Source organism: Profundibacter sp., from assembly GCF_056498605.1.
The window spans coordinates 1-42,802 of record NZ_JBSMEZ010000062.1 but is presented as its reverse complement, the minus strand read 5'-3'; the positions used below and the strand labels follow the sequence as shown (position 1 = coordinate 42,802).

Sequence of the window (42,802 nt, the reverse complement as noted above, 5' to 3'; positions counted from 1 at the left end):
GTCCATTGATTATCTGTTAAAACCGTTCGTATCAAAGCTGCTCTCCTTTTGTTTGCAACATTGAATCAGAACTTAAACAGAATGGGAATCCCTAAACGTCAACAGGCCCTATGCCTCGCGCCTATTCTTTCACTATTCGAACAATCAGCCGTTTCCGCCCAGCAATTGATCCATCGTCACCGATGGCTGGTCACAACCGGAATCCCCAATAATTTTAGCAGGCACACCCGCCACAGTTTTACGCGCCGGAACATCGTGCAATACGACCGATCCCGCCGCAATCCGCGAACAGTCTCCAATGTCGATATTGCCCAACACTTTGGCCCCCGCGCCAATCAAAACACCATTGCCAATCTTGGGGTGTCGGTCATCATCTTCCTTGCCCGTGCCACCCAGCGTCACCGAGTGCAGCATTGATACATTGTTACCGACTACAGCCGTTTCGCCAATGACAATTGAATGGGCATGGTCGATCATGATCCCCTGCCCGATCTTAGCTGCGGGGTGAATATCTATCCCGAATACTTCAGATATCCGCATCTGGAAAAAATACGCCATGTCGCGCCGTCCATTTCCCCACAACCAGTGACCAATGCGATAGGCCTGTATTGCTTGAAAGCCTTTGAAATACAGCAGTGGTTGCAACAGGCGGTGGCACGCCGGATCGCGTTCAAAAACCGCCACCAAATCGGCCCGTGCCATCTGCCCCAATTCAGGCGATGTCTCATACGCCTCATCCGTAATTTCACGCAAAATCTGCTCTGACATCTCGCCTGATGCCAATTTCAACGACACACGATACGCCAAGGCCCGTTCCAGCGTCGGGTGGTGCAGAACCGATGAATGTATCAGCCCCCCCAATAGCGGCTCGTTCTGAACTGCCTCGGTTGCCTCACTGCAAATCCGCTCCCAGACCGGATCGACTTCTACCAATTTCGTGCGCGCATTTTTCATCATTGTATCCTTGGTGCCTGTCTTGCTTTATAACAGATAGGCACCGCACGCCAAGATGAAAGCCCTGATTGATGGTATTCACAAAATGAATAATAAGCAGCTTGGCCATTTTCACAGTCTACTGAAAGACTTGCGCAAAACACTCCTCTTGCAAGATCACATCGCACAGGACAGCCAGAAAACCGTGATGCTCGATCAGCAATCCGTTGGTCGCCTTAGCCGCATGGACGCTTTACAACAGCAGGCGATGGCCAAGGCCACACAAACGCGGCGCAGTCAGCAATCCTTGCGTATTGACGCCGCTTTTGCCCGTATAAATGATGGTGAATACGGCTATTGCACCAATTGCGGCGAGGATATTCCCCTTAAACGGCTGGAACTTGATCCAACTGTGCCGACCTGTATAACCTGCGCGGCCGGTTGAATGCCGCCCGCTCGCTTCGCCATAGGATCAGCGTCTCGAACACCACAACCAGACAGCGGCAATAGTCGGGATCATCCAGAAACGGCTCGCGCATCAATGGACGCCCCATTGCCACCGCCATCAGGCTGCCATTCCCCCAGACAGGATGCCCCCGCCCCAATCGTTTGCGAAACTGGTCCGCAACACTTGCCTGCTCCAACAATTGGCGCATCATGGCACGGCGATCCATTTTTGGCACCTGCAACAGCACACGCGCGGCAGCTATAACATCCCCATGCAAAACGGGACGCACAACCTAGCTCGCAACCTCGATCTGCTCAAATACGCCAGGCCCAAACCGGTTCGATATCTGTGCAACGGCAATCTGGAACGGGGCCACCACCCCATCTGCCACCTGATCTGCCGCCAAATAGGTCCACTCTTCAGCCACCACCGTATCCTCTCGCAGTACAGTCACCCCGTCCATCACCCGCACCAGATAACTTTCGCCAGTCTCGCCCAATGGCACCTCGACCGACTCCCAGCTATCCCCGTCAATCCGTGTGCGTCGTACCCACGACACCGCAATATCCGCACCAACATCGCCCAGCGCGTTCAGGTGACTTGGCGAATAGGGCCGTAACCCGATCCCCTGAAACGCCGCCTGAATATGCATATATGAAGGATCATCATAACTGCGCGCCGCAGGGCCAATCCGGTAATGACGTGACAATCCGCGCTCACTGGTGGCCAGTTCAATCTGCTCGGGAACCCCGTTCAGCAACACAAACTGGCTGCCCACCGGCCATTCCACCGGCATTATCCCGTCCGATCCGACCTGACCGCGCAACCGCAAAGTCAGATCGTAGGTGTCAGGTGCGACCAATGTTGCATCAGCAAACTGGAACAACTCCCAATTGTCCGACGTTCCATCACCAATCGCTGCCAAATTGGCCCCGTTTAATACTTCGGCCCAACTGGCCGATGATAAATCCCCGCCAAATACCATCACCCGTAGAGCCGCCCCTCGGTCCTTCAAGGCGGGCAATGCAGCAGCCATAGATGTCTCGGTCACACCAATAACCGATGATGCCTCGACCAAACGGTTCAACCCATATCCGTCATCTGTCGCCGAACTGTATACCGCAACAGGACCAGGCCACGGCGTAGCCGTGATCGCCACATGCGGTGCATGCTCCACCTCGTCACCACGCATCAACGGCAGATCCAGAAATAATGGATAGGCCGGAACCGCAGGCGTAAACGCCCGCACAGTGCCCTCCTCCTCGACCCTGTCACTTGGCAGGTAAACCCCCGCCTCGACCCGAACCGCCTCGATCATCTGCGCGCCGGCCTGCTCCACATGGTCCAGCCGGTATAACGCCTTGCCATCCTCATTAGGCAGCCGCACCACATCCCCCGCGCCCAGCGCCAGTTCCGACAGTGGCAAAGCAAACCGCGCCCCGTCCCGCGCAATTCGCGATTCAGCCAACCAGCGCTCCACTACGGCCCGCCCTTCGGTGGCCGTCAGCGCCAATGGCAATTCCGATTGCGAAACCGCGAATGTCGCCTCGTCCGGAAAAACAGCTTCGGTTGCCCGAACCTCATAATCACCGTTTGCATCCACATAATTCAGACGGATACGCCCGGCCACTTCGGCCGCAGGTGCCCGCAATGTCTCGATCAACCCGCTGGCTTCTGCCACCACAGCCAGTTTTTCGGCTGGAACCACCGCCGTTTCCCGCCCGTCACGGTTTTTGAATATCAAAACCCCGTCGCGCTCCACCGCATCAAACCCATATGCCAGCATCAATGGCTGCAAAGCAGTACGCGCCCCGTCAACCCCGGATACTGTGTAGCCGCGAACATAGCCGAACAAACGGCTCACATCATACTGCTCCACACCGGATCGCTCGCATATTTCAGCGACCACCGACGCCAAAGAGCGCGCCGCCGTGCGCCCGTTCAACCAATGGCCTCGTGCATAGTTTTCGCCGTCGTTCCACAGTTCCTGGTTGTTAGGAAAATACGGAAATGGTCGCGCATCCCACGCCCAGACATGCGCATGCCCCATATCCAGCATCTGCACATCCGTTTCATCATGCACAGGATTGTTTTCGGGTGCTGCCCAGAATTGCGCCATCGCCCGCAAATACTGCATCTGGATCAATTCATCCCGCGTGCCATCCGAATACCGCGGCAGGCTGGACTCCGATGATTTCGGGTCAACAAATTTGTTCGGCTCATTGGTGCCCTTATCAACCGCAGCACAGCCCAATTCAGTAAACCAGATCGGCTTTGATCCCGCTTCCCACGCTGTCGGGCTACTCTGGCGAAGCCCGCCAATGCGTTCGTGGTGTGAACTCAACCACCAACTTTTGATGTCCTTAAACCGATAAATCCACGGCTCCCCGTGCTCAACATCCGTAATCGGGGTGCGAATTTGCGCCTCGCGGGATTCTGGCGAATGGTAATACCAATCATACCCTTCCCCCCCCATGATGTTCGACTTCAGATAATCCAGATTGTAAATCGCACCCGCATCTGCATCCAGATGCTCATACCCCTTGCGCCAATCCGACAGCGGCATATAGTTGTCGATCCCGATAAAGTCGATGTTCACATCGGCCCACAGCGCATCCAGATGGAACAACCGGTCATTGCTGCCATCCTGCGGCTGATAGCCGTAATACTCGGACCAGTCCGCCGCATATGAAATCTTGGTGCCCGCCCCCAGTATGCTGCGCACATCCGCCGCCAGCACACGCAACGCCTCGACTACAGGAAAACTACCGCCAGCCCCCCTGATTTGTGTTAACCCGCGCAATTCAGACCCGATCAGAAACGCCTCGACCCCACCCGCAGCGGCACACAGATGCGCATAGTGCAGCACAAAGCGCCGGTACGACCACTCCGCAGGCCCGCTATAGGAAACCCCGTTCGTAGAAGACGTGAAATCCCCTACCACCGCCGTCCCGAAAAACGCCGCGACCTCGAAATCCGCACCTGCGGTTCCGTCAGGTGATCCACCCTGCCCCGGCGCCGCCGACAATGTGATCCGCCCACGCCAAGGCAGCGCAGGTTGCCCCGCCTCCCCAGTATAAGGGTCCCACTTTGTGTTCCCCTCCAACTGATCCATCAGGATAAAGGGATAGAAAACCACCCCCTTGCCCGCATCATTCATATGCACAATCGCCTCAAACACCGATTTATCCGTCGGCGTGCCCCCATAAACGGATCGCCCGTCAACCTTGGCAATCTCCGCAGCCGCCCCGCGCGAAACCCCCGACACACTCCAAGGCATGCCAGTCCCATCATCCACCTTTTGCTCAACCTTCGGCTGGATGCTGCACGCCTCACAGCGCAAATCATCCCCGAACCACGACACCACCAATGAAACCGACCCGCAATTGGGCAACTCCTCGCCCAACGCCTCAAACGACGTCACAAAATCCGTTTTGCCCGATGGGGTGTTCATATTCGCTGTGCGGTTCACCCCGAACCCCGCCGAATAATGCACAGGCGTCGTTGCCAATGCATATTCACCCGTTCCAGGGATCAACGCCACCGCCTGAACCGCCTGCGCAATATCACCCTCATCTGCGTCCTGTGCAGGACGCAATACCTCAAAGGTAAACTGCGGTATCCGGTTGCCAAACTGCCCCATCGGCAAATCTTCCAACATCACATAGGCAATCCCGCGATAGGCAGGGGCCAATCCTGCCCCCTCGACCGCCTCAATCTTCGGATCCGGCATCTGGTCCTCAGACCCGGAATAAACCCGCATATTCAGATCATCCCGCGCAATCTCGATCCCGTCGGCCCAAACACGGCCCACCCGTGTGATCTCGCCCTCGCACAGCGCAATCGCCAGATTGACGGTGTAGCTAAAGGCGGTAGTCTTGGATTTGCTCGGCGCCCCCTTGCCCCCGCCCGTCGTGGTGCTGCTTTCTTCAAACTGTGACGCCCAGATCACCTGCCCGCCAATACGCATACGGCCGTATACCTGCCCGACAGACGCCCCCTCGGATGCCCCCGTCAGCCGGAACCGATCCACCTGCCCCGTTTCCACGGCTTGCGACCCTGCCCCCATGATCCGCTGGTCCAGCACCCGTCCCAGCGTCGCCCCCACAGCACGGCCAATCACCGCACTCGACAGCCCCAGAACAGCGCCGCCAACAGACGCACCCGCCGCAAAACCGATCGATGATAAAACAATAGTCGCCATCAGAGCCCCTCCTCGGGAAACGCAAATCGCGCCACAATGCGGCGCTGCCACGGGGTGCTCAGGGGGCTCTCAACCACCCCGTGCCCCGTATAGGCATGAATAAAAGTCGGGGTTGGGCCAACCCGGCCCGCTATCCCCAAATGCTTGGCAATGCCACCGGCCCGCATGCGAAACAGCAGCAAGTCACCAACAGCTGCCCCCTGCTGCACCAGCAAATGACGTAGTGCCGCCCGCCACAGACGCTCCTCACCCTGTGGCTCGGACCAATCCGACGTATAGGCTGGCACCGCTTCCGGCTCTTCGCCATACAGCTCGCGCCACACCCCACGCAGCAGCCCCAGACAATCTGCCCCCGCCCCCTTGGCCGAGGCCTGATGCCGATACGGCGTGCCAATCCAGCCCCGCGCCAGCGTGGCCACATGCTCCCCGACATCTGCCATCAGTTCAGGCTCCCGCCATTATTGACTCCACTGCGCGTCGGATAAGACATCAACCAGTCTTCACCCGGAATGTCCGGAAACCCGCGATAATTCAGGAAATTGTTAAATTTCAAACGGCAGGTCATAGCCCTCTTGTCACACCCCGCCTCAATACGCACCAAATCACCCGTTGTAATGTCGGCACGCAGGCCCTCCCACAGCTCGATCACCCGATGATCATCCGTCACGCGGTCATTCTTGATCAACCCGACCAACCCGACGGCAGCGCCGCTTAAGACCTCAAAGCGCCCGTATTCAAACCAGCGTGGGTCAAACCCAGCCATATCGGCAAACCGGAAAACACGCTCATCCTCGACCAATTCGACAGGCAGTTCCGTCACATAGCCCGGCACATCAAATGCAAACCGGCAATCCTTGTCTCCCAATACCGCTGTGCAAGGCTTCTGATACACCCGCCCCTGCGGCTGGTTCAGCGCCTCGGTCAACCCGCGCAGCTCTGCCTGAAACGCGCCACCACTGCGCTGCAACTCGCCAATCGTGCCGCGAAACTGCAAAGCGCGCTGGTCCAGATCAACCCAGTTCACCAACCACGCCCGCACCTCGGCCCCGTCAAACCGGCCCGCCGCAATATCCTCTTCGGTGATCGACGAATCCGACAGCGCCCCCAGCGCCTCGGTGTTGTCCACTGCCAAACCCGAAGTCTGCTGCAATGCCTTAGCCGTCAGACCAGTATCGGCCTTGAACTCGACACCCTCGAACGAAAGCGCCAGATCGTGATCAGTGAACCCGAACACCGACCCGTCACGGCGTACCACGGCCCAGCATCGGCACACAGTGGTAATCCCCGTGGCCAGATGCGCCTGAAACTCTGTTGAAAGCGCCATCAGACCCGCACCTCCACCACAGGCACATTGGGCACTTGCCCCGCCTGGAAACTGGCAACCGATGTCTGGATCCGGTCAGTGTCAAACCGCACTGGCACATCAAATTCAAAACCTGCCGTGACTTCAACACCCTCGTCCGGCGGATGATCAAAGGTGACCATGCCGGTGGTCGTATCCACATCAAAATGGATGGCCTCCTGCAATTGATCCCCCTGAATACCCACCTTCACTGAGCCCGCCACAGGCTTGGTGATCGGGCGCACATATACACCTTCGCCCGATGCATAAGTCTTGTTCAAAGCAAACGCCGCCGTCACCCCGTCACCGATTGCAAATACCTGATCCTCGAAATACGGATCAACCGAAGCCTTGCCCGACTTGAAATCCGCCCAGTCCTTCCAGCGAAATCCGAATAACTGACCCTGCCGCGCCTCGAAAAACGCGATCATCAGCTCCACATCATCCAGTGACCGCATACCCAATCCCGCGTCATAGCGGCGGCGGGAATGGGACCAGGGGGTGTTGCGCTCCTCAAACCCGTTGGCCAGCGTCACAACCTCGGTGCGCCGCTCTGGGCCACCAATTGACCCGAAACTTAAACTGGCCGGAAACCTTATTTCGTGAAAACCCATAGCACTGCCCTCCTAACGGTTACGTTGCCCGCGCCCCATAGCGCGTGCCATCTGTGCTGCAATCTGTCCCTGCGTGCGCTGAAACCCTTCGACATCAGGCGTGCTGATGTTCATCGTGATATTCACAGGCGCCGCCCCGCCATTGGCCTCAACCCCCAAACGCCCATTCATCCCGCGTGTCAGCGGCATGATCGCCTCGGGGCCGGCCTCGCCCATCAATCCGGTTCCCCCGCGCATCGGGAACACCGTCGGCCCGCTGACAACCCCGCCATTGGCAAACGGCATCACCCGACCTTGGCTAAAACTGCCGCCCTTCTCGAACAGGGAACCACCGCCAAACAACCCGCTAATACTGTTGGCGATCAAACCGCCAAAATGCTTGGTCACCGGCGTGATCGCGGCGTTATACGTCGTATTGATCATCGACTCCGCCACCTTGCCCAAGGCGTCCGATAACTTCAGCCCGTCAAACACCAACCCGTCAAAGGCCGACTTCAACCCGCGGCTGATGCCTTTGGACAAAACATCAACCTCGCGGTTTGTGGTGGTCAGACTGTCCCGCATCTTTGATAACTCGCCATCAAAGGCCGCCGTCATTGCTGTGGCACTGCCCATCGTTGTCTCAAGGGCCGCGACTTGATCGTCAAATCCGTCCACTTCACTTGTCATGATCTTTCTCCATCTTGTCCGGAAACGCTTGCGCCAATTCCTCAAGCCGCGCACGGCCCATCGGCGCATCCGTTTCCCCCTCGCCCAGCATCAGCATCAATTCGGCTGGGGTCAGCTGCCAGAACTGATCTGGCCGCAATCCCAGCCCGCGAAACCCCGCCCGCATCAACGCGGGCCAGTCAAATCCGTTCATGGTGCAGTAACATCCGGCATTGAGAACGCCCGCGCCAACAGCTCTGCCGCCACCCGCGCCGCCTCGACCGGACCACCCGCGATTTCAACCGACAGCAAATCGCTCGCACGACCCTGCCAGCCGCCGCCACGCAGTCCAGCCACAATCAACGCCAGCACATCGCGGGTGCTGAACTGACCGCTTTCAAAACGTTCAACCATGCCAATCAGCGTCCCTGTTTCCAAGGACGCCTCAAGTTCGGCCAAAGCCCCAAGCGTCAGTTTGCAACTGTGCGCGACCCCATCCAGCGTCAACGCCACCTCACCAGCCCAGGGGTTCGTCATGGCGCAACAGGTATGAATACCAGCGCACCGGCGGACGCCATGCTCAACTCATAAGCCGCCTCACCATTATAGCTGCCGGAATATTCAATCGACGTCATCTGGAACGCGCCCTCAATGATGCCGAATTCAGGAATAATCACCTGAAAAATTGGCGTTTCACCATCAAAGAAAATCTGGCGCGCGCGCTCATCCGTGGCCGCGTCCTTAAAGACGCCCGAGCCTGAAATCGATGCTGACTTCACGCCAGCCCCGCCCAAAAGTTCCCGCCAGCCGCCTTGGCTCTCCAGACTGGTCACATCTACCGCTTCGGCGTTAAAACTGATCCGTGTGGCACGCAGCCCCACAATGGTCTCGAACAAACCACCACCGGTCATGTCGAGTTTAATCAAAAGGTCCTTGCCGTTTTGGGCACCCATAGCTGTCACTCCAATTTTAGAAATTTAGGTCATTGCATCCAGCCACTCATCAGCCCCTGACGGGCTTGATGGGCAACACCGATGATCGTTAATTATCTTCAACCCGCGCCTGAAACCGCAGATCAATCCGGCGCGTTTCACCGGTGCCAACCCGCCGCGCCGTGGCGCGATCAAAGTTGATATAGCAAAGTGCGCCGCGCGACAGGACCAACTCGGCCCCCTGCAACGCATCACTCACCGCAGCACCAACCTGTTTGGCCACCTGAAACCCAGCCGCATCCGTAATCACGCTGATGGTGATCATATGCAGCGCACCAAATCCGGTCTTGTCCGACCGGTCTCGCACATCTTCAGGACCAAGACTGACGTAAGTGCCAACAACCGCCCCCGACGGCGCATTATCGTAGATCGCGGTGCCGACCAAAGCGGTCAATGCCGTGTCGCCCATCAAACGCTGATAGATCGCGGCCTGCAAAGCCGCCGAAACCCCGTAACTCATGACAACACCTCCTCATACGCAAAACAGGTCAGGTAATGTGCCTGCGGATCGCGCTCTGTCACCGCCTTGATACGAAACAGACGGCTACCTTCGCGAAACCTCTGGTCTGGCTTTGGGCGCGATGGCGCACCCACAGGTGCACCCCGCACGGTGATGCGGTACGGAACACTTGAAACGGTGACAAACTCGCCGGCTTTCTCGCTCCCCGTGCCCGCCTTCACCTCGCCCCACATCTCGCCCAACGCCACCCAGCTTTCGGCAAACCCGCCAGATCCATCCGGCAATTGCACCGCATCCTCCAACACCAGCTTGCGGTTCAAAATGGGCACACTCATGACGCACCCCCGCCCAGAATACGAACCGTGCGATAGCGCTCGATCAGGCTGGTCACCCCATAAGGCATCACATCCCCACCTGCACCGCCAACATCACGGTGCTCATAATAATGCGCCGCCAGCAGCATCACCGCATGGGTCACATCCGCAGGTAACCCCCCCCACGCCGCCCCAAACCCGGCGTCAAAAATCACCTCGGCACTGCCGCCAATCGGGATCGTCGGTAAACTACCTCCAACCGCGATCAGTTTCGGGCGATGGTCATCCTTTTGCAGGCTGTATCGCACCGGATCAATCACCGTCACCACCGCCAACCGGTCCAGCATCCGCACCTCGCCAATCGAACTCACGGGTGCCACAGGGAACGCCTGCTCGCCCAACGCCCGCCACGCGGTCACTGACCACATGAAACTGCGCTCGATTAAAATCTTGCCGGTGCGGGCCTCGATCGCCGCCATGGCAGACCGCAAATAACTCTCCAACACCGTATCCTGCACCGCATCATCGGCAAACCCCGTGCCCATCCGCAAGTGGTCTTTGAATTCGGCAATCGGCAGCGCCAATGTGGGCACTGTTGTCTGCTCGACTAACATCATGGAAATTCTCCGGTATATAACGCCCCCAAAATAGGCGGGCGCACGCCATTCGCATTGCTCGGACGGAGGGGAGCAGCTAGACAACACGAAATCATTGGCGCACGCCCATTTAGCCACCCCCCAAGTGATGGGGGATGGCCACTCTCGATAACCGTTAGGCGATCGAGAATTTCAGCAGTTTGATCGCGGCAAAGTCGCTCACGTCACCACCAACACGTTTTGTTGCATAGAACAGAACATGTGGTTTGGCGCTGAACGGATCACGCAGAACCCGCAGATCAGGACGCTCGGCAACGGTGTAACCCGAAGCGAAATCACCAAAGGCAATTGCGGTGGCGTCGGACCCGATATCAGGCATATCCTCGGCAATCAGCACAGGATAGCCCATCAGACGTGCAGGCTCGCCTGCGGCCAGACCATCAGACCACAGAAAACGGCCATCTGCGTCTTTCATCTTACGAACCGCGCCAGCAGTTTTCGAGTTCATGATGAACGTCGCACCGGCGCGATACTGCGCACCCAGCGCGTAAACAAGGTCAATGATCGCATCCGCAGGAGTTAAACCGTCGAAATCACCATCAACACCGGTGGCGATATAGCCCAGATTATTCCAGGTCCAGGTTGCATCATCTACAGCCGTATGCGTCAGGAAACCCGTTGGCTTGTCCACACCATCGCCCGAAACAAACGCAGCAGCTTCAGCGCGGGAAAACTTGTCGGCGATACGGCCAGCCAGCCAGCCCTCGATGTCAAATGCGCTGTCGTCCAGCAGGCGTTGGCTTGCTTTTGGCAGGGCGCTCAACTCATGCAGCGGAATGGTGATACGGTCAATCGTTGGCGTGCCGGTTTCAGCAGTCGGATCGGTTTCAGTCGCCCAACCGGCCCCCACATCAGTGTGGTCAATCAGCACGTCATAAGATGTCGCCTCGACGTTCACCACATTGGCAATCGAGCGCAAGGACGCTGTGGAATTCAGCACCGACTGAATGGTTTCCGCGGTTTGCGGATCCACCAGATAACCACCATCCGCAGATACGGCGGTAGACATGGCTTTGCCTTCCAGAACGATACCGCGCAGCGCATCATCATCGCCCGAGCGCAGATAAGCGTTAAACGCTTTCTGGTGCGGGGCTTCGGTTTCAGCCATTGCAGAAAGTGCAGGGCGGGAGTGGGTCATTGTCTTGCGGTCCAGCATGGTCAATCGCTCTTCTTGTTGTTTAAGTTTAGAATTCAGGTTGTCCTGAAACTCGTTCAGATCATTCACGAAACCGGCCATCGCGGTCTTCACCTCGGCAGCCGGAGACAGGTCCGTTGGCACAACACCAACGTCCCGAGCCTTTCGGTCGGTTTTGCTCATTTTCACATCCTATACAGTGAGGTTAGATCGCTGGCTCAGTTGCGGGCCAGCATGTGGCGGGCGTCATTAATCACGCCTGCCAAATCACGCAGAGCATCGGCATCCAGGTTGTCGCCCTTCGCCCCCACCCGCGCTTCCGGCAGCATGGGGAACGTCACCAGTGACACCTCCCACAGCTCCAGTTCAGCCAAGAGCCGCTGGCCCTTGCCATTCTTATGTGCCTTTTTGGTGCGATAGCCGATCGACAAACCGTCAATCGCTCCCGCCTCGATCAAGGTCGCAGCTTCGCGCCCCTTGGCCACGTCCAGCAACAAACGGCCCTTCACATACAGACCCTTTCTGTCCTCACGTACCTCGTCCCAAATCCCGATAGGTTGGGTCGGGTCATGCTGCCAGAGCATCTTCACTGTGCGCCCTTTTTGGGCAAGCGTGGCCAAAGATGCAGCATACGCACCCGCCTCGACCACATCACCACCCTGATCGCATTTGCCAAAGAAACTGGCATATCCCTCGATCAATGTGCCATCCGTAACGGTCACACCGCTCTCCATCCGGCAGAACTTTCGTTCTAATCCGGCCTCGTAATCCATTGAATTCATGTTTCTTTTCCCTACTTGGGTGCTGCTTCAATCAGAGAAATAACGCCTTGGGCCAACACCACGCCTACCACGCCGTAAACCGCCAACCACAGCCGCTTTTCCAACCGCTCGATCATCCCCTCAATCCGCGCCAGCCTTTGCGACAACGCCTCGAATTGCAACGCTGTCACCCGCTCGTTGGCCTCGATCCTCGCCGTGGCGGCATCAAAACTGTCGTATAAAAACCGCGACCCGCTCGCGTGCATTTTTCCATCGGTCATTCATCATCCGCCAGTTTTGGCAGCCCCAACAGGTTGCGCTTTTCCACATCCGTCAAGAATGTCGCTGAACTGACCCGCTTCCACTGGTTGTCCCGCTCTGCCGACAGCGCCGTTACCTGATCCAGATCAGGTTTCAACTCCACCCGATCACCACCAAGCTGCGCCAACCACTCCGAAACCGACGCCGCCACGCGGGTTGCCAACGGCAACACCGTCAAACGGTAAAACGCACGGTTCGCTTCCTGATAATTGGCATAAGCCGCATCACCAGGGATCCCCAGCAACATCGGTGGCACACCAAAAGCAATCGCAATCTCGCGCGCCGCCGCTTCCTTGGTCTTCTGGAATTCCATGTCGGATGGCGAAAACCCCATTGGCTTCCAATCCAGTCCACCCTCCAGCAACATTGGCCGGCCCGCATTGGCTGCCCCTTGATGCTGGCTTGCCATCTCGTCAACCAACCGGTCATACTGATCCGCTGTCAACGATGCCTGCCCGTCCGACCCACGATAGATAATCGCCCCCGATGGCCGTGCAGCATTGTCCAACAATCCCTTGCTCCAGCGTGATGCGCTGTTATGCACATCCACCGCACTGGCCGCCGCTTGCATTGGCGAAAACCCGTAATGATCATCCTGCGGCGAAAACGTTTTGATATGGCAAATCGGCTGGGCCTCTCCGGTCATATCAAACCGGTGCTTCTTGCCACCCACCGCATATTCATAGGCCACAGGCCACCCATCAGTGCCAGGCACCACGTTCATCCGGTCACTGCGCAACACATGCAATTCTACCGGCGCGCCCATATCATCCGGCACTGCTTCCAGATAACCATTGCCCGTCAACAACAACTGGCCATACAACGCCTCGAACAACTCGGCCCGCCCCTGCGCCCCGTTCGGGCTCTGGATCAACGACAACACCGGATGCTCGTCATAGCGCCGCTCCCGATCCTGCAACACCAACGGTAGCGCTGCGGCGGCCTCAGCCACCAGCTTGACACAGCGAAACCCGACCGGATTGCCCAAAAAACCCGTGCGGGTCAATGAAACCACATCCCGCGGGCTCCACGCCACGCGCCCCGCTCCGTGATACGCCACCACAGGCCCCGTCGCCGAGGCCTTTTGCTCGGGCACGTCCGCACCCTTTCGAAAGAAATTAAACGCCATAAGAAGTAGCTCCTCGTCTCTTCATCAAATCCAGTTATTTTCGCCATTTCCAAACGGCCCAAATATCCGCGCCGCAGGCATAATAGTTTTCTTGCCTGCGGCGCGGATATTTAGACGAAAAAGAAACTATAACCCCCGAACCCTCGGCCTGCGCCATTTCGCTGCTGGTTCGATCATCAATTCATGCATTGCCCAGACCAGTGCATCGACACGGTCAGGACTGCCCTTGCCTTCATAGCCGCGCGTGGTCATCCGGCACATCTGGTCCTCCAGATCACCCAAACCCCGCAGATGCCGCACCCGACCCTGCTCGTATAACGCCGCCACAGGCTCGGCCCTCGCAATCTTGCCCTTTGAGGCGCGCACCGACCGGTATGGCACCAAAGGATCAATCTGCCGGATCACGGATTCGACCATGTCACCGCCCTGATTAACCTCGGCCACCAACCGGTCAGCGCCGTATTCCTGCATCATCGCAATTGCGACCCGCGCCCAAGCCGCAGGGCTGGCCGCACTCACCGATGCGTCCTTCAACACCACCGCCTGCCAATCCGACGGATTGCCCTCGCAATTCGCCCCAACCACAATGATCCCGCATTCATCTGATCCCTTGTGCCCCGTCACCGGCGGATCAATCGCCACAACAATGCGCGACAAATCACCGGCCTCCTCTTGCCGCAAATCTTCCAGCATCGCCGAGGTCCATAATGCCCCCTCGGCATCCTCCAGCAGCACCCCGTCCAGTTCTTGGCGCCCCAGCCGTGTGCCCGCATATCGTGCCCGCACCTCCTCCAGAAACGACGCCGCCAGATAGGCACGGTTCGCCTCGGTCGGAGCCTTGGTCACCACCGTAGTGGAATTGGCCAATATCCCTTTCAACACCGACACATTCTTGGGCGTTGTCGTCACGCATTGGCGCGGGTTGTCGCCCAGCCGCAGACCAAACTGCAGCATATCCCACGCCTCCTCGGCTTTCTTCCACTTGGCCAGTTCGTCCACCCAAGCCGCATCAAACTGCGGCCCACGCAAACTCTCGGGGTCATGCGCCGAAAACACCTGCGCCACAGCCCCGTTCGGCCATACCAACCGCTTGCGCGTTGCTTGCCATTCAGGTCGGCGATCCGGTGGCGAACACGCGAGTATCCCGCTTTCACCAAACACCATCACTTCACGCGCCTGCTCGATAGTTTCCCCCACCAGCGCCACGCGCCGCGACCGGCCGATATCTTTGGGTCGTGATCCTTCAACCTCGCTGCGCACCCACTCGGCACCAGCGCGGGTTTTCCCCGCGCCGCGCCCCCCCATGATTACCCAGGTGCGCCAATCCCCATCAGGTGGCAACTGATGCTCGAATGCCCAGAACTCGAACAGATATGGCAGCGCCAATATCTCGTTCTCGCCCAGATCATTCAGAAACTTCTGCTGAATCTTGGGCGTCGCGCAAGCGAGCCATTCTGCGCCCGATCTCATCGCGTGCCGCGTCAAAATCGAGCGCGTAGTCGTGCACGATCCCTGCGTTATGTTTGCGGAGCTTTTCAAGAGTTGCCCTTTCTCCGAATGCGGTTTGCATTGCTTTGCCCAAATCACGAACACACCCCGCCGCCGCCTTCGAGGCCTCGGTGTTCTCGTCATCAAGCGTTGATATTATTTCTTCGGTCCGGCGTAGCATCCGGTCGAAATGCTTCTCGGCAATCAGAAGAATTTCTTCCGAGCTACCGTCTTCCCCTAGGGGTGTATTAATTGTCATATGGTCTGAATTCGCCTCTCATGCATATAGCGCTTTGCATTCAGCAAAATAAACAAGCATCATAATTCGCCTACTCTTGAGGTGAATTATGATTCAGGTAAATTGCAAATTGCTTTAGAACCGCACAAGAGAAATGGAAAAGCAGCCGCAGAGTTTCCCCTCGACTGCTTGCCCACTTCTTCTAGCTTGCCACAAGGTGTACCCTGGAGCGTTCGCAAAGTCAAGAATAATCGCTCAGGTTGTGCGCCTCCGACCGTGCGATAGGGTTAACAAAACCTTTACAACACAGCGCCTTAGCGCCAATACCCTAGTTATTACTACGCTCCGCCTCGATCGCCCGCCAGCGTTCCACATTCTTGTTATGCTCAGCCAAGGTCTTGGCAAAGGCGTGCCCGCCCGTGCCATCCGCCACAAAGAAAATAAATTCGGTCGCATCAGGGTTCAATGCCGCCTCAATTGCCGCCTTGCCCGGATTGGCAATCGGCCCCAGTGGCAGGCCGTCAATCTGGTAGGTGTTATAATCAGTCTTGCGCCGCAGCTCGCTCTGGCGCAATCCACGCCCCAGAATGCCCTGCCCCTTGGTGATGCCATAAATCACCGTCGGATCGGTTTGCAAACGTATGCCTTGGTTCAGCCGGTTGATGAACACGCTCGCCACCTGAGGACGCTCCGCCGCGATGCCGGTCTCTTTTTCAACGATGGACGCCAGCACCAGCGCTTCTTCTTTGCTTGCCAGCGGCAAGTCAGCAGCACGCGCCTCCCATGCCGCATCCAGAATAGCCACCTGCGCCGTCTGCATCCGGTCCAACACCGACGCAGGGCTATCGCCAGCCCGCACCTCATAACTATCCGGTGCCAACATTCCCTCGGCGGGCACCTCGGCCACCTCGCCCTCCAGAAAATCAGCAGCCTTCAGCGCCTCAACGATCTGCCAACTGGTTACACCCTCGGCCACAGCAATCCTAAACCGCACATCCGCCTCGGCGCGGGTCTCGGTATACGCCGCAGGAACCTCGTCCTCAGCTGGGATGAAAACCACCTTTTCAACGTATTTGTTGGTCTCGGGGTCCAACTCGCGCACCTGTAATTGGTTGCGCCGGACCCCGACGCGGTAAACAATCTCAGTGCCGCAAGTGTTCTTGCCGCCCCGCGTCACAATGTCGACGATCTCAACCATTGACGCCCCTTCGGGCACCAGAAAACTCCCCGCTTTCAAAGAATGCGACTTGTCCGAATAATCCGCCCCCATGCGAAAAATCGTGCTACTGCTCACCGCCCCGCGGCTGGCCAAATCCTCGGACACCTTGCGCATGTTGCTACCGCTCTCGACCCGCAAACAGATCGCTTGGGTCAATGGACCGGCCTCTTTGTATTTACTCTGCCCCAGCAGAATAACACCGCTAGAAACAGCTAGCAGCACCACCAAAAGCGACAGGAAGTTTGATGTAATGTGACGCCACATCAGACAGTCACCTTTCCCATAACGAGGCTCGCATTGGTGCCCCCAAACCCGAATGAATTCGACAACACCACATTGATCTCGCGCTTCACCGCCACCTTTGGCGCCAGATCCAGCTTGATGCCTTCAGGCAATGTATCAAGGTTCAGCGTCGGTGGCGCAATCTGGTCGCGCATCGCCAGAATGCAGAATATCGCCTCGACAGCGCCAGCCGCGCCCAGCAAATGCCCAATCGCCGATTTGGTGGACGACATAGTCGCACCCGACGCCGCATCCCCCATCAGCCGCTCAACTGCAGCCAACTCGATCGTATCCGCCATTGTGGATGTGCCATGCGCATTGATGTAATCAATATCCGCAGGCGTCATACCGGCACGTTTCAATGCCGCCGACATAGACCGGAACCCACCATCGCCATCCGACGCAGGTGCTGTGATGTGATACGCGTCCCCCGACAGCCCATACCCCAGTATCTCGGCATATATCTTGGCCCCACGCGCCTTGGCGTGCTCGTATTCTTCCAGAACAACTACACCAGCCCCCTCACCCATAACGAACCCGTCGCGGTCCTCGTCATAGGGGCGACTGGCGGATTTAGGATCATTGCCACGGCGGGTCGACAGCGCCTTGCAGGCGTTAAAACCGGCAATGCCGATCTCGCAAATCGGGCTTTCGGTGCCCCCCGCAATCATCACATCTGCATCGTCCAGCATAATCAGCCGTGCCGCATCGCCAATCGCATGTGCGCCGGTGGAACACGCCGTCACCACCGCATGGTTTGGCCCTTTGAACCCGTACCGGATCGAAACCTGACCTGAGGCCAGATTGATCAACGATCCCGGAATGAAAAACGGCGAAACCCTGCGTGGGCCACGTTCCTTCAGCGTGATCGCGGTCTCGGCAATCGACTGCAATCCACCAATCCCCGACCCCAGCATCACCCCCGTGCGCAATAGGCTCTCTTCGTCCTCAGGCTGCCAATCGGCATCCTTCACCGCCTGATCCGCCGCCGCCATGCCATACAGGATGAAATCATCCACCTTGCGCCGGTCCTTGGCAGCCATCGTATCATCAGGGTTAAACGTGCCGTCCGTGCCATCGCCCAGCGGAATTTCACAAGCATAATCGGTCTGCAAATGCCCCGCATCAAACCGCGTGATGGTGCCCGCACCGGATTCGCCCGCAATCAACCGGCTCCAGGTCTCCTCGACCCCGCAAGCCAGCGGCGTAACCATTCCCAAACCTGTAACGACAACTCGGCGCATATTATCCCCCAATAGTATTCTTTTTCTGCTCACAGCCCTATTACCCCGCCCCAACCCAGTTCGGCAAGCCTATCTGGCGCAATCCGCAAGGATACACCCAGATTTACGACCTGAACAGGTTTACAGGGAAAACCGCATTGAACAGCACTTGCCGCAAAACGCGCAAATTCTGTCGCGCAAATGCCGGATATTTGCCGAATCCCTGCTTTGAATGGGGGAATATGCCGGACTGGCGCGAAAAGGGATTGCCCGATGACCAAAACCCTCACCTTCCCCGCAGGCCTGCACCTGCTGTCAGACTGGCAATCCGGCGACAGAAACGCCAAATCCCGTCTAAAAGAAGTATTCGACGCGGCAATCAACGGCGACATTGACGCAAACTTCGCCATACCCGCCCCGACCCAAGCGGTCAATATCGGCGGCTCAGTCAACTTGTTAACCCTGACCATCATGCACGACCTATATGGCCTCGACTCCGCCGAGTTTTACAAAGGCGACGCCAAACGCTACGTGCGCACCACCCTGCTGACCCGCCGCCTGCTGGGGATGAACAAACTCTATATGAGTTGGCCGGTCTACGCCTTCACCGCCGAGGCCTTGGGCCAAGTGATGATGTATCCCGATAAATTCCCGCCCGGCTCCGACCCAGAAATATGCCTGACCAACAAAGACAATTTCAAAACCGTCCTCAAAACCCCTGATTTCACCACCGGCGTTCCAAAGATCGTCGAGGACATCATCCGCTTCACCGAAGAATTGACAGGGTTGGAGCCCGTCCTGCACCTCTCGGCCCCCTACTCTCTGGCCGCCGACATCTATGGCCAAGAACCGCTGCTTGCCGATCTGGTACATGACCCCGATTTTGCCAATGAACTGCTGGATCACATCGTTGATACAGTCCTGCAACCGTGGATCGACCACTTTATCACCCGTTTCCCCAATGGCTGGGCTGAAATGTCCGACGCCTCCGGCTCGCCATTCTTTATCGGGCCTGAAAATTGCAAAACCGTCGCCATTCGCGCCATCAAACGGCTGGTGGACGAAAACCCCTGGGGACATCGCGTCTACGCGCGTTTATTCTCGGGATTTCATGTGCTGGCAACGCCTCAAGTGCCTTGGTCAAGGCAAAGGCAGCCTTCCATGCGCGCGTCTCGCGCATCGACTCAACTTGCTCATTATAGGCGACGAATGTTTCATTCGACTTTGGCTTTAGTAATTCAAGCGCCGCAAGAAATAGTGTTAAATCCGTTAGGCTCCCGTCATTTTGCGCAATGAATTTTTGCAACACATCGGTTACCGGCTCTATACTGGGTTTCTGCAAAGCGGCAGATAGCGCAAAATACCCTCGGGAAAATTGTTGCTCTACCTCAACCACTTTAGGTTTCCCACTTCGACGAGACAGGCTTTGCGCTTCCTCAATGTAGCCCATTCGCATTAAACTATCGACAACCACACCGATATAATATTCATTAACGGCCGTGGCCCCCAACGCACTTGCGACTTGTGCCAGACATTTTTCTGTGGGCTGCTCTGCACAATTGCGTCTATGCTCTGCGGCTTGCCGTTCTTTACCAGCAGTAGAGTATAAGGCAGCAAAAATTGCCGCCGCCAGAAACATGGCATAGGTAAATGCGCGTAACATTTCACTCCACCCGCTCAAACAACTGCAACTCATCCCCTTCAAACACAGACAGCCGTGTTTTAACAAATCCCAGCTTGTCCGCCAGCCGCATTGACGCCGTATTGGCCGGATCAATCATGCACACACACCGGTCCGCCAGCCCAGACCCGTCATACCAGCCCAGCGCCGCCTCCATTGCCTCATGGGCAAACCCTTGCCCCTGTCCCGCCGCCTCAAACAACCAACCCGCCTCGGGGTATTCGTCAAACCCAGCCCCATGCCCGCGCATCGCACAAGGAAAACCAACCTGCCCGATCAATACCCCCGTATCACGCCGCTTCACGGCCCACATGCCATAGCCCATCTCGGTCCACGCCCCGACATTGGCCAAATACGCGGCCCACATTTGCGCTTTAGGCCGCGCTTCCCCCCAAATAAAGCGGTAAACCTCGGGCAGGCTCCACAACCGCGCCAATGCTGCGAAATCTGCACGCTTAGGCGGCACCAGCACCAACCGCTCTGTCTCAATCTGCGGAATCATGCCCAACCCTCCAACGAAAAACGGCGCCCCACGGTGGGACGCCGTTTCCAAACTCAATTTCACGTAAAGCTTAAGAAGCTTTGGTGATGAACGACACAGCGTCGCCAAATGTCTGGATGGTTTCAGCAGCGTCATCCGGAATTTCAATGCCGAACTCTTCTTCAAAAGCCATAACCAGCTCAACGGTATCAAGGCTGTCAGCGCCCAGATCGTCGATGAAGGATGCTTTTTCAGCTACTTTGTCTTCTTCCACACCCAGGTGCTCGACAACAATCTTTTTAACGCGGTCTGCGATGTCGCTCATGGTTTATTCCTTTTATCGTTTAGGGTCTTGCCCGTTTTGTTTTCAGATGGCCCGACTGGACCACCCAAACCCCGCTTTCACGGATATACCGATCAACGCAACACGCGCCCCCGATGAATTCTGCGCCGCCTATAGCACATCGCGCCCTTAAGGCAAATGTTTTCGCTACAGCAGTTGAAGCAAAAGATGGGCCAAGGCACGCTGGATTACAAGGTTTTGCGATCAAAACAAAAGAACGGGCCCGTTCACGCCTACACCCTATTCATGATGTTATCACTCGCCCATCACGCATTGGTTGATTTATCGAGGGCAATCCGCTTATAACGCCCTTACCTCTCTAAATCAGCAAAGCCGTGTATTATGTTCTCCAGTTCCGATCTCTTGGCACAACTCCAAAAGCAATTATCGGCTCTACCACCTGGCACAATCGCGATACTGGTTGTCATCTTGCTCATGTACCTTTTCCTATCACCTCGCCAAATAAGGAAATACCGCAAGAACTGGCGTGGTAATGCGCGGCGCGGCGCAAGTGATTCATCAACCATGCAAGATAAGTACCCGCCAAATATGGCAAATCCCAAAAACCAGATGGATGCCGTCGCTGCGGTAGAATTTGAAACGTGCCGCCTGCTAAACAAAGAAGAATCCCGCCTCTTACCTGTGCTGGAACGCGCTGCAAGAAAGTTAAACCAAGGGCACCGCGTGATGGCGCAAACCAGCCTCGGCGAGGTGCTTCGCCCGAAAAAAGGCTCCACAGATCGCGAAGCCAACAGGCGGGCTTTTGCGTCGATAAACTCCAAACGGCTGGACTTTACCGTGATCAACAGATTGGGCATTCTGGTTTGCGCAGTCGAATACCAAGGTAGCGGACATTACCGCTCCGGTACCTTCATGCGCGATGCCGTCAAACGCGAAGTTTTGCGCAAAGCGGGCGTTCCACTCCTTGAAGTCACGCCTGATTTCAGTCCTGAAGACTTGGAAAAACAGCTTTTGAAAACAATCCAGCCCAATCCCAAGGATAGCGGTCTAACCCCTGAAAGCTTTCGTTAGAACTGCAAGAAGCGCCTCGATATCAGCATCCGTTGTGTAAACATGTGGTGACAGGCGTAACCAGCGCCCTTGCACATCCCCAAACGCCAGCGGTTCGAAATGGCCGACGTTCAGCAGTTTGGCCGCAATCCCGGCTTTGGTCAGCGCCTTTATAGCCTCGGCACCCTGTTCAACACCCAGCTTCAGCGACACACTCCCCGTCTGCCCTGCTTCAACAGCCACGTCATGTGCTCTCGCCCAGTCCCGCAACGCACCCGAGCGCGCCATGATTTGCGCCTGAACCGCATCGGCCCCGACATCCAGAAAATGGTCAATCGCCACGCCCAGCCCCAACAACAGCGCATTGTTTTTGTCCGCAGGTTCCAGATCGCTGGCGGTGAACTCACAACCATCCCCCACCCAAACCATCGACACCTGCCGTGGCCCGCGCAACCATTTGCGCCCTGTGGCTACAAATACATCGCACCCGATCCGACCCACATCCACCGGCATCTGCCCCAGCGCCTGCGCCCCGTCGATAATGAATTTCATCTGTTCAGGTCGTGGTAGCGCCCCAATCGCCTCGACTGGATAGCGATAACCGCCAACCGCCGTGACCATTGGCACAAACAGGGCGGCCACGTCATCACCCATACGCGCGGCCCATGCCTCCAGATCAGGATTCTCGCCTGATAACGCGGGCAACACCTCGACCGTGACATCGCCACGCAGCTTCAGCGCCCGATAGAAATCACCCCAGTCATGCGGGGCCACCAGCACCCGCTTGCCAGCCAAATCCATCCGCGCCAGCATCGCCAACCAAGCCGTTGTTGTGGTTGCGGAAAACCCGATCTCGTCAGGCGCACCGCCCAGCAACATGGCCGCACGGCGCCGCACATCCTGCAACGGATCAGCCCAATGATCGTCCGCACCATCCGGCCCCATCTCGGCCTCACAGTGTAGATACTCGGCGATCCGCTCATACACAGCCGCCTCGGGAACCCCGTGGCTAGCCGCGTTGAAATATCCTGCCGTGCGCATCCGTTACACCATCGACATGCCGCCATTCACATGCAGTGTCGCCCCCGTCACATAGGCCGCTTCTTCAGACGCCAGATACAACACCGCCGCCGCAATCTCCTCGGGCGTGCCCATCCGGCTGGCAGGTATCTGCTTGTTGATCGCATCCTTCTGATCATCCGTCAGCGCATCGGTCATTGGCGTGGCAATGAACCCCGGCGCAACTGCATTCACTGTAATCCCGCGACTGGCCACCTCATGCGCAATGCTTTTGCCCATTGCGATCATCCCCGCCTTGGCCGCCGCGTAATTCGCCTGTCCGGGGTTGCCCGTGGTGCCGACAATCGAGGAAATATTCACAATCCGGCCCCAACGTGCCTTCATCATCGGGCGCATCACGCCACGGCACAGACGCATAGTGCTGGTCAGGTTCACTTCCAGAACCGCCGCCCATTCCTCATCCTTCATCCGCATAAACAGATTATCGCGGGTGATACCGGCGTTGTTGACCAGAATATCCAGCCCACCCATCGCCTCGATCGCCTGCTTTGGCAACGCATCCACCGCATCCGCATCCGACAGGTTGCAGGGCAGCACATACGCCCGCTGGCCCAGTTCCGCCGCCAAAGCCTCCAGCGGATCAACCCGCGTGCCCGACAACGCCACCGTTGCGCCCGCCCCGTGCAACGCCTTGGCAATCGCGCCGCCAATGCCACCAGATGCGCCCGTTACCAGCGCCGTTTTCCCTGTTAAATCAAACATTATGCCTCACCCTTCATTTGCTCTACTGCGGCGGCCACATCGTCTGGCGTGCCTACTGCTTTTGTTGAAACCTCTTTGGCAATGCGCCGGATCATGCCACACAGCGCCTTACCCGCGCCAATCTCCCAAATCTGGTCCACGCCCTGATCCGCCATATAGGAAACACTCTCGCGCCAGCGCACCGATCCGGTCACTTGTTCGACCAATAAGCTGCGGATCACATCGGGATCCGTCACCGCCTCGGCCCGCACATTGGCCACCAATGGCACCATAGGCACCTTGATCGCAACATCCGCCAGCGCCTTAGCCATTACATCCGCCGCAGGCTGCATCAAGGCACAGTGAAACGGCGCGGATACAGGCAGCATCACCGCCCGCCGCGCCCCGCGCCCCTTGGCTATCTCGCAAGCCCGCTCAACCGCGCCCTTATGCCCAGAAACCACAACCTGCCCCGGATCATTGTCATTGGCCGCCTGACAAACTTCGCCCTGCGCCGCCTCGGCTGCCACCTCTTGAACAGTAGCAAAATCCAGCCCCAGCAACGCCGCCATCGCGCCGATGCCCACAGGCACCGCTTCCTGCATCGCCGTGCCGCGCGCCCGTAGCAAACGCGCCGTATCGGCCACCGAAATCGCGCCCGCCGCCGCCAATGCCGAATATTCGCCCAATGAATGCCCCGCCACAAACGCCGCATCGCTTACGGAAACCCCCTCGGCCTCCAGCGCCCGCATCGCCGCTAATGATGTCGCCATCAACGCCGGTTGTGCATTTGCCGTCAGGGTCAGCACATCCTGCTCCCCCTCCCAGATCAACGATGACAGCTTTTCACCCAACGCCTCGTCTACTTCGTCAAATACTGCCTGCGCCGCGGGATATGCAGCCGCCAAATCGCGCCCCATCCCGATGGTCTGCGCCCCTTGCCCCGGAAATACAAATGCTCGGCTCATTGGCCACTCCTTTTGCTGTCACATTGTCTTGCTTCGCAAATACCCCGCCAGCCACACATACGCAATCGCCCCCATCATTGTTCTCCAAATATCCGCACCGCAGGCATCAAATCTCTGTTCGCGCACATAATCGGTGCTCTCACGCCGAATTTATCCCATGCATCTGCCCTGATATGTCACTCTGAACATAAATCAGGAGCCCGCCATGTCCCGCAGCAACACCCAGACCACCTACGGCAGCGTTACCAAAACCTTTCACTGGTTGACCGCCCTGTTGATCCTCTCGGCCTTTCCACTGGGCATCCTTGCCAATGGTGCTCCCTTTGCCACCGGCGATGAAATCGCACAAAAGGCGTTGCTGTTCTCGCTGCATAAAACCGTCGGGGTTGCTACCTTTTTCACCGCCCTTGCCCGCATCCTCTGGGCAATCAGTCAGAAAAAACCCGCGGGCCTGCACTCTGATAACAAGTTGGAAACCTTTGCTGCCGAAGCGATCCACTGGCTGCTCTACATCTCGATGCTAATCGTGCCCCTATCGGGCTGGCTGAACCACGCCGCCAGCGTCGGCTTTGCCCCGATCCTGTGGCCGTTTGGCCAATCCCTGCCGCTGGTGCCAAAATCCGAGGCCGTATCAGCGTTCTTTTCCGGTGGGCACTTCGTGTTCACCAAACTGCTGTTGGCGTCAATCGCACTGCACATCGCCGGTGCACTAAAACATCTGGTGATCGACCGTGACCAAACCCTGCAACGGATGCTCCCGGGCCGCACAGACATCGCCGCCCTGCCCCCACAAGCCCACAGTCGCCCCCCCCTGCTGGCCGCAATCACTGTCTACGCCGTCGCCATCGGAATCGGCGCGTGGGTCGGGCTGGCCAAACCGGCCGAGATCATCGCCGCCCCGCAACTGGCCTCTGTCACCAGCGACTGGACGGTCAGCGACGGCACCCTTGCCATCAGCGTCAGCCAGTTTGGCAGTGATGTCACCGGCACATTCACCGACTGGACTGCCGCCATCAGCTTTGATCCCGAAACCGGCACCGGCACCGTCGATGCCACCGTCAACATCGCCAGCCTGACCCTTGGCTCGCTCAGCTCGCAAGCCCTTGGCGCTGATTTCTTTGACGCCACAACGCACCCGACAGCCCGTTTCACCGCCGATATCAGCCCTATGGGCGATGACTACACCGCCACAGGCATCCTGACGATCAAAGGCGTTGAGCAACCCGCCACCCTGCCTTTCACCCTTTCGATCAACGAAGAAACAGCCGTGATGTCCGGCCAACTCACCCTGAACCGGCTGGATTTCAGCATCGGTGCAAACATGCCGGACGAGGCATCGCTAAAATTCCCCGTCGCGGTCAGCATTGATCTGACGGCAAGCCGTGGTGGCTTATAGCGTGGGTATAACGGGTTTCTTTTTGAAGCAGCCTTCAGTTAAACTTGGGGCGACCGAAATGCGGACAAAGCCGCCCTCTAATTCGAGGCCGAAGGTGGTGTATTATCTGGCCATCGCGAGTTATAGTTCCTAAAATAATGTCCGAACGGAGGCCGATATGACCGACCCTTTGACGTCCGCGCCAGCCCTTGAAACGGAACGCCTAACCCTACGCGGACCACTACAAAGCGACCTATCCGAGTTTACCCGATTCATGACGAGTTCGCCGAGGATGCAGGCTCAGGGAGAAACGGGCAGCAAGGAACAAGCTTGGTTTGGCTTTTTGATCGGGATTGGTCACTGGCAATGGCACGGGTTTGGGTTCTTTACGCTAATTGAACGTGGACGGAGCCTTCCTATAGGTCGTGTCGGGCTACTTAAACATTCAAATTGGCCAGAAGTTGAGTTGGCGTGGCATCTTTTTGAAGGAGCCGAGGGCAAAGGATACGCAACCGAAGCTGGGCGGGCAGTTCGTAGCTGGGCGTATCAAGCCCATGGATTCAACCAATTGGTTAGCTACATTGATTGCGAAAATCATCGTTCGCAAGCGGTTGCGAAACGTCTCGGAGCGGAGACCGATGGCGCGCGTGCTGATCACGAACCAGATGCTGAAGTTTGGACCCACCTACCTGAACCCATATGATCAATTTGGGCTCCAAGCCGTCATTTATCAAATTCTGCTAGCCGCCCATTTCAAGCACACCTACAAAACAACGTCATAAGTCGCCCCGAATTCAGGGGCGACCTAATATGTTCATAAATATTTAATCGGATCACTCGGCCTTCATCGCCTCGATCGAGATCATCACATCCACTTCGTCACCAATGAATGGCGCGAACTTGCCGGCCTCGAATTCGCTGCGCAGCAGCTTGGTTGTGGCGTTGAACCCCAGCCACGGCTTACCGATCATAGGATGCTCGCCGTTCTGGTTCAGAACCGCGTCCAGCACCACAGATTTGGTCACCCCGCCGACCGTCAGATCACCGGTGATTTTCGCGGTTGCGTCCCCCGTCACCTCGATGGCGGTCGAAGTAAAGCTGACCACACTATCGTCACTGGCATTGAAAAAATCCGGCGACATGAAGTGTTCAAACCGTTTTTCCCAACCTGTCATCATGGATTTCAGCGGCATCGAGACCGCAACAGATGACGCATCAGGCGCATCCGCATCGAACATGATGTCGCCTTCAAACCCCGAGAACATGCCCCAGGTGGTCGAAAACCCAAGGTGATTATAAGAGAACACAATCTGGCTATGACTGGCATCCAGAGTGTATTTTTCCGGCGCACTATAGGCCGTTGTTGCGGTCAATGCGGCAATGGCAGCGGCGAGTATCGTGGTTTTCATCTGAGTTTCCCATTTTCTGTTTGCGATGGGTCGCAGTGTCGGCGCTGCTTGGCTTTAGGGCAATATGGTATGGTTCAACAGTTTGTGTTCGCAAATGAACACCATCGGGGCGCTGAATCTGCACGGCGATCAGGCAACCATTGCTGGCTTGATCACACCCTGTGCGCCGTTCTTGATAAACCCGCGATTTTCCATGGCGCGTATCGGCGCTTTTTTGCCCAGAATATCATAGGCCAAACGATCCCGAAGGCGGGTCAGATGTTCCTCATAATCACTGGCAACCTCGATCACCAGTGCAGATTCCGCCAGACGCAACATAAGACGCGACTTGCCGTATTCTGTGGTCGCACGGTCAATAAATACCGCGTCGATTTCCCCGAACTTTGTCCGGCTCAGAACCCGTGCATTGCCTTGCCTGTTGCGCAATACCTCGCGCAGTTCCGACCGCGCCAGATCGACCTGAAACTCGCTATCGGTGCCATGCGAGGCAAACCAGACCAGTGTTAGGCCAACAATCCCCATGACCGTGGATATCCCCATCTTGAACCCGAGGATATCCGATGAAATTGCCGACCCCGGCAATGTCCAGAACCCGAATGCCGCAAACAATAACGAAACGCCGACAAAAGCCGCCGTCCATTGCATCAAAATAGCCAATGACCGATCACAGGTTTGGCAGCGTAGAATATACCCCCAATAGGTTTCACCCGCTGACACCGATGGTTCGCGAGTGGTTTTTTCTGTGAACTCTTTGTTATTGGAAATTGCGTTCATTGTTTTTCCTCCAAGGCTCATCTTGTAGTTGTATGTCGCAGCCAAAATTGACGAAACTTGGGCACGGGTGGTTCATTTTGGCGGCTTGTCGGCTGATCCGGCAGTAACCACTCTGTCACAAGACCCTAACCAATGTGTCTTGCATCAGTGGCCCAGCGATGTATAAGGCGGCTTCCTTGTCGCATTAATTACAAACCAGCGTAGTCTCTCGTGGGTGGGTCGTGGCAAGGGTTTGACCCACACTTTGAAATACGCTTTGATATGAATTGGAGTATACATGCCACTATATGAGCATGTGATGATTGCGCGTCAGGATCTGTCCAACACGCAAGCCGAAGGCCTTATTGAACATTTTGGTGCTGTCCTGACCGACAATGGCGGGAAACTCGTGGATCACGAGTATTGGGGCATCAAAACAATGGCCTATAAAATTAACAAAAACCGCAAAGGCCACTATGCTTTTCTGCGTTCGGATGCACCTGCACCGGCTGTTCAGGAAATGGAACGCCTGATGCGTTTGCATGACGATGTGATGCGCGTTCTGACCATCAAAGTTGATGATCACAAGGAACTGCCATCCGTTCAAATGCAAAAACGCGAAGAGCGCGGCGACCGCCGTCCGCGTCGTTAATTTTAGCCAAAGAAAGGTCCTAACCCATGGCATCTAAACCATTTTTTCGTCGTAGTAAGGTCTGCCCATTCTCGGGCGATAACGCACCTGCGATTGACTACAAAGACACCCGCACCCTGCAGCGCTATATCTCAGAGCGTGGTAAAATCGTGCCTTCGCGCATCACCGCCGTTTCGGCCAAGAAGCAACGTGAACTTGCCCGCGCCATCAAACGCGCCCGCTTTCTCGCCCTGCTTCCTTACGCCGTGAAATAAGGAGCAAAGCACATGCAAGTAATCCTGATGGAACGTGTGGCCAAGCTGGGTCAAATGGGCGATGTTGTAACCGTAAAACACGGCTACGCGCGCAATTTCCTGCTGCCACAAGGCAAAGCGATGCGCGCCTCGACAGCCAACATCGCCCACTTCGAAACGCAAAAAGCGCAACTCGAAGCACGTAATCTTGAATCCAAGGGCGAGGCTGAAAAGCTGTCTGCAAAACTGGATGGCCAGCAGTTCGTTGTGATTCGGACCGCTTCCGACGCCGGTTCGCTTTATGGCTCGGTCACCATCCGTGACGCCGCCGACGCTGCCACCGCTGACGGGTTCTCGGTTGATCGCAAACAGGTTGTCCTGACTGCACCAATCAAGGAACTGGGCCTGCACGCCGTAATCGTGCGCCTGCACCCCGAGGTCGAAGCAACGATTGAACTCAATGTTGCGCGCTCGACTGAAGAAGCCGAATTGCAAGCCGCTGGTAAATCTATTGCCGAACTGGCAGCCGAGGCAGAAGCCGAAGCCGAGTTCGAGATTGCCGAGCTGTTCGACGATATCGGTGCAGCTGCATCCGAGGACGAAGATCTGGTTGCCGCTCCTGCTGACGAAGAAGCCCCCGCCGAGGGTGCTGCTGAAGCAGCCGTAAGCAAAGACGAAGCCTAGGCATTTGTCTTCCGAAAAAATTTCAAAACCGCGCCGGATCGCTCTGGCGCGGCTTTTTTGTTAACCAAGCCTTCATTATTTACGATAGGTAAATCGATATAAAATCACTTATTTTTATACTTTGCCATTTTATAACAACGATCTACCCGATTATTGAGCAACCTTCCGCTCTTAACCAAACATTCATTGTTAAATAGAAATTAATGTCGCCACCCGCTACCCCAACCAATGGGGGCCATAAACGGATCGGGTGTTTCATGCGTTATATCTACTCATTTCTTGCAGTCCTGCTGCTCTCTTTTTCCCCCGCCAGCGCCGCCTCTTATCTGGCGCTGTCCTTTGGGACCAGCTTTGAGGATCACAAATTCGACGTCTGGAACGGCCCTACCACCCCGGGCCGACGTGCCCTGATTGCTTCGGCCCAATCCAGCGACTATGCCGTGGCGATTGGTTTTCGGGACGCCTTCCAGATCGGCAATCGCCCTTTTGACCTTGAACTAGAGGTATTTGAGCGGATGAACTCCGATTTCACTGCCACAGGGCCTGCGGGCAACCATCCGACCACGATCAAAACCACCAGCATGCTGGCCTCGATCTGGACCCGCGTCGGTGGTGGCGATATATGGGCGATGCACGCAGGCGCCGGTCTAGGTGCGCGCCACAGCACCTATTCCATGTCCGGCCCCGGCATCGGGTTTCGCACCTCTGACCGTGCGCCATATGCCATGATCGGCCTGCGCCTGTCCAAATATGCGGGCAAACGCACCACCCTGTTCACCGAAATTCGCGCGCACACCCGCCCACCGGTTCATTCATCCGGCACAGGCGCCTTTCGCACCTTTCCGCTGGAACATAACAGCCGCGGCATCACCCTGCGCATGGGTCTACAAATCACGTTAGGGCGCTAGGCCCGCCGCTGCGATCTTCTCGGCCAATACCTCGGCCGATCCCGCCGCCAACGTCCATCCCAGCGATCCGTGCCCTGCATTCACAAACAGGTTTACTGCCCCTGCCTGCCCAATCATCGGCAGATCATCCGGCGTTTGCGGCCTGATCCCGACCCAAACCTCGGGCGCCGCATCATACTGTGCGCCCCTAGGCATCAACGCCCGCGCCTTATCGGCCAGCCGCTGCACATACTGCGCCTTTACCGCGTCCCCGTCTGAAAATAGCGCATATCCGGCCACCCGCACGCGGCCCCCCAGCCGCATCACCACAAACTTCCCCGCCGCATCTGTCACGCTCATGTCAGGGGGTGCATCCCCTGCGGGGTAAGTCAGGCTCACCCCTTTAACCCCAGTGATCCGCTTTTTCCCCGAAAACTCGCCGCGCAGCAAATCCCTTGCCGCTTTGCCCGTCGCAACCACAAACACATCGCCCTTGATCAGCCCTTGGTCACTGCGCAATCCTGTCACCCGTCCACCGCTATGAACCAGCTCTGAAACATGCACCCCATACCTGATCCGCACCCCGAACTTGTCAGCCAATACATCCGCAATCCCCTGCCCGAACTTGCGGCAATCACCCACTTGCGCATCCGGCAGATACACCCCGCCCGCAATGGTCCGCGTGGTATCGCGCAACGCGGGTTCATGCTCCAGACACGCCTCACGTTCCAACACCTCATGGTGCCCGCCAAACTGCGCCTGAAACAGCAAAGCCTGATCCGCTGCTGCCAACCTCACGGCGGTTGGATGCACAATCAACTTGCCGGGTTTGCGCCAGTCATACGACAGCCCGTATTGCGCGCTTACCTGCGCCATCACCCGCCGCGACCGCGCTGCAAGGTCCAGCAAACCGCGGGTGTTTTCCTGCCAGCGCTGCGTCGTACATTGGCGCAAAAACACCCCCGCCCACGGCCACCTTGCAGGGTTGGCCAGCCCGAACACCGACACCCCCTGATCAGGGTTGAACATCGTGGCAGGCAAGGCCCGCAAAAACCCAACCGACCCCATCGCGCCTATCCGGTCATATAACAATTGCCCCGCGTTGGCCTTGGATGATCCGTCACAAGCCTCGGCCTCGCGTTCGATCACCTCGACCGCATAGCCTGCCTCGGCCAGCCGCAACGCTGTCGTCAGCCCGATAATTCCGGCCCCGATAACAACCGCGCTCTGCTGTTTATGCTGATGATTTTCCATAGTGTCAGACTACGCCACACGCCCCGATCCGCAACAAAAAAGGGCCGCCCCGAAAGGCGACCCTGATCTGTTGATGTGTGTGTAAAAGACCTATTCTTTTTCCAACGCCTCCAGCGCCTTCTCAAGATCTTCTTTCGACACTTCCTTTTCCGTCACGGACACCAGCTCAAACGCGTAATCCACGACCTTTTCTTCAAAAAGAGGGGCGCGCATTTGCTGCTGCATCTGCTGATTTTGTTGTACGAATTCAAAGTATTCACGCTCTTGGCCCGGGTACTGGCGTGCCTGATTCATGATCGCTTGGGTCATTTCGGCGTCGGTCACTTCAACTTCGGCTTTCTGGCCCATTTCAGCCAGCAACAAGCCCAGCTTCACGCGGCGTTCGGCCAACTTTTTATGCTCGTCCGTGGTCTCGATTTCTGGGTGATCGTGACCTTCGACATCGGGGTTATCCTCGTGCCACAGTTGGTGCGCAATCTGGCCCGCTTCGGCCTCAACCAAAGACGGTGGCAGTTCAAACTTTGCTGCCTTGTCCAATGCATCCAGCAGACCGCGCTTCATCAATGACCGCGCAGCGCCGCCATATTCAGCGCCCAAACGCTCGGAAATCTGACCTTTCAGGTCTGCCAAATCCTCGGCCCCGTACTGTTTGGCCAACTCATCATTGATTTCCGCCGCAGCCGGTGCTTTCACCGCTTTCACCTTACAGGCAAAAACCGCGTCCTTACCGGCCAGATTTTCCGCGCCATATTCAGCAGGGAACGTTACTTTTACGTCCAGCTCATCACCGGCTTTGGCACCGATCAGCTGCTCTTCAAAGCCGGGGATGAAGGAATTGGAGCCCAGCACCAGCGGGTAATCCTCGGCTGTGCCGCCGTCAAACAGCTCGCCATCGACAGAGCCGGAAAAATCAAACGTCATCTGGTCGCCGTCTTTGGCTTTGGAACCCGCCTTGCGGTCTTCAAAGTTCTGCGCGGTTTCGGCCAGACTTTTCAGCGCGTCCTCAACGTCCCCGTCCTCGGGCTTGACCACCAGTTTCTCCAGCTTGATCTTCTTCAGATCAGGCTGATCAATCGGCGGTAGCGCTTCATAGGACATATCGACGGCAACATCGTCGCCCTCTTTCCATTCATCATTGGTCATCTTGACCTCTGGCTGCATCGCCGGACGATCACCACTGTCCTCGAAATGCTTGGCCATAGCGCCGTCAACAGCTTCCTGCATCGCTTCGCCCATAACCTTTTGGCCGTATTGCTTTTTCATCAGCGCCATCGGGACTTTGCCCTTGCGAAAGCCCTTCATCTCAACTTCGGGCTGCGCCTCTTTCAGCTTCTCGGTAACCTTTGCTTCCAGCTCGGCGGCTGTGATGGTGATGGAATAGGCGCGCTTCAGGCCTTCGTTCAGGGTCTCTTTGACCTGCATGGCAGTGGTCCTTCATAACTGAATGGGCCGCGCAAAATGCACGGCGGGAATAGATCAGGGTTCTTCTAGTGGCGGGCCAAGCGCGGTGCAAGGGAAAACGCAAGAAAACAGGCTGAGTAGGCACCCAAAAGCGCGACTGCGCTTCGGGCGGTCAGCCCGCCCCGCTGGAGCCCCTTTGGGGCGTGAAGCAGAAAATGGTGCGGGTGAAAGGACTTGAACCTTCACTCCATAGGAACCGGTACCTAAAACCGGCGCGTCTACCATTCCGCCACACCCGCACATTTACTTCGGTGGTAAATCCAAAGTCTGGGCCTTCTACAGCGCTTTTCGATTAGATGAAACAGCTTAATCGCAATTCGTCCAAACTTGGGGCGAAATGTGATTTACCCGAGGATAAAGACGTGATTCACAAAGGTCACACCCATAGGCTAGTAACCATTAATTCACAATATTTACGCGACTTAAACACATTCGCGCCTTATTGCTGGTGGAAAACCGAGGCAGAAATCATAAAAAGCGAGAAACGCTATGACACCCAACAAGGATACAAGTTCTGGAATCGCAATGGGCACCATTGTGCTGACATTGGATGGCGAAATCCCCGTTGAACATCTGAACGTCGGTGATCGTGTGATCACCCGTGACAGCGGCATGGCCGTACTGACCGCCGTTCACATGCGTGAAGTCACCATGCGTCCCTACAAAATATCCGCTGACCGTCTGGGCGAAGGTCGCCCTGTGGCTGACACATATGTTGCCGCCGATCAGCACATTCTGGTGCGCGGCCTGCTGGCTCAGGCGCTGTATAAAACAGATTCCGCCATGGTGCCCGTATCGCGTCTGGCAGATGGCGAATATATCGCCAAATGCGAAGAACAGACCATGCGCCTGTATGAACTGGAATTCGACACAGCCCACGTTGTCTATGCCAACGGTCTGGAAGTCGCCAGCTCCGTGCGCGAGCTTGCGTTAGCAGCCTAAATACCCAAGCATTTAAGCACTTTTGGTAATGCCTCTGGCAGATCCTCGGCGATTAAGCCGGGGCCAAAGCTGCGCGCGCACTCCACATGTAGCCACGCCGCCGTTTCCGCGGCCTGCATCGGCGCAAAACCCCGCGCCAAAAGTCCCGTGATGAACCCCGCCAACACATCGCCCGACCCTGCCGTGGCCAACCAAGGGGCGGCGCGATCATAATGGGCTGAATTGATCGCGGCGCGACCATCAGGTGCTGCAATCACCGTATCCGCGCCTTTGAACAACACCACACATCCCGCCCGCTTGGCCGCTTCCCGCGTTGCGTCGACCTTGGAATAGGCGGGGCCTGTGGTGGCGGGCGCGTTCAGTTTTTCCGCAATGTCAGGGAACATGCGGGCGAATTCGCCAGCGTGCGGGGTCAGCACCACGTTCTCATGCAGCTTACCAAACAGCGCATCCACCTCGTCAAAAAACAGGATCGACAACGCATCCGCATCCAGAACAGTCGGGCGCTTGACCTCAAGCGCAACCCGCACCAGTTCCCGCTCGCGCTCATCCTTACCCAGTGCCGGCCCCAAACACAGCGCATTGATCCGCGCATCTTGCAAAATCCGCGCCAAAGCATCCGCGTCATGCACCGGAGCCAACATAATCGCATTCAACTGCGCCGCATTCTCGGCCACAGCATCCGGCGGACAGCCCACCGTCACCACCCCAGCGCCGATGCGTAATGCGCCGCGCGCTGCCAACCGCGCCGCGCCGCTTTTGCCGGAGGAACCTGACAGGATCAGTGCGTGGCCGTGTTGAAATTTGTGATCTTCCACATCTTTGCAAATCCAGCTTTCATGAAGAGGCGATGTCACTTTGCAAATTGACTTCCGGTTTTCCCATCTCCACTTTTTCGGTTCCGTTATCCCTATATCCTTCACCACCAGTTTTCCGCATTGCCGCGGCCCTTCTGCAAGAAAATGCCCTTGTTTTCCCACGTGGAAACTAACCGTCAAATGTGCCGCCGCAGAAAACCTGTTATGATCATCTTCATGTGGAAAACACCTGCCACTATCCGCACAAATGCCGCTTGGAATATCGACAGTGACAATTGCGGGTCGTCCCAGTTTGTGCCCCTGTTCAATCTGAAAGCAATCGACCATGTCTTCCATATTCCAAAACAACTCACCAAGTTCGCGCAGGCCACGTTTCAAACCGGCTCCAAACAATGCATCAACGAGAAGATCACACCCCCAACCGCGCCCATCGAAATCGCTTAAAGTGGCAACCTCCCCCATCGCCGCCCACCGCTCATAATTCACCCGCGCATCCGGCGGCAGCTTCGCAGCGTCCCTATACAGAAACACCTCAACCTCCCAGCCCCATTCCTTCAGCAACCGCGCCACCACGAACCCGTCGCCGCCGTTATTGCCCGGCCCGCATAAAACCACCGCCCGATGCGAGGTCGCAGCCAACTCCGGCCATTCCTCGAACACCGCCTCAACCACGCCGCGCCCCGCGCGCTCCATCAGCTCCAGCCCCGTGACCTCGCCGCTGCCTATCGCTGCCTGCTCGATCGCCCGCATCTGGGCCGCTGTCAGAAGTTCGGTCATCTCATGCCTCGCATTTTCACAAACCGCACATATTTCGCACGTATCGCCTAAATTTTAATCACAAGGCGCAGAATCCATCCCGCACCCCTGCCCCTGTCACCATAGCGAATTGTCGCCCCTATTTGAAAGTGATCTATCACGGGGGAAACCACCGATTAGGGGAGTCGCCTGTCATGAAAAAGATCGAAGCCATCATCAAGCCGTTCAAACTGGACGAAGTCAAAGAAGCGTTGCAAGACGTGGGTGTTCAGGGCCTTAGCGTGATCGAGGTCAAAGGCTTTGGCCGCCAAAAGGGCCACACCGAACTTTACCGTGGGGCCGAATACGTCGTCGACTTTCTGCCCAAAGTGAAAATCGAGGTGGTCCTGCCCGAGGATATGGTCGACAGCGCCATTGAAGCGATTGTAGACGCCGCCAAAACCGACAAAATCGGCGATGGCAAGATTTTCGTCACCGCGGTGGAACAGGTCGTGCGCATCCGCACGGGCGAAACCGGCATAGACGCGATATAAAACCGGCGGGCCACCGCCACAGTATTTATTCAAAAAAAGAGGAAATAAAATGGACAACAAAGGCATGCTAAAGCTGATCAAGGACGAGGACATCGAATATGTTGATGTCCGCTTCACCGATCCGCGCGGTAAACTGCAACACGTCACTGTGGTTGCCGATCTGGTGGATGAAGACTTCCTTGAGGAAGGCTTTATGTTTGACGGCTCCTCCATCGCTGGCTGGAAATCAATCGACAACTCCGACATGAAACTGATGCTGGATCCGGCCTCGGCCTATGTTGATCCGTTTTATGCTGAAAAAACGCTGGCGGTGCATTGTTCGGTGGTTGAACCCGACACCGGCGAGGCCTACACCCGCGATCCGCGCGGCACAGCCGAAAAAGCCGAGGCTTATCTGATCGCGTCCGGCATTGGGGATGTGTCCTATTTCGGCCCCGAGGCTGAATTCTTCCTGTTTGACGATGTGCGTTACAGCGTCGAGATGAACAAGGTTTCCTTCGAGGTTGATGCAGGCGACGCGTCATGGAACACCGACACGTCCTATGAAATGGGCAACATGGGCCATCGGCCAGACGTCAAGGGCGGCTATTTCCCTGTGAACCCGATTGATGACGCTCAGGACATCCGCTCAGAAATGCTGTCGACGATGAAACGTCTGGGCATGAAGGTTGATAAACACCACCACGAAGTGGCGTCCTGCCAACACGAACTGGGCCTGATTTTCGGATCGTTGACGCATCAAGCGGACGAGCTGCAAAAATACAAATACGTGATCCACAACGTAGCGCACGCCTACGGCAAATCCGCCACCTTTATGCCCAAGCCGATTTCAGGTGATAACGGCACCGGCATGCACGTCAACATGTCGATCTGGAAAGACGGCAAGCCGCTGTTTGCGGGCGACAAATACGCTGATCTGTCGGATCAGGCGCTATGGTTCATCGGTGGTATCCTGAAGCACGCCAAGTCGCTGAACGCATTCACCAACCCGTCGACCAACAGCTACAAACGCCTGATCCCGGGGTTTGAAGCACCGGTTCTGCGCGCCTATTCCGCCTCAAACCGGTCGGGTTGTGTGCGTATCCCGTGGACGGAATCGCCCAAGGCAAAACGTGTCGAAGCCCGTTTCCCTGACCCTGCCGCCAACCCGTACCTGTGCTTTGCAGCCCTGCTGATGGCTGGGCTTGACGGCATCAAAAACAAGATTGATCCGGGCCCTGCATCCGACAAAGACCTCTATGATCTGCCACCGGAAGAGCTGGCCGGCATCCCGACTGTCTGTGCATCGCTGCGTGAAGCGTTGGACGAGTTGGAAGCCGACAATGATTATCTGTTGGCGGGTGATGTGTTCACCAAAGACCAGATCGAAGCCTATATGGACCTGAAATGGGACGAGGTTTATGCCTACGAGCACACACCGCACCCCATTGAATACAAGATGTATTACAGCTGCTAAGGCGCCTGGCGGGCATTCGCCCGATACAACAAAAACCAAAGGGCGCTCCAATCGGGCGCCCTTTTTTATTTGCTAGGGCCGAGCGGTTAGCGCAAAATTACTGCGCCCGTTCCAGCGCTTGTTCCAGATCGGCAATCAGATCGCGCACATCCTCGATCCCGACCGACAGGCGCAACAGGTTCGCGGCCACCAATGAATGCGGTCCCTCTACCGTTTTACGGTGCTCAATCAGGCTCTCGACCCCGCCCAGTGATGTCGCTGGGAAAAACACCTGCGTATATCGGGCAACGTCGCGCGCAGCATCCTCGCCCCCCTTGATCAGCAATGACAACATCCCGCCGAAACCAGCCTTCATCTGGCGACAGGCCACATCATGCCCCGGGTGGGACGGCAATCCAGGATAAAGCACGGCCTCGACCATCGTGTGCCCCTCAAAATGCTTGGCGATTGTCAGCGCATTTGCCGAGGCGCGTTCATAGCGCAGATAGAGCGTGCGCATACCGCGGATCAACAACCATGCCTCGAACGGGGCCATGATCGTGCCCTGCAATATACGGACCAAGCTCAATTCTTCGAGCAACGCCCCTTCTTGCGCCAATGACAAAACCCCGCCTGTGATATCCGAATGCCCATTCAGATATTTGGTAGCGGATTGAAAGGCGATGTCCGCCCCCAACGCCAGTGCGTTCGTCGTAACAGGCGGTGAAACCGTGCAATCGACCGCCAGCAACGCGCCCACATTATGGGCAATTTCCGCAGCCTCCGCGATGTCGATAATATCCCAATTCGGGTTGGTCGGGCTTTCGATCCAGACCAATGCGGTATCTTTGCTCACAGCATCCCGTAACGCGTCCGCTTTGGTGGCATCAAATAATGTCACCCGCAATCCTCGTTTGGCCTCGAGTCGACGCACCCAGGCAAGACCGCCATGATACATAACTTGCGGCAGCACTACGTGGTCGCCGTTTTCCAGCGTTTCAAACAGCGCCACAAACGCCGACATTCCGGACCCGAACAACAGGGACGCCGCACTTGCATCCAGACTGGAAATAACCGTTTGCGCCTGCGCCGTGGTCGGGCCACCGTTGCGTCCATAAACATACCCGTTGCGCAATTGGTAGTCGCTGTCTCGTGCAAAGGTCGAGGACAGTTCAATCGCGGGCACCACAGCGCCGGTTTCATCATTCGGATGGTGCACCGCCTGAACGGCGAGGGTGGCTGGCGACAGGTTTAACTGACTGGGTGGTTTTGACATACGGTTTCCTTTTGTAAGTGATTAACCGTGCGCAACTAATCACACAAATGCAAGCACCGGATGTTGCTTTCATCCGCCTATATCGGACTGTGCGTCAGGGGTGTTTTGCTATTTGACTTTTGCCACGCTACAGTCGGCGCGTAATGATTTAGGGAGGGCAATATGTCCGGTAAATTCTCAACATCCATGGTCGCCGCAGGCATTGCGATATCAATGTTCGCCGCCCCAGTTCAAGCCGCTGAATGCGGCAATACCTCCGCAGGTTTCAATGCTTGGAAATCCGCCTTTGCCAAAGAGGCCAAAGCGGCCGGTGTTGGCAAACGCGGTCTGGCCGCATTGGCTGCCACAACCTACGCCAAACGCACGATTGCGGCGGACCGAAACCAGAAAAGCTTCAAATACAGCTTGGCCAAATTCATGCAGATACGCGGGGCCGATACCATCGTCGCACAGGGACGCCGCCGGATTGCCAAGAACCCGACATTCTACGCCAACCTTGAAAAGAAATACGGCGTGCCAGCGGCTGTGATCGTTGCCATTCACGGCATGGAAACAGCATTTGGCAGGGGTATGGGCGACAGCAATTTGATTTCCGCCGCCGCCACGCTCGCCTATGATTGCCGGCGTTCGGATTTCTTTACGCCGCACATTATTGCGGGTCTAAAACTGGTTGATAGCGGTTCTGTGTCGTCCAATTCTATCGGCGCAAAACACGGCGAGTTGGGCCATACCCAATTCCTGCTGGGCAATGTTTTGAAATATGGCGTAGATGGCAATGGGGATGGGCGTCTGGACATGACCAATATGGCCGATGCGCTGGCCAGCACCGCCAATTACCTGCGTCAAAAGGGCTGGAAGCCCGGTAAGGGCTATCAGGAAGGCCAGCCGAATTTTCGTGTGATTCAAGAATGGAATGCAGCAGGTGTTTATCAGAAAGCGATTGCGATTATGGCGGGTAAAATCGAAGGTTAGCACCCCCACCCAACAAATTTCTTATAAGGGAGCATCTGGTGCTCCCTTTTTCTTGGCATAATGGAAAATCCGTGCATACTGTCGGCAGCTCATTTTATTGACCAAGGAATTTACCAATGACACAACTTTCTGACCAGCAATAAACCCTGCGTGCCTCGATCAAAAAAGGGGCCATCATCGGCGGGGTGATCCTTGGCGTGATTGTGGCAGCGCTCGCCTATTGGTTGCTGGGCGGTCAGGGCGGCATGGTCCGTCAAGGCGGTGCTGCGGTGGTCGGCTTACTTGCGGCGGGCGGTGTCTATCGCAAATCCATGTCATCTGGGGCTTCGGGGGCGAAATGCGCCAAATGCAACGCTGCCTTTAGCATCTCGCGCACGGACAAAGCCGAGATGTTGGTAAAATCCGAGGCCCGCGAGAGCCGCAAGGAGCTGGAAAACGGCGATACCGAAATCACCACGTGGCTGGAAGAGGTATATGACGTTGACGACACCTACACCTGTTCCAAATGCGCCGACGTTAGCCACAAGAAATACCAGAGCACACGCAAACGCGATGAAAAAACCGTGGTTAAATCGGCGGGGAAAAAGGGCACAGCATCGGGTAAATCAAACAGCCGCGGCAAGGCAAAGCAATCCAGTGGCAATTCACAGCGCAAAGGCTAGTTAACGAAGGTCTGCGCTAAAACGGTCTTCATCCAGCGAATGTATTGCTGGGTTGACCAGCCACATTCGACCGTCAGCTGCTCCCATGTCTGGAATGACAACAGCACCCACATCATTTCTGTGACCTCAGAATCAGTCCAGTCCCCCGCAAGTTTCCCTTCGGATTTCAATGCCGCCACGATGCCAGCACACCCGTCGCGGTGGCATGACATGCACTCATCCCATGCGGCTTCGGCTGCGCCATCCGTTTCACGCACCGCAAACAATGCGCCCGCCAAACCGTGTATTTCGGGCAGGTAATTGCCCCAGACGTCGACATAGGCATTCATCATTTCGATGGCGTCTTTGGCCCCCGCCACCGCAAGAAGACGCTGATCCAAGCCTTTGATTTTATCTACATATTTGGTTGTCTCGCTTAGCAGTTCAACACGCGTTGCAAAATGCAGATACACCGCCTGACGCGATATACCGGCGGATTTTGCAATATCGCTCATCCGCACACCAACGCCGCGGCGTTTTTCCATCAACTTCCATGTTGCATTCAGAATTTTTGTGCGGGTATCGGGCTCGTTGCTTGACATAATGTAAAGCATTATCTATTCCTGCCCTTGCCGTCAATTGACACTGTGTCAAGCAGACTGATTCCAAACCCGAAAGGAGATACAAATGTCCCCCCCGCTTTTACAAATTCTGTGCGGACTGGCCGTCATCACTGTCACCCTCAGTTCTGGTCTGTTTTTAACATTTTCCGATTTTGTCATGCGCTCGTTTAGATTATCCCGCCCCGCAGCTGGGATCGAGGCGATGCAGATTATCAACCGCGAAATCTGGAAATCCCTGACCATGGTGCTGTTGCTGGGCAATGTTGCCCTGACGCTCGGGCTGGCCGGATTTGCCTATCTGACCATCCCCGCCAGCGTGGCCACCACCCTGCTGTTTGCCGCCGCAGCCCTTTACGCCTTTGGGGTGCTGGGGTTGACGTTTTTGTTCAATGTTCCAATGAACAACCGTCTGGACCAATGGGCCTATGACAGCCCCGAGGCCGCCACCTATTGGCAGGTCTATGTGCCGCGCTGGACGTTCTGGAATTACGGTCGCGCCCTCGCAACGGCGTCATCGGCCATCTGCATTCTGGTCGCAATTCCCACCCTCACTTAGTTAAAAAGGAAACTGTAATGAAACTGATAATTTTCGGTGCAACTGGCAAAGTTGGCCAACATATCGTCACCCAAGCCCTGCAACAGGGTCACAAAGTGACAGCGTTTTCGCGCAACCCGCAAAAGCTGGCCCAAAGCCATGAAAACCTTCAATCGGTAAAGGGCGATGTGCTGGATGCAGCAGCCGTAAACGCTGCGGTCAAAGGCCATGAAGCGGTCTTAATCGCGCTTGGCATGCCGCTGATGAACAAGGACCAGCTGCGCGCCAAAGGCACCGCCAATATCGTCACCGCGATGCAACAGGTCGGTGTAAAGCGGCTGATCTGTCTGTCGGGGATGGGGGCCAATGACAGCCACGCAATGCTGCCCGCGCTCTATAAATATCTGCTGGTGCCCCTGCTGATGCGCCACCTTTATCGCGATCACGAAATGCAGGAAGGCATCATTCGCGCCAGCGGGCTGGACTGGACGCTGGCGCGCCCCGCCGCCTTTGATGCAAAGGGGGCACATAGCGGTGACTACTGGCACGGGTTTGACCCGCGGATGCGCAAACTGAAAATCAAGATTTCAACCGCCGATGTGGCTGATTTCATGCTGCGGCAAGTGGGCAATAATACCTACCTGCATAAGGCGCCCTGCCTTTCGTATTAATCAAGGCAGGGCGATAATCAGCGCTTATGCCACCGTAAACTGGCCCATCATTCCCATATCCTCGTGTTCCAGAATATGGCAGTGATACATGAACGGGTGGTCCGCATTGGCCTTGCGGTCCACCTGCACCAGCAGTTCCGCCGTGCCGTTGACCAACACCACGTCTTTCATCCCCATGCGGCCGTATTCCACCGCTTGCCCGTTCAGCGAAAGCACCTGAAACGATGTTCCGTGCACATG

50 protein-coding genes and 1 tRNA gene are annotated in these 42,802 nt (G+C 56.6%); 16 read left to right on the top strand and 35 right to left on the bottom strand.

The genetic code is table 11. The features are described 5' to 3' along the window. Window positions 1-144: 144 nt before the first annotated feature. On the bottom strand, window positions 145-954 hold the full coding sequence (gene cysE / locus ACWB12_RS06565; protein ID WP_479529262.1) for a serine O-acetyltransferase: 810 nt from the start codon (window positions 952-954) through the stop codon (window positions 145-147). A gap of 85 nt (window positions 955-1,039) precedes the next feature. On the opposite strand from cysE, the gene ACWB12_RS06560 reads away from it, so the two are divergent. Continuing rightward, window positions 1,040-1,378, top strand: coding sequence for a TraR/DksA family transcriptional regulator (locus ACWB12_RS06560; protein WP_479529261.1), 339 nt, complete (start codon window positions 1,040-1,042; stop codon window positions 1,376-1,378). On the opposite strand, the gene ACWB12_RS06555 is transcribed toward ACWB12_RS06560, so the two are convergent. The 20 genes from ACWB12_RS06555 to fabF form a co-directional block, all read right to left on the bottom strand. Beyond that, a complete protein-coding gene (locus ACWB12_RS06555; RefSeq protein WP_479529260.1) occupies window positions 1,320-1,670 on the bottom strand; it encodes a DUF7742 family protein in 351 nt (116 codons plus the stop codon). The two genes, ACWB12_RS06560 and ACWB12_RS06555, sit on opposite strands and share 59 nt — an antisense overlap. 3 nt (window positions 1,671-1,673) lie before the next feature. After that, window positions 1,674-5,585 (bottom strand): baseplate multidomain protein megatron, encoded by a 3,912-nt coding sequence (locus ACWB12_RS06550; protein WP_479529259.1) that lies wholly within the window; start codon window positions 5,583-5,585, stop codon window positions 1,674-1,676. Next, window positions 5,585-6,025: an NlpC/P60 family protein gene (locus ACWB12_RS06545; RefSeq protein ID WP_479529258.1), complete on the bottom strand. Its 441-nt coding sequence runs from the start codon at window positions 6,023-6,025 to the stop codon at window positions 5,585-5,587. Before ACWB12_RS06545 ends, ACWB12_RS06550 begins: the two co-directional genes overlap by 1 nt. Beyond that, on the bottom strand, window positions 6,025-6,909 hold the full coding sequence (locus tag ACWB12_RS06540; RefSeq protein WP_479529257.1) for a DUF2163 domain-containing protein: 885 nt from the start codon (window positions 6,907-6,909) through the stop codon (window positions 6,025-6,027). The genes ACWB12_RS06545 and ACWB12_RS06540 overlap by 1 nt, the downstream gene beginning before the upstream one ends. After that, window positions 6,909-7,541, bottom strand: coding sequence for a phage distal tail protein, Rcc01695 family (locus tag ACWB12_RS06535; protein ID WP_479529256.1), 633 nt, complete (start codon window positions 7,539-7,541; stop codon window positions 6,909-6,911). Before ACWB12_RS06535 ends, ACWB12_RS06540 begins: the two co-directional genes overlap by 1 nt. A gap of 12 nt (window positions 7,542-7,553) precedes the next feature. Then, window positions 7,554-8,210, bottom strand: a complete 657-nt coding sequence (locus tag ACWB12_RS06530; RefSeq protein ID WP_479529255.1) for a phage tail tape measure protein — start codon at window positions 8,208-8,210, stop codon at window positions 7,554-7,556. Next, entirely contained in the window at window positions 8,200-8,403 is a 204-nt protein-coding gene (locus ACWB12_RS06525) for a rcc01693 family protein (RefSeq protein ID WP_479529254.1), read from the bottom strand. The genes ACWB12_RS06530 and ACWB12_RS06525 overlap by 11 nt, the downstream gene beginning before the upstream one ends. Next, the gene (locus ACWB12_RS06520) at window positions 8,400-8,726 is read right to left on the bottom strand and encodes a gene transfer agent family protein (RefSeq protein WP_479529253.1); all 327 of its coding nucleotides are present in this window, start codon (window positions 8,724-8,726) and stop codon (window positions 8,400-8,402) included. Before ACWB12_RS06520 ends, ACWB12_RS06525 begins: the two co-directional genes overlap by 4 nt. Then, window positions 8,723-9,142 (bottom strand): phage major tail protein, TP901-1 family, encoded by a 420-nt coding sequence (locus ACWB12_RS06515; RefSeq protein WP_479529252.1) that lies wholly within the window; start codon window positions 9,140-9,142, stop codon window positions 8,723-8,725. Before ACWB12_RS06515 ends, ACWB12_RS06520 begins: the two co-directional genes overlap by 4 nt. An 88-nt stretch (window positions 9,143-9,230) precedes the next feature. Further along, entirely contained in the window at window positions 9,231-9,641 is a 411-nt protein-coding gene (locus tag ACWB12_RS06510; protein WP_479529251.1) for a DUF3168 domain-containing protein, read from the bottom strand. Further along, window positions 9,638-9,976, bottom strand: coding sequence for a head-tail adaptor protein (locus tag ACWB12_RS06505; protein ID WP_479529250.1), 339 nt, complete (start codon window positions 9,974-9,976; stop codon window positions 9,638-9,640). Before ACWB12_RS06505 ends, ACWB12_RS06510 begins: the two co-directional genes overlap by 4 nt. After that, window positions 9,973-10,572, bottom strand: a complete 600-nt coding sequence (locus ACWB12_RS06500; RefSeq protein ID WP_479529249.1) for a head-tail connector protein — start codon at window positions 10,570-10,572, stop codon at window positions 9,973-9,975. Before ACWB12_RS06500 ends, ACWB12_RS06505 begins: the two co-directional genes overlap by 4 nt. Before the next feature lie 154 nt (window positions 10,573-10,726). Then, a complete protein-coding gene (locus ACWB12_RS06495; RefSeq protein WP_479529248.1) occupies window positions 10,727-11,929 on the bottom strand; it encodes a phage major capsid protein in 1,203 nt (400 codons plus the stop codon). Window positions 11,930-11,964: 35 nt separating this feature from the next. Then, the gene (locus ACWB12_RS06490) at window positions 11,965-12,519 is read right to left on the bottom strand and encodes an HK97 family phage prohead protease (protein ID WP_479529265.1); all 555 of its coding nucleotides are present in this window, start codon (window positions 12,517-12,519) and stop codon (window positions 11,965-11,967) included. A gap of 20 nt (window positions 12,520-12,539) precedes the next feature. After that, window positions 12,540-12,773 carry a GTA head formation protein, RCAP_rcc01685 family gene (locus ACWB12_RS06485; RefSeq protein ID WP_479529264.1) on the bottom strand — a complete coding sequence of 78 codons (234 nt, stop codon included), beginning with the start codon at window positions 12,771-12,773 and terminating at the stop codon, window positions 12,540-12,542. Window positions 12,774-12,784: 11 nt separating this feature from the next. Further along, complete coding sequence (locus tag ACWB12_RS06480; RefSeq protein ID WP_479529247.1) at window positions 12,785-13,957, bottom strand: phage portal protein; 1,173 nt, start codon at window positions 13,955-13,957, stop codon at window positions 12,785-12,787. Between the two features lie 126 nt (window positions 13,958-14,083). Further along, complete coding sequence (locus tag ACWB12_RS06475; RefSeq protein WP_479529246.1) at window positions 14,084-15,427, bottom strand: DNA-packaging protein; 1,344 nt, start codon at window positions 15,425-15,427, stop codon at window positions 14,084-14,086. Beyond that, window positions 15,363-15,704: a hypothetical protein gene (locus tag ACWB12_RS06470; RefSeq protein ID WP_479529245.1), complete on the bottom strand. Its 342-nt coding sequence runs from the start codon at window positions 15,702-15,704 to the stop codon at window positions 15,363-15,365. The genes ACWB12_RS06475 and ACWB12_RS06470 overlap by 65 nt, the downstream gene beginning before the upstream one ends. 307 nt (window positions 15,705-16,011) lie before the next feature. Continuing rightward, entirely contained in the window at window positions 16,012-17,166 is a 1,155-nt protein-coding gene (mltG, locus tag ACWB12_RS06465) for an endolytic transglycosylase MltG (RefSeq protein WP_479529244.1), read from the bottom strand. Continuing rightward, on the bottom strand, window positions 17,166-18,428 hold the full coding sequence (gene fabF, locus ACWB12_RS06460; protein WP_479529243.1) for a beta-ketoacyl-ACP synthase II: 1,263 nt from the start codon (window positions 18,426-18,428) through the stop codon (window positions 17,166-17,168). The genes mltG and fabF overlap by 1 nt, the downstream gene beginning before the upstream one ends. 252 nt (window positions 18,429-18,680) lie before the next feature. On the opposite strand from fabF, the gene ACWB12_RS06455 reads away from it, so the two are divergent. After that, complete coding sequence (locus ACWB12_RS06455; RefSeq protein ID WP_479529242.1) at window positions 18,681-19,703, top strand: uroporphyrinogen decarboxylase family protein; 1,023 nt, start codon at window positions 18,681-18,683, stop codon at window positions 19,701-19,703. Between the two features lie 368 nt (window positions 19,704-20,071). Here the strand turns inward: ACWB12_RS06455 and ACWB12_RS06450 are convergent, their stop codons facing one another. Together ACWB12_RS06450 and ACWB12_RS06445 are read right to left on the bottom strand one after the other, a co-directional pair. Further along, a complete protein-coding gene (locus ACWB12_RS06450; RefSeq protein ID WP_479529241.1) occupies window positions 20,072-20,590 on the bottom strand; it encodes a GNAT family N-acetyltransferase in 519 nt (172 codons plus the stop codon). Between the two features lie 70 nt (window positions 20,591-20,660). Then, on the bottom strand, window positions 20,661-20,894 hold the full coding sequence (locus tag ACWB12_RS06445; RefSeq protein ID WP_118942245.1) for an acyl carrier protein: 234 nt from the start codon (window positions 20,892-20,894) through the stop codon (window positions 20,661-20,663). A gap of 360 nt (window positions 20,895-21,254) precedes the next feature. Between ACWB12_RS06445 and ACWB12_RS06440 the strand changes: the two genes are divergently transcribed. After that, window positions 21,255-21,944 carry a DUF2726 domain-containing protein gene (locus ACWB12_RS06440; RefSeq protein ID WP_479529240.1) on the top strand — a complete coding sequence of 230 codons (690 nt, stop codon included), beginning with the start codon at window positions 21,255-21,257 and terminating at the stop codon, window positions 21,942-21,944. Here ACWB12_RS06440 and ACWB12_RS06435 read toward each other — a convergent pair. The 3 genes from ACWB12_RS06435 to fabD are packed head-to-tail and all read right to left on the bottom strand — an operon-like array spanning window position 21,921 to window position 24,652. Then, on the bottom strand, window positions 21,921-22,964 hold the full coding sequence (locus ACWB12_RS06435) for an aminotransferase class V-fold PLP-dependent enzyme (RefSeq protein ID WP_479529239.1): 1,044 nt from the start codon (window positions 22,962-22,964) through the stop codon (window positions 21,921-21,923). The genes ACWB12_RS06440 and ACWB12_RS06435 overlap by 24 nt on opposite strands. A 3-nt stretch (window positions 22,965-22,967) precedes the next feature. Further along, window positions 22,968-23,705, bottom strand: a complete 738-nt coding sequence (gene fabG, locus ACWB12_RS06430; protein WP_479529238.1) for a 3-oxoacyl-[acyl-carrier-protein] reductase — start codon at window positions 23,703-23,705, stop codon at window positions 22,968-22,970. Continuing rightward, on the bottom strand, window positions 23,705-24,652 hold the full coding sequence (gene fabD / locus ACWB12_RS06425) for an ACP S-malonyltransferase (protein WP_479529237.1): 948 nt from the start codon (window positions 24,650-24,652) through the stop codon (window positions 23,705-23,707). Before fabD ends, fabG begins: the two co-directional genes overlap by 1 nt. A 205-nt stretch (window positions 24,653-24,857) precedes the next feature. On the opposite strand from fabD, the gene ACWB12_RS06420 reads away from it, so the two are divergent. Beyond that, entirely contained in the window at window positions 24,858-26,048 is a 1,191-nt protein-coding gene (locus ACWB12_RS06420; protein ID WP_479529236.1) for a cytochrome b/b6 domain-containing protein, read from the top strand. 157 nt (window positions 26,049-26,205) lie between these two features. Continuing rightward, window positions 26,206-26,730 (top strand): GNAT family N-acetyltransferase, encoded by a 525-nt coding sequence (locus ACWB12_RS06415; RefSeq protein ID WP_479529235.1) that lies wholly within the window; start codon window positions 26,206-26,208, stop codon window positions 26,728-26,730. A 130-nt stretch (window positions 26,731-26,860) separates the two neighbouring features. Here ACWB12_RS06415 and ACWB12_RS06410 read toward each other — a convergent pair whose 3' ends face one another. Both ACWB12_RS06410 and ACWB12_RS06405 read right to left on the bottom strand, forming a co-directional pair. Further along, window positions 26,861-27,436 (bottom strand): YceI family protein, encoded by a 576-nt coding sequence (locus tag ACWB12_RS06410; RefSeq protein ID WP_479529234.1) that lies wholly within the window; start codon window positions 27,434-27,436, stop codon window positions 26,861-26,863. 129 nt (window positions 27,437-27,565) lie between these two features. After that, window positions 27,566-28,210, bottom strand: a complete 645-nt coding sequence (locus ACWB12_RS06405) for a hypothetical protein (RefSeq protein WP_479529233.1) — start codon at window positions 28,208-28,210, stop codon at window positions 27,566-27,568. A 277-nt stretch (window positions 28,211-28,487) separates the two neighbouring features. On the opposite strand from ACWB12_RS06405, the gene rpsF reads away from it, so the two are divergent. From rpsF to ACWB12_RS06385, 4 genes are all read left to right on the top strand, one after another. Further along, on the top strand, window positions 28,488-28,841 hold the full coding sequence (gene rpsF / locus ACWB12_RS06400; RefSeq protein WP_479529232.1) for a 30S ribosomal protein S6: 354 nt from the start codon (window positions 28,488-28,490) through the stop codon (window positions 28,839-28,841). Between the two features lie 26 nt (window positions 28,842-28,867). Next, window positions 28,868-29,095, top strand: a complete 228-nt coding sequence (rpsR, locus tag ACWB12_RS06395) for a 30S ribosomal protein S18 (protein WP_479529231.1) — start codon at window positions 28,868-28,870, stop codon at window positions 29,093-29,095. Between the two features lie 12 nt (window positions 29,096-29,107). Next, the gene (rplI, locus tag ACWB12_RS06390) at window positions 29,108-29,758 is read left to right on the top strand and encodes a 50S ribosomal protein L9 (RefSeq protein ID WP_479529230.1); all 651 of its coding nucleotides are present in this window, start codon (window positions 29,108-29,110) and stop codon (window positions 29,756-29,758) included. A gap of 257 nt (window positions 29,759-30,015) precedes the next feature. After that, window positions 30,016-30,666: a hypothetical protein gene (locus ACWB12_RS06385; RefSeq protein WP_479529229.1), complete on the top strand. Its 651-nt coding sequence runs from the start codon at window positions 30,016-30,018 to the stop codon at window positions 30,664-30,666. Here ACWB12_RS06385 and ACWB12_RS06380 read toward each other — a convergent pair. The 3 genes from ACWB12_RS06380 to ACWB12_RS06370 form a co-directional block, all read right to left on the bottom strand. Continuing rightward, window positions 30,655-31,899: an FAD-dependent oxidoreductase gene (locus tag ACWB12_RS06380; RefSeq protein ID WP_479529228.1), complete on the bottom strand. Its 1,245-nt coding sequence runs from the start codon at window positions 31,897-31,899 to the stop codon at window positions 30,655-30,657. The genes ACWB12_RS06385 and ACWB12_RS06380 overlap by 12 nt on opposite strands. 90 nt (window positions 31,900-31,989) lie before the next feature. Further along, complete coding sequence (gene tig / locus ACWB12_RS06375) at window positions 31,990-33,321, bottom strand: trigger factor (RefSeq protein ID WP_479529227.1); 1,332 nt, start codon at window positions 33,319-33,321, stop codon at window positions 31,990-31,992. Window positions 33,322-33,516: 195 nt separating this feature from the next. Then, window positions 33,517-33,599, bottom strand: a tRNA-Leu gene (locus tag ACWB12_RS06370). Window positions 33,600-33,849: 250 nt separating this feature from the next. On the opposite strand from ACWB12_RS06370, the gene ACWB12_RS06365 reads away from it, so the two are divergent. Next, on the top strand, window positions 33,850-34,302 hold the full coding sequence (locus ACWB12_RS06365; RefSeq protein ID WP_479529226.1) for a Hint domain-containing protein: 453 nt from the start codon (window positions 33,850-33,852) through the stop codon (window positions 34,300-34,302). Here the strand turns inward: ACWB12_RS06365 and ACWB12_RS06360 are convergent. After that, window positions 34,299-35,897, bottom strand: a complete 1,599-nt coding sequence (locus tag ACWB12_RS06360; protein ID WP_479529225.1) for an NAD(P)H-hydrate dehydratase — start codon at window positions 35,895-35,897, stop codon at window positions 34,299-34,301. The two genes, ACWB12_RS06365 and ACWB12_RS06360, sit on opposite strands and share 4 nt — an antisense overlap. Before the next feature lie 173 nt (window positions 35,898-36,070). On the opposite strand from ACWB12_RS06360, the gene ACWB12_RS06355 reads away from it, so the two are divergent. Both ACWB12_RS06355 and glnA read left to right on the top strand, forming a co-directional pair. After that, window positions 36,071-36,409, top strand: a complete 339-nt coding sequence (locus ACWB12_RS06355) for a P-II family nitrogen regulator (protein ID WP_479529224.1) — start codon at window positions 36,071-36,073, stop codon at window positions 36,407-36,409. A 49-nt stretch (window positions 36,410-36,458) separates the two neighbouring features. Further along, the gene (gene glnA, locus ACWB12_RS06350; protein ID WP_479529223.1) at window positions 36,459-37,865 is read left to right on the top strand and encodes a type I glutamate--ammonia ligase; all 1,407 of its coding nucleotides are present in this window, start codon (window positions 36,459-36,461) and stop codon (window positions 37,863-37,865) included. 97 nt (window positions 37,866-37,962) lie between these two features. On the opposite strand, the gene ACWB12_RS06345 is transcribed toward glnA, so the two are convergent. After that, window positions 37,963-39,120, bottom strand: a complete 1,158-nt coding sequence (locus ACWB12_RS06345) for a trans-sulfuration enzyme family protein (RefSeq protein WP_479529222.1) — start codon at window positions 39,118-39,120, stop codon at window positions 37,963-37,965. 186 nt (window positions 39,121-39,306) lie between these two features. Here ACWB12_RS06345 and ACWB12_RS06340 point away from each other — a divergent pair, with 186 nt between their 5' ends. After that, the gene (locus ACWB12_RS06340) at window positions 39,307-40,092 is read left to right on the top strand and encodes a lytic murein transglycosylase (RefSeq protein WP_479529263.1); all 786 of its coding nucleotides are present in this window, start codon (window positions 39,307-39,309) and stop codon (window positions 40,090-40,092) included. A gap of 203 nt (window positions 40,093-40,295) precedes the next feature. Beyond that, window positions 40,296-40,754, top strand: a complete 459-nt coding sequence (locus tag ACWB12_RS06335) for a hypothetical protein (RefSeq protein WP_479529221.1) — start codon at window positions 40,296-40,298, stop codon at window positions 40,752-40,754. Here the strand turns inward: ACWB12_RS06335 and ACWB12_RS06330 are convergent. Further along, window positions 40,751-41,347 carry a TetR/AcrR family transcriptional regulator gene (locus tag ACWB12_RS06330; RefSeq protein ID WP_479529220.1) on the bottom strand — a complete coding sequence of 199 codons (597 nt, stop codon included), beginning with the start codon at window positions 41,345-41,347 and terminating at the stop codon, window positions 40,751-40,753. The two genes, ACWB12_RS06335 and ACWB12_RS06330, sit on opposite strands and share 4 nt — an antisense overlap. A 73-nt stretch (window positions 41,348-41,420) precedes the next feature. On the opposite strand from ACWB12_RS06330, the gene ACWB12_RS06325 reads away from it, so the two are divergent. Next, entirely contained in the window at window positions 41,421-41,912 is a 492-nt protein-coding gene (locus tag ACWB12_RS06325) for an anthrone oxygenase family protein (RefSeq protein ID WP_479529219.1), read from the top strand. Between the two features lie 17 nt (window positions 41,913-41,929). Next, window positions 41,930-42,562: an NAD(P)-dependent oxidoreductase gene (locus ACWB12_RS06320; protein ID WP_479529218.1), complete on the top strand. Its 633-nt coding sequence runs from the start codon at window positions 41,930-41,932 to the stop codon at window positions 42,560-42,562. Between the two features lie 24 nt (window positions 42,563-42,586). Here the strand turns inward: ACWB12_RS06320 and ACWB12_RS06315 are convergent. Further along, a partial coding sequence (locus ACWB12_RS06315; protein WP_479529217.1) for a multicopper oxidase domain-containing protein occupies window positions 42,587-42,802 on the bottom strand: 216 nt, incomplete at its 5' end.

Bases quoted from the DNA above. Each gene is read 5' to 3' on its own strand.
- cysE (WP_479529262.1), bottom strand. From the start codon at position 954: ATGAAAAATGCGCGCACGAAATTGGTAGAAGTCGATCCGGTCTGGGAG.
- ACWB12_RS06560 (WP_479529261.1), top strand. From the start codon at position 1,040: ATGAATAATAAGCAGCTTGGCCATTTTCACAGTCTACTGAAAGACTTG.
- ACWB12_RS06550 (WP_479529259.1), bottom strand. From the start codon at position 5,585: ATGGCGACTATTGTTTTATCATCGATCGGTTTTGCGGCGGGTGCGTCT.
- ACWB12_RS06545 (WP_479529258.1), bottom strand. From the start codon at position 6,025: ATGGCAGATGTCGGGGAGCATGTGGCCACGCTGGCGCGGGGCTGGATT.
- ACWB12_RS06540 (WP_479529257.1), bottom strand. From the start codon at position 6,909: ATGGCGCTTTCAACAGAGTTTCAGGCGCATCTGGCCACGGGGATTACC.
- ACWB12_RS06535 (WP_479529256.1), bottom strand. From the start codon at position 7,541: ATGGGTTTTCACGAAATAAGGTTTCCGGCCAGTTTAAGTTTCGGGTCA.
- ACWB12_RS06530 (WP_479529255.1), bottom strand. From the start codon at position 8,210: ATGACAAGTGAAGTGGACGGATTTGACGATCAAGTCGCGGCCCTTGAG.
- ACWB12_RS06525 (WP_479529254.1), bottom strand. From the start codon at position 8,403: ATGAACGGATTTGACTGGCCCGCGTTGATGCGGGCGGGGTTTCGCGGG.
- ACWB12_RS06520 (WP_479529253.1), bottom strand. From the start codon at position 8,726: ATGACGAACCCCTGGGCTGGTGAGGTGGCGTTGACGCTGGATGGGGTC.
- ACWB12_RS06515 (WP_479529252.1), bottom strand. From the start codon at position 9,142: ATGGGTGCCCAAAACGGCAAGGACCTTTTGATTAAACTCGACATGACC.
- ACWB12_RS06510 (WP_479529251.1), bottom strand. From the start codon at position 9,641: ATGAGTTACGGGGTTTCGGCGGCTTTGCAGGCCGCGATCTATCAGCGT.
- ACWB12_RS06505 (WP_479529250.1), bottom strand. From the start codon at position 9,976: ATGAGTGTGCCCATTTTGAACCGCAAGCTGGTGTTGGAGGATGCGGTG.
- ACWB12_RS06500 (WP_479529249.1), bottom strand. From the start codon at position 10,572: ATGATGTTAGTCGAGCAGACAACAGTGCCCACATTGGCGCTGCCGATT.
- ACWB12_RS06495 (WP_479529248.1), bottom strand. From the start codon at position 11,929: ATGAGCAAAACCGACCGAAAGGCTCGGGACGTTGGTGTTGTGCCAACG.
- ACWB12_RS06490 (WP_479529265.1), bottom strand. From the start codon at position 12,519: ATGGATTACGAGGCCGGATTAGAACGAAAGTTCTGCCGGATGGAGAGC.
- ACWB12_RS06485 (WP_479529264.1), bottom strand. From the start codon at position 12,773: ATGCACGCGAGCGGGTCGCGGTTTTTATACGACAGTTTTGATGCCGCC.
- ACWB12_RS06480 (WP_479529247.1), bottom strand. From the start codon at position 13,957: ATGGCGTTTAATTTCTTTCGAAAGGGTGCGGACGTGCCCGAGCAAAAG.
- ACWB12_RS06475 (WP_479529246.1), bottom strand. From the start codon at position 15,427: ATGAGATCGGGCGCAGAATGGCTCGCTTGCGCGACGCCCAAGATTCAG.
- ACWB12_RS06470 (WP_479529245.1), bottom strand. From the start codon at position 15,704: ATGACAATTAATACACCCCTAGGGGAAGACGGTAGCTCGGAAGAAATT.
- mltG (WP_479529244.1), bottom strand. From the start codon at position 17,166: ATGTGGCGTCACATTACATCAAACTTCCTGTCGCTTTTGGTGGTGCTG.
- fabF (WP_479529243.1), bottom strand. From the start codon at position 18,428: ATGCGCCGAGTTGTCGTTACAGGTTTGGGAATGGTTACGCCGCTGGCT.
- ACWB12_RS06455 (WP_479529242.1), top strand. From the start codon at position 18,681: ATGACCAAAACCCTCACCTTCCCCGCAGGCCTGCACCTGCTGTCAGAC.
- ACWB12_RS06450 (WP_479529241.1), bottom strand. From the start codon at position 20,590: ATGATTCCGCAGATTGAGACAGAGCGGTTGGTGCTGGTGCCGCCTAAG.
- ACWB12_RS06445 (WP_118942245.1), bottom strand. From the start codon at position 20,894: ATGAGCGACATCGCAGACCGCGTTAAAAAGATTGTTGTCGAGCACCTG.
- ACWB12_RS06440 (WP_479529240.1), top strand. From the start codon at position 21,255: ATGTTCTCCAGTTCCGATCTCTTGGCACAACTCCAAAAGCAATTATCG.
- ACWB12_RS06435 (WP_479529239.1), bottom strand. From the start codon at position 22,964: ATGCGCACGGCAGGATATTTCAACGCGGCTAGCCACGGGGTTCCCGAG.
- fabG (WP_479529238.1), bottom strand. From the start codon at position 23,705: ATGTTTGATTTAACAGGGAAAACGGCGCTGGTAACGGGCGCATCTGGT.
- fabD (WP_479529237.1), bottom strand. From the start codon at position 24,652: ATGAGCCGAGCATTTGTATTTCCGGGGCAAGGGGCGCAGACCATCGGG.
- ACWB12_RS06420 (WP_479529236.1), top strand. From the start codon at position 24,858: ATGTCCCGCAGCAACACCCAGACCACCTACGGCAGCGTTACCAAAACC.
- ACWB12_RS06415 (WP_479529235.1), top strand. From the start codon at position 26,206: ATGACCGACCCTTTGACGTCCGCGCCAGCCCTTGAAACGGAACGCCTA.
- ACWB12_RS06410 (WP_479529234.1), bottom strand. From the start codon at position 27,436: ATGAAAACCACGATACTCGCCGCTGCCATTGCCGCATTGACCGCAACA.
- ACWB12_RS06405 (WP_479529233.1), bottom strand. From the start codon at position 28,210: ATGAACGCAATTTCCAATAACAAAGAGTTCACAGAAAAAACCACTCGC.
- rpsF (WP_479529232.1), top strand. From the start codon at position 28,488: ATGCCACTATATGAGCATGTGATGATTGCGCGTCAGGATCTGTCCAAC.
- rpsR (WP_479529231.1), top strand. From the start codon at position 28,868: ATGGCATCTAAACCATTTTTTCGTCGTAGTAAGGTCTGCCCATTCTCG.
- rplI (WP_479529230.1), top strand. From the start codon at position 29,108: ATGCAAGTAATCCTGATGGAACGTGTGGCCAAGCTGGGTCAAATGGGC.
- ACWB12_RS06385 (WP_479529229.1), top strand. From the start codon at position 30,016: ATGCGTTATATCTACTCATTTCTTGCAGTCCTGCTGCTCTCTTTTTCC.
- ACWB12_RS06380 (WP_479529228.1), bottom strand. From the start codon at position 31,899: ATGGAAAATCATCAGCATAAACAGCAGAGCGCGGTTGTTATCGGGGCC.
- tig (WP_479529227.1), bottom strand. From the start codon at position 33,321: ATGCAGGTCAAAGAGACCCTGAACGAAGGCCTGAAGCGCGCCTATTCC.
- ACWB12_RS06365 (WP_479529226.1), top strand. From the start codon at position 33,850: ATGACACCCAACAAGGATACAAGTTCTGGAATCGCAATGGGCACCATT.
- ACWB12_RS06360 (WP_479529225.1), bottom strand. From the start codon at position 35,897: ATGACCGAACTTCTGACAGCGGCCCAGATGCGGGCGATCGAGCAGGCA.
- ACWB12_RS06355 (WP_479529224.1), top strand. From the start codon at position 36,071: ATGAAAAAGATCGAAGCCATCATCAAGCCGTTCAAACTGGACGAAGTC.
- glnA (WP_479529223.1), top strand. From the start codon at position 36,459: ATGGACAACAAAGGCATGCTAAAGCTGATCAAGGACGAGGACATCGAA.
- ACWB12_RS06345 (WP_479529222.1), bottom strand. From the start codon at position 39,120: ATGTCAAAACCACCCAGTCAGTTAAACCTGTCGCCAGCCACCCTCGCC.
- ACWB12_RS06340 (WP_479529263.1), top strand. From the start codon at position 39,307: ATGGTCGCCGCAGGCATTGCGATATCAATGTTCGCCGCCCCAGTTCAA.
- ACWB12_RS06330 (WP_479529220.1), bottom strand. From the start codon at position 41,347: ATGCTTTACATTATGTCAAGCAACGAGCCCGATACCCGCACAAAAATT.
- ACWB12_RS06325 (WP_479529219.1), top strand. From the start codon at position 41,421: ATGTCCCCCCCGCTTTTACAAATTCTGTGCGGACTGGCCGTCATCACT.
- ACWB12_RS06320 (WP_479529218.1), top strand. From the start codon at position 41,930: ATGAAACTGATAATTTTCGGTGCAACTGGCAAAGTTGGCCAACATATC.